Annotated in this window: 51 protein-coding genes and 1 pseudogene; 28 read left to right on the top strand and 24 right to left on the bottom strand. The window is 71.4% G+C overall.

Features of this window, described 5'->3' with window-relative positions; all coding sequences use genetic code 11:
* Nucleotides 1–76: 76 nt before the first annotated feature.
* The 3 genes from FHG89_RS02740 to FHG89_RS02750 all read right to left on the bottom strand — a co-directional run bounded on the left by FHG89_RS02740 (nt 77) and on the right by FHG89_RS02750 (nt 1,554).
* Complete coding sequence (locus tag FHG89_RS02740) at nt 77–565, bottom strand: rhodanese-like domain-containing protein (RefSeq protein ID WP_341874242.1); 489 nt, start codon at nt 563–565, stop codon at nt 77–79.
* A 52-nt stretch (nt 566–617) separates the two neighbouring features.
* Nucleotides 618–1,073, bottom strand: coding sequence for a cysteine dioxygenase (locus FHG89_RS02745; protein ID WP_139582498.1), 456 nt, complete (start codon nt 1,071–1,073; stop codon nt 618–620).
* A gap of 103 nt (nt 1,074–1,176) precedes the next feature.
* Entirely contained in the window at nt 1,177–1,554 is a 378-nt protein-coding gene (locus tag FHG89_RS02750) for a cupin domain-containing protein (protein ID WP_139582500.1), read from the bottom strand.
* A gap of 64 nt (nt 1,555–1,618) precedes the next feature.
* Here FHG89_RS02750 and FHG89_RS02755 point away from each other — a divergent pair, with 64 nt between their 5' ends.
* Nucleotides 1,619–2,011, top strand: coding sequence for an ankyrin repeat domain-containing protein (locus FHG89_RS02755; protein ID WP_139582502.1), 393 nt, complete (start codon nt 1,619–1,621; stop codon nt 2,009–2,011).
* 32 nt (nt 2,012–2,043) lie between these two features.
* On the top strand, nt 2,044–2,994 hold the full coding sequence (locus tag FHG89_RS02760; RefSeq protein WP_208760840.1) for a DUF3500 domain-containing protein: 951 nt from the start codon (nt 2,044–2,046) through the stop codon (nt 2,992–2,994).
* A gap of 48 nt (nt 2,995–3,042) precedes the next feature.
* Here the strand turns inward: FHG89_RS02760 and FHG89_RS02765 are convergent, their stop codons facing one another.
* The 6 genes from FHG89_RS02765 to FHG89_RS02790 all read right to left on the bottom strand — a co-directional run bounded on the left by FHG89_RS02765 (nt 3,043) and on the right by FHG89_RS02790 (nt 10,946).
* Nucleotides 3,043–3,534 carry a DUF2231 domain-containing protein gene (locus tag FHG89_RS02765; protein ID WP_139582504.1) on the bottom strand — a complete coding sequence of 164 codons (492 nt, stop codon included), beginning with the start codon at nt 3,532–3,534 and terminating at the stop codon, nt 3,043–3,045.
* A gap of 241 nt (nt 3,535–3,775) precedes the next feature.
* Nucleotides 3,776–4,516: a GAF and ANTAR domain-containing protein gene (locus FHG89_RS02770; RefSeq protein WP_139582505.1), complete on the bottom strand. Its 741-nt coding sequence runs from the start codon at nt 4,514–4,516 to the stop codon at nt 3,776–3,778.
* Nucleotides 4,517–4,696: 180 nt separating this feature from the next.
* Nucleotides 4,697–6,988: an accessory Sec system translocase SecA2 gene (gene secA2 / locus FHG89_RS02775; RefSeq protein ID WP_139582506.1), complete on the bottom strand. Its 2,292-nt coding sequence runs from the start codon at nt 6,986–6,988 to the stop codon at nt 4,697–4,699.
* A gap of 73 nt (nt 6,989–7,061) precedes the next feature.
* Nucleotides 7,062–8,813, bottom strand: a complete 1,752-nt coding sequence (locus tag FHG89_RS02780) for an ABC transporter ATP-binding protein (RefSeq protein ID WP_139582507.1) — start codon at nt 8,811–8,813, stop codon at nt 7,062–7,064.
* 41 nt (nt 8,814–8,854) lie between these two features.
* The gene (locus FHG89_RS02785; RefSeq protein WP_139582509.1) at nt 8,855–9,943 is read right to left on the bottom strand and encodes a zinc-binding dehydrogenase; all 1,089 of its coding nucleotides are present in this window, start codon (nt 9,941–9,943) and stop codon (nt 8,855–8,857) included.
* Complete coding sequence (locus FHG89_RS02790) at nt 9,936–10,946, bottom strand: Gfo/Idh/MocA family protein (protein ID WP_139582511.1); 1,011 nt, start codon at nt 10,944–10,946, stop codon at nt 9,936–9,938. The genes FHG89_RS02785 and FHG89_RS02790 overlap by 8 nt, the downstream gene beginning before the upstream one ends.
* Before the next feature lie 230 nt (nt 10,947–11,176).
* Here FHG89_RS02790 and FHG89_RS02795 point away from each other — a divergent pair, with 230 nt between their 5' ends.
* The 5 genes from FHG89_RS02795 to ctaD all read left to right on the top strand — a co-directional run bounded on the left by FHG89_RS02795 (nt 11,177) and on the right by ctaD (nt 16,817).
* Nucleotides 11,177–12,160 (top strand): glucosyl-3-phosphoglycerate synthase, encoded by a 984-nt coding sequence (locus FHG89_RS02795; RefSeq protein ID WP_244295123.1) that lies wholly within the window; start codon nt 11,177–11,179, stop codon nt 12,158–12,160.
* Between the two features lie 19 nt (nt 12,161–12,179).
* Nucleotides 12,180–13,337, top strand: coding sequence for a glycosyltransferase (locus tag FHG89_RS02800; RefSeq protein WP_139582513.1), 1,158 nt, complete (start codon nt 12,180–12,182; stop codon nt 13,335–13,337).
* A gap of 85 nt (nt 13,338–13,422) precedes the next feature.
* A complete protein-coding gene (locus FHG89_RS02805) occupies nt 13,423–13,881 on the top strand; it encodes a DUF4383 domain-containing protein (RefSeq protein ID WP_139582515.1) in 459 nt (152 codons plus the stop codon).
* Nucleotides 13,882–13,972: 91 nt separating this feature from the next.
* Nucleotides 13,973–14,701 carry an ATP-binding protein gene (locus FHG89_RS02810; protein ID WP_139582516.1) on the top strand — a complete coding sequence of 243 codons (729 nt, stop codon included), beginning with the start codon at nt 13,973–13,975 and terminating at the stop codon, nt 14,699–14,701.
* Between the two features lie 124 nt (nt 14,702–14,825).
* Entirely contained in the window at nt 14,826–16,817 is a 1,992-nt protein-coding gene (gene ctaD / locus FHG89_RS02815) for an aa3-type cytochrome oxidase subunit I (RefSeq protein ID WP_139582518.1), read from the top strand.
* Nucleotides 16,818–16,885: 68 nt separating this feature from the next.
* On the opposite strand, the gene FHG89_RS02820 is transcribed toward ctaD, so the two are convergent.
* Nucleotides 16,886–18,028 (bottom strand): SigB/SigF/SigG family RNA polymerase sigma factor, encoded by a 1,143-nt coding sequence (locus FHG89_RS02820; RefSeq protein WP_139582520.1) that lies wholly within the window; start codon nt 18,026–18,028, stop codon nt 16,886–16,888.
* Between the two features lie 224 nt (nt 18,029–18,252).
* Nucleotides 18,253–19,665: a hypothetical protein gene (locus FHG89_RS02825; protein WP_425280148.1), complete on the bottom strand. Its 1,413-nt coding sequence runs from the start codon at nt 19,663–19,665 to the stop codon at nt 18,253–18,255.
* A 175-nt stretch (nt 19,666–19,840) separates the two neighbouring features.
* Here FHG89_RS02825 and FHG89_RS02830 point away from each other — a divergent pair, with 175 nt between their 5' ends.
* Nucleotides 19,841–20,071, top strand: coding sequence for a CDGSH iron-sulfur domain-containing protein (locus FHG89_RS02830; RefSeq protein WP_139582521.1), 231 nt, complete (start codon nt 19,841–19,843; stop codon nt 20,069–20,071).
* Nucleotides 20,072–20,110: 39 nt separating this feature from the next.
* On the opposite strand, the gene FHG89_RS02835 is transcribed toward FHG89_RS02830, so the two are convergent.
* Genes FHG89_RS02835 through FHG89_RS02845 form a run of 3 tightly spaced genes read right to left on the bottom strand, consistent with a single transcriptional unit; the run spans nt 20,111 to nt 24,135 of the window.
* The gene (locus tag FHG89_RS02835; protein ID WP_139582522.1) at nt 20,111–21,214 is read right to left on the bottom strand and encodes an iron-containing redox enzyme family protein; all 1,104 of its coding nucleotides are present in this window, start codon (nt 21,212–21,214) and stop codon (nt 20,111–20,113) included.
* A gap of 49 nt (nt 21,215–21,263) precedes the next feature.
* Nucleotides 21,264–23,018, bottom strand: a complete 1,755-nt coding sequence (locus FHG89_RS02840; RefSeq protein WP_139582523.1) for a thiamine pyrophosphate-binding protein — start codon at nt 23,016–23,018, stop codon at nt 21,264–21,266.
* Nucleotides 23,011–24,135 carry a baeRF2 domain-containing protein gene (locus tag FHG89_RS02845; protein WP_139582525.1) on the bottom strand — a complete coding sequence of 375 codons (1,125 nt, stop codon included), beginning with the start codon at nt 24,133–24,135 and terminating at the stop codon, nt 23,011–23,013. The genes FHG89_RS02840 and FHG89_RS02845 overlap by 8 nt, the downstream gene beginning before the upstream one ends.
* Nucleotides 24,136–24,277: 142 nt before the next feature.
* Here FHG89_RS02845 and FHG89_RS02850 point away from each other — a divergent pair, with 142 nt between their 5' ends.
* The gene (locus tag FHG89_RS02850) at nt 24,278–24,826 is read left to right on the top strand and encodes a hypothetical protein (protein WP_208760843.1); all 549 of its coding nucleotides are present in this window, start codon (nt 24,278–24,280) and stop codon (nt 24,824–24,826) included.
* Between the two features lie 36 nt (nt 24,827–24,862).
* Here FHG89_RS02850 and FHG89_RS02855 read toward each other — a convergent pair whose 3' ends face one another.
* Complete coding sequence (locus FHG89_RS02855; protein WP_139582572.1) at nt 24,863–25,201, bottom strand: DUF3817 domain-containing protein; 339 nt, start codon at nt 25,199–25,201, stop codon at nt 24,863–24,865.
* Between the two features lie 154 nt (nt 25,202–25,355).
* On the opposite strand from FHG89_RS02855, the gene FHG89_RS02860 reads away from it, so the two are divergent.
* A complete protein-coding gene (locus tag FHG89_RS02860; protein WP_139582528.1) occupies nt 25,356–26,834 on the top strand; it encodes a glutamate-cysteine ligase family protein in 1,479 nt (492 codons plus the stop codon).
* A gap of 13 nt (nt 26,835–26,847) precedes the next feature.
* On the opposite strand, the gene FHG89_RS02865 is transcribed toward FHG89_RS02860, so the two are convergent.
* Nucleotides 26,848–27,234 (bottom strand): DUF2267 domain-containing protein, encoded by a 387-nt coding sequence (locus FHG89_RS02865; RefSeq protein ID WP_139582530.1) that lies wholly within the window; start codon nt 27,232–27,234, stop codon nt 26,848–26,850.
* 361 nt (nt 27,235–27,595) lie between these two features.
* Here FHG89_RS02865 and FHG89_RS02870 point away from each other — a divergent pair.
* The 8 genes and pseudogenes from FHG89_RS02870 to FHG89_RS02905 all read left to right on the top strand — a co-directional run.
* A pseudogene (locus FHG89_RS02870) lies at nt 27,596–29,497 on the top strand (glycogen debranching N-terminal domain-containing protein); the annotation flags it as partial.
* Between the two features lie 82 nt (nt 29,498–29,579).
* Nucleotides 29,580–29,972, top strand: coding sequence for a hypothetical protein (locus tag FHG89_RS02875; protein WP_139582534.1), 393 nt, complete (start codon nt 29,580–29,582; stop codon nt 29,970–29,972).
* A gap of 107 nt (nt 29,973–30,079) precedes the next feature.
* Nucleotides 30,080–31,393 carry a helix-turn-helix domain-containing protein gene (locus FHG89_RS02880; RefSeq protein ID WP_167517329.1) on the top strand — a complete coding sequence of 438 codons (1,314 nt, stop codon included), beginning with the start codon at nt 30,080–30,082 and terminating at the stop codon, nt 31,391–31,393.
* 219 nt (nt 31,394–31,612) lie between these two features.
* Nucleotides 31,613–32,227: a TIR domain-containing protein gene (locus tag FHG89_RS02885; protein WP_139582537.1), complete on the top strand. Its 615-nt coding sequence runs from the start codon at nt 31,613–31,615 to the stop codon at nt 32,225–32,227.
* Nucleotides 32,224–34,626: a hypothetical protein gene (locus FHG89_RS02890; protein WP_139582539.1), complete on the top strand. Its 2,403-nt coding sequence runs from the start codon at nt 32,224–32,226 to the stop codon at nt 34,624–34,626. The genes FHG89_RS02885 and FHG89_RS02890 overlap by 4 nt, the downstream gene beginning before the upstream one ends.
* Complete coding sequence (locus FHG89_RS02895; RefSeq protein ID WP_139582540.1) at nt 34,626–35,474, top strand: hypothetical protein; 849 nt, start codon at nt 34,626–34,628, stop codon at nt 35,472–35,474. The genes FHG89_RS02890 and FHG89_RS02895 overlap by 1 nt, the downstream gene beginning before the upstream one ends.
* Nucleotides 35,471–36,691, top strand: coding sequence for an OmpA family protein (locus FHG89_RS02900; protein ID WP_139582542.1), 1,221 nt, complete (start codon nt 35,471–35,473; stop codon nt 36,689–36,691). The genes FHG89_RS02895 and FHG89_RS02900 overlap by 4 nt, the downstream gene beginning before the upstream one ends.
* Nucleotides 36,692–36,711: 20 nt before the next feature.
* Nucleotides 36,712–38,055, top strand: coding sequence for a hypothetical protein (locus FHG89_RS02905; protein WP_139582543.1), 1,344 nt, complete (start codon nt 36,712–36,714; stop codon nt 38,053–38,055).
* A gap of 19 nt (nt 38,056–38,074) precedes the next feature.
* On the opposite strand, the gene FHG89_RS33495 is transcribed toward FHG89_RS02905, so the two are convergent.
* Complete coding sequence (locus tag FHG89_RS33495) at nt 38,075–38,614, bottom strand: hypothetical protein (RefSeq protein ID WP_244295120.1); 540 nt, start codon at nt 38,612–38,614, stop codon at nt 38,075–38,077.
* 61 nt (nt 38,615–38,675) lie between these two features.
* Here FHG89_RS33495 and FHG89_RS02915 point away from each other — a divergent pair, with 61 nt between their 5' ends.
* Nucleotides 38,676–39,767 carry a winged helix DNA-binding domain-containing protein gene (locus FHG89_RS02915; RefSeq protein WP_139582545.1) on the top strand — a complete coding sequence of 364 codons (1,092 nt, stop codon included), beginning with the start codon at nt 38,676–38,678 and terminating at the stop codon, nt 39,765–39,767.
* Between the two features lie 92 nt (nt 39,768–39,859).
* On the opposite strand, the gene FHG89_RS33500 is transcribed toward FHG89_RS02915, so the two are convergent.
* Together FHG89_RS33500 and FHG89_RS02925 are read right to left on the bottom strand one after the other, a co-directional pair.
* Nucleotides 39,860–40,186 carry a hypothetical protein gene (locus FHG89_RS33500; RefSeq protein WP_139582546.1) on the bottom strand — a complete coding sequence of 109 codons (327 nt, stop codon included), beginning with the start codon at nt 40,184–40,186 and terminating at the stop codon, nt 39,860–39,862.
* A gap of 264 nt (nt 40,187–40,450) precedes the next feature.
* Complete coding sequence (locus FHG89_RS02925; protein WP_139582547.1) at nt 40,451–40,894, bottom strand: DUF5990 family protein; 444 nt, start codon at nt 40,892–40,894, stop codon at nt 40,451–40,453.
* A gap of 117 nt (nt 40,895–41,011) precedes the next feature.
* Between FHG89_RS02925 and FHG89_RS02930 the strand changes: the two genes are divergently transcribed.
* The 3 genes from FHG89_RS02930 (at nt 41,012) to FHG89_RS02940 (ending at nt 43,684) form a co-directional block, all read left to right on the top strand.
* Entirely contained in the window at nt 41,012–41,641 is a 630-nt protein-coding gene (locus FHG89_RS02930) for a VOC family protein (protein ID WP_139582548.1), read from the top strand.
* A gap of 96 nt (nt 41,642–41,737) precedes the next feature.
* Nucleotides 41,738–42,805, top strand: a complete 1,068-nt coding sequence (locus tag FHG89_RS02935; RefSeq protein WP_139582550.1) for a glycoside hydrolase family 43 protein — start codon at nt 41,738–41,740, stop codon at nt 42,803–42,805.
* A gap of 192 nt (nt 42,806–42,997) precedes the next feature.
* Complete coding sequence (locus FHG89_RS02940; RefSeq protein WP_139582552.1) at nt 42,998–43,684, top strand: DUF4396 domain-containing protein; 687 nt, start codon at nt 42,998–43,000, stop codon at nt 43,682–43,684.
* An 82-nt stretch (nt 43,685–43,766) separates the two neighbouring features.
* Here the strand turns inward: FHG89_RS02940 and FHG89_RS02945 are convergent, their stop codons facing one another.
* Nucleotides 43,767–44,681, bottom strand: a complete 915-nt coding sequence (locus FHG89_RS02945) for an SDR family NAD(P)-dependent oxidoreductase (RefSeq protein WP_139582554.1) — start codon at nt 44,679–44,681, stop codon at nt 43,767–43,769.
* Between the two features lie 100 nt (nt 44,682–44,781).
* On the opposite strand from FHG89_RS02945, the gene FHG89_RS02950 reads away from it, so the two are divergent.
* From FHG89_RS02950 to FHG89_RS02970, 5 genes are all read left to right on the top strand, one after another.
* On the top strand, nt 44,782–45,447 hold the full coding sequence (locus FHG89_RS02950) for a TetR/AcrR family transcriptional regulator (RefSeq protein WP_139582555.1): 666 nt from the start codon (nt 44,782–44,784) through the stop codon (nt 45,445–45,447).
* Nucleotides 45,448–45,496: 49 nt separating this feature from the next.
* Entirely contained in the window at nt 45,497–46,381 is an 885-nt protein-coding gene (locus FHG89_RS02955) for a S41 family peptidase (protein WP_139582557.1), read from the top strand.
* 99 nt (nt 46,382–46,480) lie between these two features.
* Nucleotides 46,481–46,858 (top strand): DUF2089 domain-containing protein, encoded by a 378-nt coding sequence (locus FHG89_RS02960; protein WP_208760842.1) that lies wholly within the window; start codon nt 46,481–46,483, stop codon nt 46,856–46,858.
* Nucleotides 46,858–47,115 carry a hypothetical protein gene (locus FHG89_RS02965; protein WP_139582559.1) on the top strand — a complete coding sequence of 86 codons (258 nt, stop codon included), beginning with the start codon at nt 46,858–46,860 and terminating at the stop codon, nt 47,113–47,115. Before FHG89_RS02960 ends, FHG89_RS02965 begins: the two co-directional genes overlap by 1 nt.
* Before the next feature lie 11 nt (nt 47,116–47,126).
* Nucleotides 47,127–47,549, top strand: a complete 423-nt coding sequence (locus FHG89_RS02970) for an SHOCT-like domain-containing protein (RefSeq protein WP_139582561.1) — start codon at nt 47,127–47,129, stop codon at nt 47,547–47,549.
* A gap of 198 nt (nt 47,550–47,747) precedes the next feature.
* Here the strand turns inward: FHG89_RS02970 and FHG89_RS02975 are convergent, their stop codons facing one another.
* The 3 genes from FHG89_RS02975 to FHG89_RS02980 form a co-directional block, all read right to left on the bottom strand.
* Nucleotides 47,748–48,893, bottom strand: a complete 1,146-nt coding sequence (locus FHG89_RS02975) for a helix-turn-helix domain-containing protein (RefSeq protein ID WP_139582562.1) — start codon at nt 48,891–48,893, stop codon at nt 47,748–47,750.
* A complete protein-coding gene (locus tag FHG89_RS33505; RefSeq protein ID WP_244295121.1) occupies nt 48,880–49,041 on the bottom strand; it encodes a hypothetical protein in 162 nt (53 codons plus the stop codon). Before FHG89_RS33505 ends, FHG89_RS02975 begins: the two co-directional genes overlap by 14 nt.
* Nucleotides 49,042–49,167: 126 nt before the next feature.
* Nucleotides 49,168–50,358 carry a helix-turn-helix domain-containing protein gene (locus FHG89_RS02980; RefSeq protein ID WP_139582564.1) on the bottom strand — a complete coding sequence of 397 codons (1,191 nt, stop codon included), beginning with the start codon at nt 50,356–50,358 and terminating at the stop codon, nt 49,168–49,170.
* A gap of 217 nt (nt 50,359–50,575) precedes the next feature.
* Between FHG89_RS02980 and FHG89_RS02985 the strand changes: the two genes are divergently transcribed.
* Complete coding sequence (locus FHG89_RS02985; RefSeq protein ID WP_139582565.1) at nt 50,576–50,968, top strand: hypothetical protein; 393 nt, start codon at nt 50,576–50,578, stop codon at nt 50,966–50,968.
* Between the two features lie 69 nt (nt 50,969–51,037).
* On the opposite strand, the gene FHG89_RS02990 is transcribed toward FHG89_RS02985, so the two are convergent.
* Nucleotides 51,038–51,943 carry a hypothetical protein gene (locus FHG89_RS02990; protein ID WP_139582567.1) on the bottom strand — a complete coding sequence of 302 codons (906 nt, stop codon included), beginning with the start codon at nt 51,941–51,943 and terminating at the stop codon, nt 51,038–51,040.
* Nucleotides 51,944–52,211 lie beyond the last annotated feature (268 nt).

A 52,211-nucleotide genomic window follows, 5' to 3' on the forward strand; every position in this document is an offset into this window, starting at 1 on the left:
GGGTGGGGATGGCGACGACGGACATGGTGCCTCCTGAGATGGCGGTACGACCGCCACGCCCGGTGCGGCGTGGCGGTCAGTGGCGCGCCGACCCGGCGGTGACCGGGGACGCGAGGGAGAACGCGCGGTGCAGCGGAGTCGGACCGAGAGCCGGCAGGCCGGCGATCCGCCAGGCCGCGAACCCGCCGATCACGTCGGTGGCGCGGCGCAGGCCGATGTCCTGCAACGCGGCGGCGGCCAGTGACGAGGTGTAGCCCTCCTGGCAGAGGATCACCACAGGTACGTCGTAGTCGACCGCCTCGGGCAGGCGGGCCGGGCAGCGCGGGTCGAAGCGCCACTCCAGCACGTTGCGCTCGACGGCGAGTGAGCCCGGCACCACGCCGTGCGCGGCCCGCTGGGCGGCCGGCCGGATGTCGACCAGGAGCGCGCCGGTCCGGTACGCCAGGTGCGCCCGCTCCGGGTCGAGCCGGTCGAGCCGGGCGCGGGCGGCGGCCAGGATCTCGTCGATGCCCTGGGAGCCCGGCGGCGGTACGGGGGCCGGACAGTGCTCGGCGGTCGTCAGCATCATCGGTTCCTTCCGGTGCGTGGGGGGGGGTTTGGTTCGGGCTGGGCGGCGCTCACCAGGAGCGTCCGGCCTCGGCGACCTCGGCGACCCGCAGGCGCCCGTCGAGGAGGTGGTAGCGGGTCATCCGGCGCAGCGCCGGCCGGTAGACGTGCACACTGACCGCCGGCGTCGTACCCCGGTTGGTCACCTGGTGGACGTGGCGGGTGCCGAAGCGCCGACCGGCGCCGGCGGGCAGCAGTCGTGGACGCAGCCGGCCGGCGGCGACGGTCTCCTCGGTGAGGGCGCCGGCGACGACCCGGAACGCTCCGGCGGAGCCGCCGTGGTCGTGCAGGTCGGTGCCCTGGCCGGGCAGCCAGCTCAGCGCCCACACCTCGTGGTCGTCGTCGGCGGCGAGGCGCGCGTACCAGCGCTCGGCGGCGTCGAACCGCAGCGGCACCGGCCAGCCGGTCGGGTCGGCCCACCGGGCGGCGACGGCGAGCAGGTCACCCTCCGGGCTGTGGTGGATCATGGCGGTCCTCGCGGGTCGTTCGGTGGGGTGCCTCCGTACTCTAGTCGGCAAGGCCTATAGGTTTAGTAGGTAATTCCGTCTGGTGGGACGGCGTCCGTCGACCTCAGCGCAGCACCGGAGGGTCCACCCGGTAGCCGGGCACCGACGGCCACCGTACGGTCAGCACCACCGACGCGCGTTCGGCGTACCACGAGTGGTCCACCCCGCGGGCCCACACCACGTAGTCGCCCGGCTCGGCCAACCGCACCGTCCGGTCCGGCAACTCCACCCGGAAACACCCCTCGACGAGCACGAGCAGGGTGGTACGCCGCTCCCCCGTCGCCCACCGCGACCGGGCCTGCCCCGGCGGGTGCACGCCCCACTTCACCTCGACGTCGGCGCTGTGCCGCACCTCCCCGGGCGGCGCGAAGTGCCCGAGCAGCCAGCCGGCGTTGGTGGCGCCGTCGACACCCGCGTTGCCCACGTACACCGTCTCACCCATCGGACCCCTCTCCCCGCTCGCCGGCCGAGCAACGTATCAGGGCGCCAGGGCCTAACCTGGAGCGGTGACCGATGACCTCGACGCCGCGACGCTGGCGTTCGCCCACCGGATGTTCGACCTGGCCCGCTCGGGCTCCACCGAGGAGCTGGCCGCGCAGCTCGACGCCGGCCTGCCGGTCAACCTCACCAACGACAAGGGCGACACGCTGCTGATCCTGGCCGCGTACCACTCCCACCCGGACACGGTGGCCGCCCTGCTCAGCCGCGGCGCGGACCACACCCGGGTCAACGACCGGGGTCAGACGGCGTTGGCGGCCGCCGTCTTTCGCAGCAGCACCGACGCGGTCCGCGCGCTGCTCGCGGCCGGAGCCGACCCGGCCCACGGCAGCCCGTCCGCCGCGGAGACCGCCCAGTTCTTCGACCTGCCGGAGATGACCGAACTGCTGCGGGCCGGCTGACGTCGACCCCGAACGACCGGTATACAGGGTCGGTGGAAGATCCTCTGCCCGAGCAGATGCGCACCGCCGGCACGGCACTGCTGGCCGCGCTCGACCCGACGGCCCGCGACCAGGCGTCGCACCCGTTCGACGACGAGCCCGCCCGACGCTGGCTGGAGTACCGACCCCGACCCCGACCCGGCGTCAGCCTCGCCGAGCTGGACGTCGTCGGGCGCAAGGCCGCACACCGGCTCCTCGCCACGGCGCTCAGCCCGTCCGCGTACGCGCAGGCGATGGCGATCATCGCGCTGGAGGAGGTCCTCGACCGCGCCGAGGGCTGGCGTCGCGGGCGGCACAGCGGCGACTACTGGGTCGCTGTGTTCGGTGATCCGGCGCGCGACGACCGCTGGTCGTGGCGGCTGGAGGGGCACCACCTGTCGGTGACCATGACCGTCGTGGACGACCAGGTCTCCCCCGCGCCGATCTTCTTCGGCGCCAACCCGGCGGCTGTGCGGTACGCCGGCCGGCCGGTCTCCCGGCCACTCGGTGTCGAGGAGGACCTCGCCCGCGCCCTGCTCGACGCGCTCGACCCGGCCGGACGATCCGCCGCGATCATCGCCGACGAGGCGCCGGCGGACATCATCAGCGCCACCCGCGCCCACGTCGACACTCCACTGGAGCCACTCGGCGTGCCGGCCGGCCGGCTGGGACCGACCGGCCGGGCACTGCTCGACCAGGTGGTCGCGCTCTACCTGGACCGGCTACCGCCGGAGCTGGCCGTCCGCGAGGCGCGGCGTCTCGACGACGGCGAGCTGCACTTCGCCTGGGCGGGCCCGACCCGTCCGGGGCAGCGCCACTACTACCGGATCCAGGGCGACGACCTGTTGATCGAGTACGACAACACCACCGAGGACGGCAACCACGCGCACACCGTCCTGCGCCGCCCCGCCAGCGACTTCGGCGCCGACGTCCTGGCGGACCACCACGAGTCCCACCCCCACTGACGTACGCGTCCGGGTCGACGGCAGCCATCTGCCGTCGCACGCGCCCGGTCAGGGACGCGGGCGGGCGACCTCGACGGTGGAACCGGCGAGCGCGTCGAGGCTGCCGGTCTCGGCGCGGCCGGTGTCGAACTGGCGCATGAGCCGGGCGCCCAGGCGTACGCCGACCCCGCCGGCGACCAGCGCGACAAGCTCGGTGAGCAGGATCGCGACGGTCGCGCCGCGCTGCGGCGAGTGCGCGCGCACCAGGCAGGTGACCAGGAACAGGCCGGCCATCGCCGCGTTCACCAGGTTGAAGGCGATGGCGGTGCGGCGGGTGCGGTCGACCGGCACGTCCCACAGGTCGACCATGCCGGCGACCATGGTCATCGCGGCGGCGAACAGGGCGGCGACGCCGGTCCAGTAGCCAACCTCACCCAGGAACGCCGGCCCGCCGACGACATCGCTCAGGTCGAAGACGGTGGCGCTGACGAACAGCCCGAGCGGAAACGTCACGAGCATCGGTTGGATGGGGTGCCCCTGCACCCGCAGCCGGCTCTGCATCGGTCCTCCCCGGGGTCGGCGCAGCTCACCAGTACCAGAGTGCTACCCGTGCCCCGTCTTCACGAAACGACGCCGCCCGAATCGCCGCCGCGTGCCAGAGCGGGCGGAGGTGCCCTACGTGGAGCCCTTGGAGCTGATGTCGCAGACGATTCAGCTCCAGAGGACGGCCGCACCACCCTCGCCGCCCGGGCGGCCATCGCTGGCCGGGAGATCGGGCACGGGCGAGGAGCGGCGCGTCCGGTCAGCTCTCGCGCTGGCGGGAGACCGTCCGCACCAGACGCTCGGCCACCTCGCGCAGCGGGATGTCCAGCGAGGACGCGGCGGTGCGCAGCACGTCCAGGGCCTCGGCCGGCGGGCAGCCCCGCTGCGTCATGATCACGCCGACGGCCTGGCCGATCACGCCGTCGAGCAGCAGCTCGGCGTCGCGCTCGCCGGCCATCTCGGCCTGCCGGCCCCGGTCCCGCACGGCGGCCAGCAGCAGGCCGGCGTGTTCGGCGAGCAGCATCGCGGTCAGTTGGTGCTGCGGGGTGAGCAGGTTCGGTCCGGCGGCGTACAGGTTTATCGCCCCGATCACCTGGTCGTCGATGTCCACCGGGGCGGAGACCACTCCGCGCACGCCGAGGTCGCGGGCGCGCGCCGTCCAGGCCGGCCAGCGTGGTTCACCGGCCAGGTCGACGGCGAGGATCATCTCGCGGCGTCGGATCGCGCTCATCGCCGGCGAGTCCGGGCCGTGGCGCAGATCGTCCAGGCCGGCGAGCCGCTCGTCGGAGGCGGCCACGCCGGCAGGCTCGCCAGCGCGCAGCGCCGTGAATCCGCACCAGCGCACGCCGGCCACCGCGTCCCTGGTGACCCGGACGAGCGTCAGCAGCGCCTCATCGAAATCGGTCAGCGCGATCAGGCCGGCCGTCAGCTCCCGCAACAGCGCGGCGGTCTCCAGCACGCCCAGGTTGTGCACCACGGGTTCCCGCGTGTCCAGGTTCACTGGTCCGCAGCTCCCGTACGCCTCCGCGCCTGCCCAGCAGGCACCGTCACCTGTGTCATCGTCTGCTCTCTTCCGACTTGACCGACCCGCCCTACTACCCTGCGAAAGCCGGGTCGAAACGGCGTAAAACGGGGCTCCTGCCGCACCGGGTTGCGCGCGAACAGGAGCCACGCCGGAGCGTCAGCGCGAGGCGCCGCTGAGCCGTCGGCCGATCGAGGCGATCAGGCGGTCGAGCTCGGAGCCGAAGGGGTTGTCGTGCACCAGGTACGTCCAGGTGGCGGTCGGACGTACCAGGGTGCTGTCGTCGGGCTCCCAGTCCTCGTCGAATTCGGTCTCGGTGAACGTGGCGATGGTGCGGGCCTCGATCTCCGGAACCAGGTTGTTGAAGGCCGGCACGGCGGCCCGGTGGAACTCGTCGAGCGGGTCGAGCCGGCCCAGCGCCCGCAGGTGAACACCCTCGCGGACCTCCGACAGCTCGGACAGGTGCTCGGCCCAGAGCCGGTCCAGGTGGTAGAGGGCGATCGACCGGGCCGCCCGGGCCAGCAGGTCCTCGTCCATCTCGCCGGCCTTCTCGGGCACCTTGTCCAGCAGCATCAGCGCGGCCACGTCGCTGGTCAGCAGCCGCTCCCGGCGCTGGGCGAGAGCCTTGCGCTGCTGCTCGATCACCACGCTGTAGCGCCAGGTGTTGCGGTGGATCTCGTGGTTGACGCCCTCGGCGACCCGCTGGGCGTGCTCCACCGCGTAGTCGACCTGCTCGTCGGTGACCAGGCCGTCGGCGTTCATCCGTGGCGACGCCGGCACCGAGTCGGCGGCGTGGCGGACGACCAGGTCGTCCTCCAGGCTCACGAAGAAGACCGAGCCACCGGGGTCGCCCTGCCGGCCGGCCCGGCCGCGCAGCTGGTCGTCGACCCGCCGGCTGTCGTGCCGGCCGCTGCCGATCACGTAGAGCCCACCCAGCTCGGCCACCCGCTCCTGGTCGGCCTGGTCGCTGCCACCGAGCCGGATGTCCACGCCCCGGCCGGCCATCTGGGTGGAGACGGTCACCGCGCCGTACGCGCCCGCCTCAGCGATGATCGCCGCTTCCTCATCGTCGTTCTTGGCGTTGAGGACGACGCAGGGCACCCCGGCCGAGTTGAGCCCGGCGGCCAGCGCCTCGGACTCCTTGACGTCCAGGGTGCCGACCAGCATTGGCCGCCCCTTGGCGTGCCAACGCTGGATCTCGTCGATCAGCGCCTCGTCCTTCTCCGCCCGGGTGGCGTAGATGCGGTCCGGCTCGTCCTCCCGCACGCACGGCGTGTTCGGTGGGATCACCGCCACCTCGAGGCCGAAGAACTCCCGCAGCTGGTCGCCGACCAGCACCGCGGTGGCGGTCATGCCGCACACCTTCGGGTAGAGGGCGATGAACGCCTGCACGGCGATGGTGCCCAGCACCTCGCCCTCGGCGGTGGCGTCCAGGCCCTCCTTGGCCTCGACCGCTGCCTGGAGCCCGTCGGGCCAGCGGCGGCGCTGGGCCACCCGACCGCGCATCTCGTCGATCAGCTCCACCGAGCCGTCGCGGACGATGTAGTCCACGTCGCGGTGCAGCAGGGCGTGCGCGTGCAACGCCACGTTGACGGCGGAGAGCTGCGCGACGTGTTCCTCGTCGTACAGGTCGATGCCCAGCTTGGCCTCGACGGCGGCCAGGCCGGCGGAGGTGAACGCCACGCTGCGCCCGTCCTCGGCGACGGTGAAGTGCCGGTCCTTGCGCAGCCCGCGCACCAGCGCGGCGGCGGCGTGCACCGGGTCCTGCTCGCCCGGCACCGCGCCGGCGAGGACCATCGGCACCCGGGCCTCGTCGATCATGATCGAGTCGGCCTCGTCGACGATCGCGGTGGTCAGCGGCGGCTGCACCCGGTCGGCGATGTCGGTGACCAGCTGGTCGCGCAGGTAGTCGAAGCCCGCCTCGCTGACCGACACGTAGGTGACGTCACAGGAGTACGCGTCGCGCCGCTCCTGCGGGGTGGAGGCCTCGTTGACCCAGCCCACGGTCAGGCCGAGCAGGGTGTAGACGGGCTCCATCCACTGGGCGTCGCGGCGGGCCAGGTAGTCGTTGACGGTGAGCACGTGCACCGGCCCGTTTCCGAGCCGAACGTGCCCGTACGCGGCGATCGCGGCGGTCAGGGTCTTGCCCTCACCGGTGGCCATCTCGGCGACCTTGCCGGACAGCAGCGCCATCGCGCCGAGCAGCTGCACGTCGTACGGCCGCTGGTCGAGGCCCCGGCGGGCGGCCTCGCGGCCGACGGCGCAGATCTCCTCGTACCCGGTCGCGGCGCCGGCGGCCTCGGTCAGCTCGGCGTCGTCAAGCGCGGCGAGGTCGGCCTCGCGCGCCTCGATCGCCGGCAGCATCTTCTCCAGCGGAGCGAGTTCGACGGTCGAGCCCGGGCGCTGGAGGAACCGCCGGAACTTGCTCTTGAACCGTTGCGAGACACCCATGAGCGGCAACGGTACGCGATCCGGGCCGGCTTGCGCGGCCCGGCCGCCGGCATGTCCGCCCCGGGCCGGTGGCTCAGACGACCAGTAGCTGGTGGGCGGCCAGCTCGCGGTAGAGCGGGTCGGTGGCGCTCAGCTCGGCGTGGGTGCCCACGGCCACCACCCGGCCGCCGTCGAGGACGACGATCTGGTCGGCGTCGACCACGGTGGCGAGCCGGTGCGCCACGATCAACAACGTCCGGCGGACGGCCACCGCGTCGATGGCGCGGCGCAGGGCGGCCTCGTTGCGCGAGTCGAGGTTGCTCGTCGGTTCGTCGAGCAGCAGCACCGGCGGCCCGGCCAGGAGCGCCCGTGCGATGGCCAGGCGCTGCCGTTCGCCCCCGGAGAGCAGCACGCCACCCTCGCCGACCTGGACGTCCAGGCCCTGCGGGTTGCGGTCGGCGAGGTGCGCGAGGTTGACCTCGTCGAGCACGGTGCGCAACCGGTCGTCGGAGGCGTCCGGGGTGGTGATCAGGAGGTTCTCGCGCAGCGTGCCGGCGAGCACGGGGGCCTCCTGCTCGACGTAGCCCAGCCGGGCCCGCAGCGCGTCGCGGGGCAGGTCCCGCACGTCGGTGCCGTCCAGGCGGACCGCGCCGTCGCTCACCTCGTAGAAGCGTTCGACAAGGGCCAGCAGGGTCGACTTGCCGGCGCCGGACGGGCCGACCAGGGCGGTCCGGGTGCCGGCCGGCACCGCGAAGCTGACCTCGTGCAGCACCGGCGCCCCGCCGGGGTAGCCGAACCCCACCCGCTCGAACTCGATCATCGGGGCGGGTCGGCGCGGGGTCGCCGTGGCTGCCCCCGACGCCGGCCGGTCCGCCGCGCCCTCCGCCGGCACGGTCAGGATCTCCTCGATCCGCTGCAACGCGCCCAGGCCGGACTGCAACTGGGTGTACGCGCGCAGCACCTGGCCCAGCGGCAGGGCCAGGAAGAACAGGTACATGACGAAGGCGACCAGATCGCCGACGGTGATCGCGCCGGCGGCCACCCGCGCGCCGCCGACGCCCAGCACCAGCAGGAAGGCGCCCTGCACGGTGACCGAGCCCACGGGTCCGACCACCGCCTGCACCCGGGCCACCCGCAGTCCCGCCGTGTACGCCTCGCGGGCGCTGCCGGTGACCATCTCGGCCTCGCGGGCCTCGGCGCGGCTGGCCCGGATGGTCCGGGCGGCGGAGATGGCCCGCTCCACCGCGGAGGTCATCTCGCCGATCCGTTCCTGGGCGGCGCGGGCGAGGGCGCGGACCCGGCGGGCGAACGTGAGCGCGAAACCCAGACCGAGGCCCACCCCGAGCAGGGTGACGCCGAACAGCAGCGGGTCGAGCAGCACCATCGCGGTGCCGGCCCCGAGCACCATCACCGCCCCGGTGACCGTCTCGAACAGGCCGGAGGTGACGACCGCCCGCAGCAGGGTGGTGTCGGAGCCGAGTCGGGAGAGCAGGTCGCCGGTGCGCCGGCTGTCGTACTCGGCGATGGGCAGCCGCAGCAGGTGCCCGGCCAGCCGCCGCCGGGTGCCCAGCACGAGCCCTTCGGCGGTGCGTTGCAGCAGGTAGTCGCGCAGACCACCGATCGCCGCGCCGAGCACCACGAGGGCCACTAGCACGGCGACGAGGTCGGAGACCCCGAGACCGCCGCTGACCCGGTCGAGCACCGACCGGGTCAGCAGCGGCTGAGCGAGGGACGCCGCCGCGCCGACGAGCGACAGCGCGCCCACCACGGCGAGGGTGCCGCGGTGGTCCCGCAGGTACGGCAGCAGCGCGGCCAGGCCGGGAGGCCGGCGCTCGGAAGCGGTCATGCCGGGAACGGTAGTCCGCCCGGTCACGCCCGGACGCCAGGTCAGGCGGCCAGTACCACCTGTAGTTCCTGCCGTCGGCGTTCGGCCAGGTCGGTGAGCAGGGTGGCCGCCTCGTCGAACGGCACCACCGCCGAGACCAGGTGCTTGCGGATCCCGTCGCCGTACGCCCGCAGCAGGTCGATCGTCTCGGCGGAGAGCCGTTCCCGGTCCCAGGTCGGGGCGAGCCCGCGCGGCACCCGGCCGATCTGGGCGCAGCGCAGCGCCAGCCCGTTGTGGTGGAACTCCTCGCCGAGGCGGACCGCGTCCGCGCCGCCCTGGTAGAAGGCGAGGTCGATGACCGTGCCCTGCGGCCGGAGCAGCCGCAGGGCGAGCTGCAACGCCCACGCCTGCCCCCGGCACTGGAACACCACGTCGGCGCCCCGGTCACCGGCGGTGTGCGCCCACCGGGTCTTGAGCACGGCCGCCGGGTCGTCCGCCTCCGGGTCGAGGGTCTCCAGGCCGAGCGCCTCGGCGACCTGCCGGCGTTGTTCGGTCGGGTCGAGCACCACCACGGAGGCGGCCCCGTGCCGGCGGGCGAACAGGGCGGTCAGCAGGGCGACCACGCCGGCGCCCACCACCGCGACGCGCCGGCCGCGGACGCCGTCGCCGAGCGAGCGCACGTCCGTGCCGTGCAGGTCGGCGGCGGCGTGCAGCAGACCGTTGGCGCAGATCGGGCCCATGTGCGCGACGTAGACGCCGAGCAGCGGGTCCAGGTCGTCGGGCAGCGGCACGAACCGTTCGGCGACCGGGTCGGCCAGCCAGCCGGTGCGGTGCCCGTACGTCATCGCGCCGACCGTGCCCACCGCGACGGCCGGGGTCTCGCTCTCCACCACCCGGCCGACCTGCATGTAGCCCAGCCGGGTCACCGGGTACGGGGTGCTCGCCTCGCCGGGCTGGAAAAGCCCCAGGTCGGCGTTCCAGGTGACGTTCAGGTACGGATTCGTACCCTTGACGTAGCTCAGCTCGGTGCCGGCGGAGACGCCGCTGAACAACGTCTCCACCCGGAAGGTGCCGGGGCGCAGCGGCGCGGCGTCCTGCTCCACCACCTCGACGCGGCCCGGCCCGGTGACCACCACGACCTTGTCACGCATCGACGGTCACCCCGGGGCTGAGCACCGCGGGGCCGCTGGAGGTGGTGAGCCGCACGGCCGCGCCGGTGCGGGCCGAGTCGGACACCGCGAGGGCCAGCCGCTGGGTGGCCAGCGCCTCGGCGTACGGGACGCGTACGTCGTCGCCGACGCCGCGCACCGCGTCGACGAAGGCGCGGTCCACGGCCACCCGGGCGGCCTCGGGGTCGGCCGGTACGTGCCGCTCGCCGTCGGCGTCGCGGATGGTCAGGCCCTCCTCGGTGAGCGACAGCGCCAACCCGTCGGCGAGGATCTCCAGCCCGGCGCGGTGCTTCCAGCCGAGCACACAGGCGGCGCTGAGAGTGCCGACCGCCCCGTTGGTGAAGCGCAGCACGGCGGTGGTCACCGAGTCGATGTCCGCTCCGTCGACCGGCGGGGGCGTGCCGTTGCCGTACGCGGTGACCTCGCTCACCTCGCCGACCAGTGCCCGGACGAGGTCGAGCACGTGGGCGGCCTGTTCGACCACCGGGCCGCCGGAGCGGTCGCGCCGTGCCCACCACGCCACCGGGGGGACCTTGTCCAGCCAGGCGCCGCTGACCATGCGCACCGGACGGTCGGCGAGCAGCTCGCGGGCCTCGTCCACGACGCCGAGGTACCGCCAGTGGTGGCCGACGGCGGTCAGCACCCCCCGGCGGGTCACCTCGGCGGCGATGTGCTCGGCGGTGGCCAGGTCGACCGCGACGGGCTTCTCCACGAACATCGGCAGCCCGGCGTCGAGCACCGCCTGCTCGGCCGGGCCGTGCGCGAACGGCGGCACGCACACGTACACCGCGTCCGGTCCGGCGGCCAGCAGTTCGGCGACGTCGGCGTGTGCCCGCGTCCCGTGCCGCGCGGCCAGCGTCGCGGCGGCGTCGGGCATGACGTCGGTCACCCCGATCAGCTCGACGTCATCGAACCCGTCCAGCACCCGCGCGTGGCGTTGTGCCACTCCCCCGGCGCCGACCAGACCCACCCGGCATCTACGCATTCGACAACCCCTTCGAGAACTTTTCATGACCGCTGGGAGCAGTCCCCTGGCATGTGCGCAATCAAACGTTCATCCCCCGGGAACGCGGTGTCGTCACCTGCGTGATCAAGCTGTTGCCCTGGAAGCGGTTAGCGCATGGTCAGGAATGGGAACTACCGAACGCGGTTCTTTCCGCCCACGATTCATAAGGGGTGCCAGTGCGGGATACGACATCGAGCGTGTCACCGGTGGTGGAGGCGTGGGCCACGTACCGGACCACTTCGGCGGCGGACTGGCCGGCACGCCGGCTGCTGCGCGCCAAGGGCGACAGCCGGGTCAGCGTGGTGCTGCCGGCGCGCAACGAGGAGGCCACGGTCGGCGCCATCGTGTCGACCATCCGCGAGCACCTGATGGACCGGGTGGCCCTGGTCGACGAGCTGATCGTGGTGGACTCACGGTCGACCGACCGCACCGCGCAGGTGGCCCGGGCGGCCGGCGCGGAGGTGGTAAGCCAGGACGAGATGACCCGGGGTCTGCCCCGGCTCACCGGCAAGGGTGACGCGCTCTGGGCCGGCCTGGCCGCGGCCGAGGGCGACGTGGTGGCGTTCATCGACGCCGACCTGCGCGAGTTCCGGCCGCACTTCGTCAGCGGGCTGCTCGGCCCGCTGCTGACCGACCCGTCGGTCGACTTCGTGAAGGGTTTCTACCACCGGCCCCTGGTCGGCGCGGCGGCAGTCGAGCAGGACGGTGGCGGCCGGGTGACGGAGTTGATGGCCCGACCGCTGCTCAACCTGTTCTGGCCGGAGCTGGCCGGGTTCGTGCAGCCGCTCGCCGGCGAGTACGCCGCACGGCGGGACGTGCTCGCCCGGGTCCCGTTCGTCTCCGGGTACGGGGTCGAGACGGCGATGCTGATCGACCTGCTGGACCTGGTCGGTCTGGACGCGTTGGCGCAGGTCGACCTCGGTGAGCGCAAGCACCGCCACCAGGACACGGCGGCGCTCGGGCGGATGTCCGCGCAGATCATGTTGACGGCGTGGTCCCGGTTGCAGCGGCGCGGCTGGGCGAGCCCCGGCCTGTCGCCGGAGGCGCTGCTGACCCAGTTCCGTCGGGGCGGCTCGGACACGCTGCCGAACCTCGACCGGGAGATCGTGGTCAGCGACGTGTCCATCGAGGAGCGTCCGCCGCTGGCCGAGCTGCGTCACCAGCTGCCCCGCCGACGGGTGGCCGCGGCATGAGTGACCGGGAGGTCCTCCGATGAGTCTCACCGTCCTGATGAACGCCGGTCCGTGGCTGTCCGTGCCACCCCCCGGCTACGGCGGCATCGAGAACGTGATCGCCACGCTGGTGCCGGAGCTGCGGCGACTCGGCGTACGGGTGGTGCTCGCCTCGGTGGGCAGCAGCACCCTGCCGGTGGACGACCGGATGTCGGTCTTCGCCGACGAGCAGTTCGCCGCGTTGCAGCGCCCGTACAACCAGGTCTGCGGGATCGCCCAGGCGCACCTCGCCGGGGTGGTCCGCGAGCTGCACTCCCGCGACGACATCGACCTGGTGCACGACCACGTGGAGGCCGTCGGGCTGGCCACCCTGGCCGCGATGGGGCCGGCCGGTCCGCCGACCCTGCACACCCTGCACTGGGACCTGGCCAAGCACCCGGCGCTGTACGGCAGCCTGGACGGCGGCGCCCGGGTCCGGGTCAACGGTGTCTCCGCGTCCCAGCTGGCCCGGGCGCCGCTGGCGCTGCGGGAGCACTCGGTGGGGCACGTGCACCTGTCCACCCCCCTGGCCGTGGACGCCGACCGCCGGCCCCGCCCGGAGAAGGGCGGGCATCTGCTGATCCTCGGCCGGATCAACCCGGGCAAGGGGCAGGACGTGGGTGCGCGGCTGGCGCACCGGGTCGGGATCCCGCTGGTGCTGGCCGGTCCGGTCGGCCCGTACCACCGTCCGGCCGAGCTGGCGGCGGCGGGCGACGAGGCCCGGCAGAATCCGGACGTGCGGTTCTTCCTCGACGAGGTGGCGCCGCACGTCGACGGTGACCTGGTCCGCTGGGTCGGGACGGTGGCCGGTCAGGAGCGCGACGACCTGCTGGCCAGCGCCCGCGCCTCGCTGTTCCCGCTGCGGTGGGAGGAGCCCGGGGGTACGGCGGTGGTCGAGTCGCTGGCCCTGGGCACGCCGGTGGTGGCGACCGCCCGGGGCTGCCTGCCGGAGCTGATCGAGCACGGCCGCACCGGACTGTTGACGGCCGACGAGGACGAACTGGCCGACCTCGTGCTGGCCGCCGACCTGCTCGACCCCGACGAGTGCCGGCGGGTGGCCGCGCGCCGGTTCACCCCGGCGGTGATGGCGCAGCGTTACGTCGAGCTGTACCAGCGGGTCCGCGAGCTGGCCGGTACGACCCGGCTGCAACCGGTCTGACCTGCCCCGGTGCCGTCGGCGGTTTGCCGGCGGCGGCACCGGGTATGCGCGGCGCCCACGCCCGCCGCGCAGCGAGGAGCCGGTGATGGTCGGACCGATGGCGCACTCCCGGGCCCGGGCCAACCCGGCCGAGGGCAAGCCGCCGGTACGCCGCGCGGCGGCCACGGTGGCTGTGGTGTTCCTGCTGGTCGGGGTGCTCGGCTTCGTGCCGGGGATCACCAGCGGCACGGGTGACCTGCGGTTCGCCGGGCACGGCTCGGGCGCGTTCCTGTTCGGCGTCTTCCAGGTGTCGGTGCTGCACAACCTCGTCCACCTGCTGTTCGGGGTGGCCGGCCTGGCGCTGGCGCGGACGGTCGGCGGCGCGCGGACGTTCCTGGTCGGCGGCGGCGCCGTCTACCTGGTGCTCTGGCTGTACGGGCTGGCGGTGGACCACGACACCGGCGCGAACGTCCTGCCGGTCAACGACGCCGACGGCTGGCTGCACCTTGGCCTGGGCGTCGGCATGATCGCGCTGGGCCTGCTGACCGGGAGAGTGCGGCGGTGACCTGCGTCGGCCCGCCGGTCGGTCCGGTTTGGCGCTGCTCGGCCTCGGGTAGTTGGCAGGTCCCGGCCCACCAGTGAATCGAGGGACCCGCATGCCCAGCCGGATCACCTGCGAGGTGCGCGACACGGCACCGGTGGCGGTCGTCCGGCTCGCCGGCGCGCTGGACCTGGGCACCATGCGCTCGGTGCACCAGGCCCTCGACGGGGCGTTGGCCGCCCAGCCGGACGCGCTGGTGGTCGACCTCGCCGAGGTCACCGTCCGGGACCGGCTGGCGCTGTCGGTCTTCGCGGCCACGGCCCGGCGGGCCGAGGAGTGGCCGGCCGTGCCGGTGGTGCTCTGCGCTCCCCCGCCGGCCGCCGCGCGCTGGCTGGCCGAGTCGACGACGTGCCGGGTGGTTCCGGTGTCGCCGGATTGCGCGGAGGCGACCCGGATGGCCGGCGAAGCCAGTTCGCCCCGGCTGCGGACGCGCCTGGAACCGGTCGCCGGGGCCTGCCGACGGGCCCGGGAGCTGGTCGGGGACGCGTGTGCGCGCTGGAACCTGCCGGAGGCCGCTGGTCCGGCCGCGCTGGTGCTCAGCGAACTGGTCGGCAACGTGGTCCGCCACGCGGGGACGCCGATGCAGGTCACGGTGACCCTGCGCCGGCCGTACCTGCACCTGGCCGTGGTGGACGGCAGCCGGGCGGCGGCAGAGCCGGCCGGGATGGACCTGCGCGCCGAGGGTGGCCGCGGGTTGCTGCTGGTGCGGGAGCTTGCGCAGCGGTGGGGCAGTGTGCCGACCGGTCCGGGCAAGGCTGTCTGGGCGTTGTTGCCGGTCGGCTGAGCGTTCACGGTGGTTCCACCGGTACTGGCGATCTGACCGAAATTACCGCTCTGGCCTGGTTTCATGGTGAGAGGGTCGGGTAGGCACGCCCGTCCTTTCTGCCGTCACGACGGGGTGAGCAGCCATGCCCAAGCGGGTAACCACGGAACCCGGTCGCGATCGGGGTCCGGCGATCCTGGCACCGGCACGCTTCGGGGGCTTCCCCGGACCGGTACGGGCGCCGGTCCCCGGCAACTCGTTGATCAAGTTCCTCGCCACCACGGACCACAAGCAGATCGGCATCCTGTACCTGCTGACCTCCTTCGGGTTCTTCCTGGTGGCGGGCGTAGAGGCGATGCTGATCCGAGCGGAGCTGGCCCGCCCGGGGATGCAGTTCCTCTCCTCGGAGCAGTACAACCAGCTCTTCACCTCGCACGGCGCGGTGATGCTGCTGCTGTTCGCCACCCCCGCCGCCTTCGGGTTCGGCAACTTCATCGTGCCGATCCAGATCGGCGCCCCGGACGTGTCGTTCCCCCGGCTCAACGCGCTGGCGTACTGGCTGTACCTGTTCGGCGGCCTCATGGTGATCGGCGGGTTCCTCACCCCGCAGGGCTCCGCGGACTTCGGCTGGACGGCATACACCCCGCTGAGCAGTGTGGAGAACAGCCCCGGCGTGGGCGCGAACATGTGGGTGCTCGGCCTGGTCGTCTCCGGTCTGGGCACCATCCTCGGCGCGGTCAACCTGATCACCACGATCCTGACCCTGCGCGCGCCCGGGATGACCATGTTCCGGATGCCAATCTTCACCTGGAACATGCTGTTCACCAGCGTGCTGGTGATCCTGGTGTTCCCGCTGCTGGCCGCCGCCCTGCTGGCGCTCTCGGCCGACCGGCTGCTCAACGCGCACGTGTACGACGCAGCCACCGGCGGCCCGATGCTCTGGCAGCACCTCTTCTGGTTCTTCGGCCACCCCGAGGTGTACATCATCGCGCTGCCGTTCTTCGGCATCATCACCGAGATCATCCCGGTCTTCTCCCGCAAGCCGCTCTTCGGCTACACCGGCATGGTGCTGGCCACCGTCGCGATCACCGTGCTGTCCATGACGGTCTGGGCGCACCACATGTTCACCACCGGTCAGGTGCTGCTGCCGTTCTTCAGCATCCTGAGCTACCTGATCGCGGTGCCCACCGGCGTGAAGTTCTTCAACTGGATCGGCACCATGTGGAAGGGGCAGCTGACCTTCGAGACACCGATGCTCTTCTCCATCGGGTTTCTGGTCACCTTCCTGCTCGGCGGGCTCACCGGGGTGCTGCTGGCCAGCCCGCCCGCGGACTGGCACACCCATGACAGCTACTTCGTCGTGGCGCACTTCCACTACGTGGTCTTCGGCACCGTCGTCTTCGCCCTCTTCGCCGGCTACTACTTCTGGTGGCCGAAGATGACCGGGCGGCTGCTCGACGAGCGGCTCGGCAAGGCCCACTTCTGGACCATGTTCATCGGCTTCCACGGCACCTTCCTGGTGCACCACTGGCTGGGCAACGAGGGGATGCCCCGCCGCTACGCCGACTACCTGCCCAGCGACGGCTTCACCACGCTGAACACCATCTCCAGCATCTTCGCGTTCATTCTCGGCCTCTCCACCCTGTTCTTCATCTACAACGCCTGGAAGTCCTGGCGGTACGGCGCGATGGTGACGGTGGACGACCCGTGGGGCTTCGGCAACTCCCTGGAATGGGCCACCAGCTGCCCGCCGCCGCTGCGCAACTTCGACCGGATGCCCCGGATCCGCTCCGAGCGGCCGGCCTTCGACCTCAAGTACGGCCCGCTCGTCGCTGACCTGGGCCGGGACCTGCCGCAGCGCGCCACCAAGCCGCCGCAGCAGTTCACCGAGGAGCTGCACATGGAGCACCACGTTCCGGAGTCGCCGGCCGCCGAGGGCGCGCACGGCGCCCGCGACGCCGCCGAGTACCAGCCGGCGGCCCGCTCCGGCGCCCGGCCGGTGGACGTGCCGGAACCCGAGGGCATAAGGCGACCGAGCTTCGAGCAGAGCGACCCACCGCAGGACGCCGAGGACGCGCCGAAGCCGCACGAGCGCTGGCGGCACCCGCACAGCGACCGAAACCCCGAGGAGCACTGATCAGGGGTACGCGCGGAAGGGCCGACACCCGCTGGGTGTCGGCCCTTCGTCCGTCCGGCTGTGGTCGGTCAGTCCCGGGCCGGCGCCAGGCCGGCGGCGGTGAGCGAACGGCGGACCGCGGGCTGGACCCGGGTGAGCCGCAGCGGCACCCCGGTCCGCTCGGCCGCGTCCCGCCCGGCCATCAGCGCGGCGATCCCGCCGGCGTCGAAGCCTCCCGCGCCGACCAGGTCGACGACCACCTCGCTGGGCTGGCCGGTGACCGCCTCCAGCATGGCCCGGCGCAGCTGGTCCGCGCCGTCGCGGTCGACCTCGCCGCCGACCTCCACCACCACCCGGTCGCCGTTCTGCTTCACCGAGATCCGGGTCTTGCCCGGGTCCGGTTCGGCGGCGCCGTTCTGCCACGCTGGCGGCGCGTCGGCGAGCATCGCCTGACGCAGCCAGGTCAGCGCCCGCGACAGCAGCCGGGATACGTGCATCTGCGAGATGCCGAACCGGGCGGCGATCTCCGCCTGGGTCTGGTTGCCGTAGAAGCGCATGGCCAGGATGCGCCGTTCCCGCCAGGGCAGCCGGTGCAGCAGGCCACTGACCGTCACCCGGTCGTCGACCGATTCCAGCGCGTTGTCGGACTCGCCGACCAGGTCGCCGAACTCGGCGGAACTCTCCCCGCCGACCGGCGCGTTGAGCGACGCCGGGCTGTAGCCGGCCGCCGACTCCAGCGCGGCGAGGATCTCCTCCTCCGGCGTCTCCAGCCGGGCCGACAGCTCGGCCACCGTGGGCGCCCGGGACAGCTCACTGGTCAGCGCGGCGGTGGCCTGACCGACCTCGAGGATCAGGTCACGCAACCGCCGGGGCACGTGCACACCCCAGGTGCGGTCCCGGAAGTGCCGCTTGATCTCGCCGACGATGGTGATCGCGGCGTACGCGGTGAAGGAACCCCGTTCCGGGTCATACCGGTCGACGGCGTTGACCAGCCCCAGGCGGGCCACCTGCTCCAGATCCTCCAGCGGCTCTCCGCGCCCCCGATAACGGCGGGCGAGCCGGCCGGCGAACGGCAGCGCGAAGCGGACCAGGTCGTCCCGTGCCTCCTGCCGACGCTCCGGCGGCAGCCCCTCGATCCGGGCCGCGTACGCCAGCGCCGCCGCGTCGAGGTCCTCCAGACCCCGCTCGGTGGGTGGTGGTGTGGTCGTGGTGGTGCTCGTCTGTCCGAACATCCGCGCCTCCCTCAGGAAGGTCCCCCGCCCGGATCGGGAAACCGGTCGTGCGCGTGGTCGAGCCACGCACCGGGCCGGAAAGGTGGGTCAGTGACTGGGATGCCAGCGGGCGACAACGCCGTGCACGCAACGCGATGAGGGCGTCGCAGCCAGCGATGTTCCCGCTCCGTAGGTACTCAATCACGGGACCCCGGGTTCGCGAGGATGTTTCGGCGTCCTCCGTCTCAGGAGACCAGCAACCCCTGGTGGCGGCCGCTGTCGTGGAGCGTGGACAGGGCCTCGGCGGCCCCCAGAGGGGGCGGCGCGGGCAGGTCGTACGGCTGGGAGCGGAGCACCTCCGTGGCCCGGCGGGTGGGTACCGACGTGACCGGGTAACCCCGGGCGGAGGTGCGGTCCAGCGCCCGACGGCGGCGACCGAACCCGGCGACCGCCAGCCACTGCGGCAGGCCGGCCAGGGCGGGCGAGCGCACGCCGGGCGGCTCGGGCAGCACGTCCACCGAGGTGAACGCCTCGCTGCCGGCCAGCCACCACTCGGCCTCGTCGACGCTGCGCCGGGTGGCGTTCTCACACCAGTACGGCACCAGCCCCGCCCGCACCACCTGCCACGGATCGAGCAGCCGGCCGCACTCCACCACCAACCGGTCACCGGTCTTGCCGGCGCCGCGCAGCCAACGCCGGTACAGGTCCGCCACCCCCGCGCTGAGCGCCGCCGGACGGGGTACGAGCACCCGGTGCAGCGGATGGTCGCGGCGGGCCGCCCAGTCCCGCGCGGACAGCTCGAAGCCCGAGTCGACGCCGTGCTCGGCGTAACCGGACGGCGCGGACACCTGCGGCGGTTCCCACCGAGTGGCGTCGCCGCCGACGGAGCGCAGCACCTGGCGCAGCGCGTGGCTGTCCGGGTGGAAGTCGACCGGGTCCAGCCCGCTGGCCGGGCAGCCGACCTGGAAGCTGTGCCTGGGGCCGTGCTCCAGCACCGGCCAGGTCCGCACGTCACGGACCAGCACGACCGGGGCGCCCGGGGCGAGCCGATCGGCCAGGAACTGCCCGTACGCGGCCGGTAGGGCCTGCCAGGCGGCGGTCAGCGACACCGTCACCCCGGTCAGGGATCCCCGACTGGCCGGGCAGTGCACCTGACGCAGGTGCAGGTCGGTGTTCGCGGCGAGCAGCGGGGTGGCCAGTGCCGCGCCGTGCTCCAGCGCGTCCGCCGGGCGGTCCACCGCGCCGTCGGACCAGTGCGCGGTCATCTCGAAGCCGGCCGGGAGCCACGGAACGCCGAGGGCCACCGCGAGGTGTGCCACCGCACCGTGCGGCGAGCCGATCAGCACGCCTGGGTAGCGCCGCCGGGGGTACTGGTCGACGAACCAGCGGGCCACCCGGGCGGCGTCCACCTCGTCGACCTGGGTGGCGGTGAGGGCGACCCGCCCCGCGGCCCGGCTGACGGCGGCCCGGCGGACCGGCTCGGGTGTGCCGGGGAACCGCGACATCGGCCCGGTGTGGCCCAGGTCGGCGCAGTCCGTGCCGTTCAGCGCGCGGGCGGTGGCGGCGACCAGCACCCGGGCGGCGCTGCCCACGGCCACGACCCGGTCGCCGGCCAGGCCGGCGCCATCGGCCACGAGCCCCTTGCGCACCTTGTGCACCGGCCCCACCTTGCCTCGTTCGCTCACCACGCGGCCCGGCTTCCCGTCCCGATGGGGTTCAAACGGGGCATCACCCTCCCGGCGGCACAATCCGCTGGTCGGTGGGGTGCGCCGGTCATCACCGGCGTTCGGTCCCTCGGGTTTCGGGCCGGCCAGGGCGGGCACTTCCGGGGCCATGCGCACCGACGACACCAGCGAGCCCGCCGCCGCCACGATCACCCCGTACGAGGACGGACCGCTCCTGGTCCGCGGCGACTTCGCCCTGGTCACGCCCGACGGCGAGCGGATCGACGCCCGCCGGGGCACGGTGGCGCTGTGCCGCTGCGGCAAGTCGGCGCTCAAGCCGTTCTGCGACGGCACCCACAAGGTGGCCAACTTCCGGGCGGGTACGACCCGCGAGGGCTGATCGCCCGGACGGTCAGCGCCTGACCGAGGGCGCGCCCGCTCAGGCGACGGCGGCCGCCGTCACCGGGAGGGACACCGTCGGCGGCACGAGCGGCGCCACGGCGGCGGCTGAACCGGCGGTCGGGGCGGGTGCGCGCAGGGAGCTGCGGCCGGCGGCCCAGCTGTCCAGCAGGTGCGCGGCGAACAGCCGGTCCACCGCGAGCCCGGCCGCCGCGCCGAACAGCACATCCGGCGCGAGGGCCGGTTCGGCGCGGACCAGGCCACCGCACATGTCGTGCGCGGCGATCTGCTCGTGCACCGCGTCGGCCTCGATGTGCTCGTCGTAGAAGCGGGTGGCCACCTCGTCGAAGCCGAGCCGCCGCAACCCGTTGCCGTAGCGGCGGTTGGGCAGCGAGGAGGTCATCTCGAAGGCGGCCAGGTGCCCGAGCACCGCGCCGCGCAGGCGCCGGTGCAGCCCGAACAGCGACATGAGGTTGTTCGTCGCCAACGTGACGGCGGGCACCGCGTCCACGTGGGCGCCGTACCCGGTGTCCAGGCCCAGCCGGTCCAGGGTGCGCCGGAACAGCTCGGCGTGCATCCGGTCCAGCCGGCCGTTGCCGTACTCGTCGGTCTGGATCTCCACGAGGGCGGCCTTGGCCTCGCCGCCGAGCCGGGGCAGGGCCCAGCTGTGCGGGTCCGCCTCCCGCAGGTGGTAGACGGAACGGTGCGCGACGAACTCGCGGAACTGAGCGAGGTCGGCGCGCCGCTGAAGGGTAGCGGCCAGCGACGGCCCGTCGTCGGCCGTGACCAGCTCGGCCAGCCCGGCGGCAACCCCGGCGGCCGGCACCCGCGGGGAGCCGACGAGCCGACGCAGCGCCGCCTCGAAGGGCCGTTCGGCGCGGGCGCGCAGGCCCAGCAGCGTCGGCTGCCACTCCCAGTCCTCGTCCACGCCCCGCCAGCCCCGGTAGTGCAGCTCGTAGCAGAGGAACAGGGTCAGTTGCAGGTCCTCGTCGGTGAGCGGGTCCGCCGGGTCGAGATCGGCGCCAAGGCTGGCCGGCAGGTGGTGCGGGGCACGCCGCAGGGCATCGGTCACCGCCGCGGACAGCGGACCGCGCGGCTGCGGTAGTGGCGCGGGACCGTAGCGGCGGTCGGCGGGCTCCGGCATGTGACCTCCAGCGTCGTCGGGCCGCTTCTGATGCCCCTGAGCTGGGCCGCTAAACGACATCCTGCGCGGCGACAGTGCGTTCGGTCTGCTCCCGTACCTTCCGGGCCGCCGCCCCGTCGGCGTACAGGCCGCGCAGGTCGGCGAACGCCGGGTCCGGCGGCGCCAGCGACACCGCCGGGTCCACTACCGCTTCCAGTACGCAGGGACGGTCCGCGGCGAGGGCCTCGTCCCAGGCCGCGCCGACCAGTTCGGGCCGATCCACCCGGACGCCGTGCATCCCGAGCAGCCGGGCCCAGCCGGCGTACGGCACGTCGGGTCGACGTCGGGTCGGATCGTTCGACGGCTGCCGCCCGCCGCCCATGCCGTTCTGGTCCCGGTTGTTGAGCACCAGCACCACCAGTCGAGGGTCGCGCCACTGCTGCCAGTGGTGCGACACGGTGATCAGCTCGGCGAGCCCGTTGAGCTGCATGGCGCCGTCGCCGACAAGCGCGATCACCGGCTGGTCGGGTGCGGCCAGCTTGGCGGCCACCGCGTACGGCAGGGCGCAGCCCATCGAGCCGAGGGTGCCGCACAACTGCGCGTTCACCCCCGGTGGCAGGGAGAGGTGCCGGGCGTACCAGTAGAGGACCGAGCCGACGTCGACGGCGACCGCGCCGACGCCCGGCAGCCGGCTGGACAGCTCCTGGAGCACCAACTGCGGGTTGATCGGCTCGGCTGGCGCGGCGGCCCGGTCGGCGGCGTCGGCCCGCCAGCGGTCCACCGAGTTCTCCACGGTGGCGCGCCACTGCGGGTTGGGTCGGTCGGGCACCCGGGCCAGCAACGCCCGCAGGGTCTCGGCGGCGTCGCCGACAAGCGGCACGTCGGCCGGGTAGCGGGTGCCGATGCGCCGCCCGTCGATGTCGATCTGCACGATGCGGGCCTGCCCCGGCATCGGGAGGTAGTCGGTCCACGGATCGTTGGTGCCGACCAGCAGCAGCGTGTCGCAGCCGCCCATCAGCTCGGCCGCGGCCGGTGTGCCCACCTCGCCCAGCACCCCGGTATGGAACGGCAGCCGTTCGTCGAGGACCGGCTTGCCCAGCAGCGAGGTGGCCACCCCGGCGCCGAGCCGGTCGGCCAGCTCGACGATCTCCGCGGCGGCGCCCCGCCCGCCCTGGCCCACCAGGATCGCGGTGCGCTGACCACTGCCGAGCAGCTGCGCGGCGGCCTCCAGGTCCACCTCGTGCGGCAGGACCCGGGCCAGCGGCTCACCTGGCGTCGCCGAGATCACCCCGACGGCGTTGGCGTGCAGGTCGGGCACCAAGGCCTCCTGCAACTGCCGGGGCAGCACCACGCAGGTCGGGCTGCGGGTCGCCGCCGCCGTACGGAACGCCTGGTCCAGCAGCCCCGGCACGTCCTGCGGGCTGCGGCCGTAGCGGACGAACTGGTTGCACACGTCCGCGAAGAGCCGACTCAGCCCGATCTCCTGGTGGGCGCCGCCGAGCGGTCCGGAGATGTCCTCGCCGACGATCGCGACGACCGGCTTGCTGTCCAGCTTGGCGTCGTACAGGCCGTTGAGCAGTTGGACCGCGCTGGGCCCCTGGGTTGCCAGGCACACGCCGATGCCGCCGGTGAACTTGGCGTGGCCGGTGGCCATGAACGAGGCGGTCTCCTCGTGCCGGGCCGGGATGAACGCCGGGTCACCACCGGCCCGCTCCAACGCCTCGACGAGCGGGGCGATCGCCTCGCCCGGGTAGCCGAACACGCGGGGCACCCGCCAGGCCAGCAGCCGCTGCACCACGAGGTCGGCCACGCTCCGCTCAGCCATTGCCGCGCCCGGGAGTGGCGGGGTCGACGTAGCGCAGGACCGCCCCGACCCCGTCGGCGAGTTCGGGTGCCTCGTCCGGACCCAGCACGGTCAGCGCCGCGTCGGTGCCGACGAGGGCCCGGACCAGCGCCGCGTCGGCGCGTACCCGCTGCGGGTCGGTGACCGACATGGCGGCCAGCTGCCCCGGGTCGACGGCGATCTCGGTGGGTTCCGGACCGATCCACAGCTCACCGTTGGCCGACGGGTCGTCCACGATGAGCATGGTGTCCACCTGGTTGCGTTGCAGGGCCGAGACGACCGCGTCGAGGCCGCCGCCGACGTCCTCCTGCACGCCGAACTTGTCCAGGGTGGCGGCGATCCGCTGGTCGGCGACCTCCGCGATGGTCTGCACGGTGAGGTCGTCCAGCAGCGTCTGGTCGGCACCGCCGGCGCGGGAGCCCGCGTCGGTACGCACCATCAGGTCCTGCCAGCGCTCGGGCATCTGCGCGGCGATCACCCCGGTGGCCCGGACGTCGCCGGCCACCACCACGACCTCCGCGCCGACCTTCTCGGCCAGCTCCACTGTCGCCGCGGTGACGTCGCCGGCGTTGTGGTGCCACGCCTCCATGGCGGCCTTCTGGTGGTGCGACTGGGACCAGCCGCCGGGCTGCACCCGACGGAGCGGGAAGGTCTCCCGGCCGACGACGTGCGCCCGTCGGGGCACTCCGCCGGCGCTGATGGCGACCGCGTCCGCGCCGGTGCGGTCGGCGAGCACCCGGACCCAGGCCACCTGTTCGCCGCGCTGGGCGAGCAGCGGCATCACGTGCGGCAGCGGCCCGTAGTGGGCCAGGTCGCGCAGTGGCGGCGCGGACAGGTACTCGGAGAGCACCACCCGGCCGTGACTGGCGAAGACCGCGAGCCCGTAGTCCCCGACCATCGGGTCGTGGCCACGGACCACCCGGTCCAACGCGGCGATGCTCGCCTCGTCGGCTCCCTGGTCGGCCAGGCTGCGTTCCAGGGCACGCCAGCGCAGGGCCAGCGCCGCGTGGGCGTCCTCCGTGTCGGCGGAGGCGTCCACGTACACCGAGCACCACGGCCCGGGACGGTCGTAGAGCGGGCGCAGGAAGGACAGCTGCATGCTCGACCCCTTTCCAGCTCGGCCCCCCGCTTACCCTGCTCGCCCGGGATGTCACCTCGCCGCCGTGAGCCCGTGACCAGGTTTCATTCACGTCGTTCAACCGAGGACATCGATACGATCAGTGAACGTACGCGGACTCTCGGTGGTGGAAATGGACAGCAGACTCGATACCCGACGCATCGTGCACCCGACGGAGCGGATCGTCACCGGACGGCTGATCCGCCTGCTGGACGGCTACACCCGGGAGGTGCGCATCGGTCAGCCGGTGCTGGTGGCCGTACTCGCCGCAGCGGCGATCGCCCGGCTGCCCGCCCTCCTGCTGCGCACGCTGTTCTCCTTCGGCGGCGGCGGCACCCGACGGCGGTGGAAGGAGCTGAAGCAGGGCCCGGAATATTTGGTGACCCCGGTGCGGCTGCGCAACGCCGCCGGTCAGCTGTGCGAGGTGGAGCTGCACGGCCACCTGCCGCAGAGCGCGCTGCACCCGGCGGACCACGTCCAGCTCACCCTGCGCCCGCAACGCGACCCGGACCTGCCGCCGCGCATCGAGCGGATCGTCAACCTCACGACCGGGCAGCTGCTGACCCCGCGTACCGCGACGCTCTGGTCGCACCTCGGCCCGCCGCTGCTGTTGCAGGCCGTGCTGGGCGCGCTGTTGCTCACCGGCATCATGGCCTGCTCGGCGCTGACCTGAGCCGGCCCGGCCGGCCTGGCCCGAAAGGGCGGCGGGTCAGCCGACCGGGGCGGGCTCGCGGGCCGGTTCGCGGTCGACGCCGAGCATCCCCCGGCGGCGGGCCCAGCGCTCGAAGATCACTGTGGCGAACGGCGGCACCGCGCTGACCAGCGCCACGGCCGTGACCGGCAGGCTCCACCGGCGCAGCCGGGCCACGGCCAGCACCAGCAGGGCGTACGCGACGAACAGGCCGCCGTGGATCGGGCCGAAGACCTTGACGCCCAGCTCGTTGCCCGGCGGGCCGTACTTGACCGCCATCCCGACCAGCAGGGCCAGCCAGGAGCAGGCCTCGGCGATCGCCGCCGCGACGAACAGCCTCGTCACCTTCTCGCGCATCCCCACGCCACCACCTTTCGGACAGCCATGCTATCGGTGCGCTCCGGCTGGGCTATCGGGGCGGGCAGCTGGGTAGGAAGGGACCATCGGGTCTTCCCCCGCCCGCCAGGCCCGTGCGAGGTTGGGGGGAACCAGCGGTGACAGGGTGGTGACCATGGGCGAGGACGTCGGCGTACGAACCTTCAGTCGGGAGGACCGGGCCCGCTACCGCGAGAAGGTCCGCATCTGCCTCGACGTCTTCGCCGAGATGCTGCGCGAGTCGCGCTTCGACATCGACCGGCCGATGACCGGGCTGGAGATCGAGCTGAACCTGGTCGACGACGCCTCGATGCCGGCGATGCGCAACGCCGACGTTCTGGCCGCCGTCGCCGACCCGCTGTTCCAGACCGAGCTGGGCCAGTTCAACGTCGAGATCAACGTGCCACCGAGGCGGCTGACCGGCACCGGCACCGCGGCCTTCGAGCAGGATGTGCGGGCGAGCCTCAACGCGGCCGAGGAGAAGGCCCGGGCGATCGGCGCGCACATGGTGATGATCGGCATCCTGCCGACGCTGCGCCCGGAGCACCTGACCGCCGAGACGCTCTCCGCGAACCCCAGGTACAAGCTCCTCAACGAGCAGATCTTCGCCGCCCGTGGTGAGGATCTGCCGATCGCGATCAGCGGGGTGGAGCGGCTGGCGGTGACCGCCGACACGATCACCCCGGAGGCGGCCTGCACCAGCACCCAGTTCCACCTCCAGGTCAGCCCGGCGCAGTTCGCCGACTACTGGAACGCCGCCCAGGCGATCGCCGGCATCCAGGTCGCGGTCGGCGCGAACTCGCCGCTGCTCTTCGGCCGCGAGTTGTGGCGCGAGACCCGCATCCCGCTGTTCCAGCAGGCCACCGACACCCGGTCGGAGGAGATCAAGGCCCAGGGGGTACGCCCCAGAGTGTGGTTCGGCGAACGGTGGATCACCAACGTGTTCGACCTGTTCGAGGAGAACGTCCGCTACTTCCCGGCGCTGCTCCCGGTCTGCGACCCGGAGGATCCGGCGCAGGCCCTCGCCGCGGGTGAGGTGCCCAACCTCGCGGAACTGCGACTGCACAACGGCACCGTCTACCGGTGGAACCGCCCGGTGTACGACGTGTCGCGGGGCCGGCCGCACCTGCGGGTGGAGAACCGGGTGCTGCCGGCCGGCCCCACCGTGCTGGACACCATCGCCAACGGCGCCTTCTACTTCGGGTTGGTGCGCGCCCTGGCCGAGTCGGACCGGCCACTGTGGTCACAGATGTCGTTCAGCGCCGCTGAGGAGAACTTCACAAGCTGCGCCCGGTACGGCATCGACGCGCAGGTGTTCTGGCCCGGCCTCGGCTACCTGCCGGTGACCGAGCTGGTGCTCCGCCGGCTGCTGCCGATGGCGCATCACGGCCTGGACCGGTGGGGGCTCGACCCGGGTGAGCGGGACCGGCTGCTCGGCATCGTCGAGCAGCGCTGCCTGACCGGCCGCAACGGCGCGACCTGGCAGGTGGAGACCCTGCACCGGCTGGAGTCCGCCGACCACCTGGACCGTCCGGCGGCGCTGCGCGAGGTGGTCCGGCACTACCTGGACCTGATGCACAGCAACCGGCCGGTGCACGAGTGGCCGATTCCGTGACGCTTGTCGGTGCTCAGCCGCGCGGGGTGGGCACACCGAAGAGGTCGATGATGCCGGCGGGCAGCTGGGCGAGCAGGTCGTGCCGCTCGTCGTCATCGAGTGCCTCGGCGACGGTCCGCAGCACCGCCTGGGCGTGTTGACGCACCTGGTCCGCGTCCGCGACCTGCTCGCGGTCGCCGACGTGTTTGAGGAACTCGCCGACGTCCCACCGGCGACCCTGCGGGTTCCGGGTGACGGATCCGTCCAGCGGATCCGGCAGCTGTGCCGCCAGGTGGTCGGCCTCCTGGCCGGCGAGCCGTTCGCCGAGCACCGACAGGACGGCCTGCACGGACCGCACGGCCTCGTTCTCCCCCAGGCCAGCGCGTCGCCGGACCGTGGCGATCATCTGCTCGTACTCCATGACCCGCTCCCTTCCGTCTCCGCGACCGGCCGTCAGACCTGCCGGCGGACGAACAGGGCGCGTTCCCCGGCTCCCTGACCACAAACGGGGCCACGCGCCGACCGGACGGTCCGGCCACGAGCCGGCAGGGCGTCAGATCTCGTCGCGTACCAGTCGGATGAGTTAACAGTGACCGCCGACGGGTAGCCGACAGGCGCTTCTGCCGGCGCCGGGGAGGTCGGAATGACTGCGACCAGCATGTTTTTCGAGCGGCTGACCGATGCCGGCCACGATCCGCGCTTCAGCAAGGTGTGTGGGAGCGTCCGATTCGACATCCGGGACGGGGACGATCTGGAGCAGTGGCTCCTTAATATCGATCTCGCTCTCGGTGGACGACAGCCAGTACTACGAGGTCACGTTCTTCGTCGTGCCGGGCGGGGCGGCCGACTACGTGCAGGCCGACGTGTCGGCGATCCGGCGGCGACGCATCGGCCCGGACCTGACCGAGTCCCTGACGATCTTCAACTACGGTGATCACGACCTGGATCTCGACGTACGGCTCGACGTGATGGCCGACTTCGCCGACATCTTCGAGATCAAGTTCGACATCCCGGACAAGGTCGGCAGCCACTACACCGAGGTCGAGCCGAACGAGTTGCGGCTGGGATACCGGCGCGGCACGTACCGGCGCGAGGTGTCCGTGACGGCGAGCGAGCCGGCCACCTTCGACCCGCGGGGTCTGCGGTTCACGGCCCGGCTGGGGTCCGGCCAGCAGTGGTCGACCCGGCTGCAGGTGGTCATGCGGGCGCTCCGCCCGGACGGTGTCGATTTCCGGTCGGCCCTGCGGGCGCTCCGGCCGGACGAGTCCACCCTGCCCGAGAGCGTCCGGGAGTGGGTTGCCGCGGCGCCCAAGCTGGACACCGAGAGCATCACGCTCCAGCAGGTGTACCACCGCAGCCTGGTGGACCTGGCCGCGCTGCGCTTCGCTCCCCTCTCGCTCAGCGGCGCCGCCGTGCCCGCGGCCGGCCTGCCCTGGTTCATGACCCTGTTCGGCCGCGACAGCCTGCTGACCTGCTTGCAGACCCTGGCCGTCACACCGTCGCTGACCCCGCCGACGCTGCGGATCCTCGCCTCACTCCAGGGCGCCCGCACCGACGACGTGCTGGAAGAGGATCCGGGTCGGATCCTGCACGAGCTGCGTTACGGGGAGTCGGCCGCGTTCGAGGAGCAGCCGCACTCCCCCTACTACGGCACGGCCGACGCCTCACCGCTGTTCGTGGTGCTGCTCGACGAGTACGAACGCTGGAGCGGCGACCGGGCACTGGTGGTCGAGTTGGAGCAGGAGGCCCGCGCGGCCCTGGGGTGGATCGACCGGTACGCGGACCTCAACGCGACCGGTTACATCTGGTACGAGCGGCGCAACCGCGACACCGGCCTGGAGAACCAGTGCTGGAAGGACTCCTGGGACAGCATCTCGTACGCCGACGGGCGACTGCCGGGCTTCCCGAGAGCCACCTGCGAAACCCAGGGGTACGCCTACGACGCCAAGATCCGAGGGGCACGGTTGGCCCGTACCATCTGGGGCGACCCCGACTACGCCAACCGGCTGGAACGTGAGGCGGCGGCCCTGTACGAGCGCTTCAACCAGGACTTCTGGCTCGACGACCGGGGCTACTACGCGTTGGCCCTGGACCACGACGGCACTCCAGTCGACAGCCTGTCGTCAAACGTCGGGCATCTGTTGTGGAGCGGCATCGTGCCCCGGGAACGGGCCGCGCAGGTCGTCGAGCACCTGATGGGTCCGGCGCTGTTCTCCGGCTGGGGCGTGCGGACCTTCGCCGAGGGGCAGGGCCGGTACAACCCGCTCGGCTACCACACCGGCACGGTCTGGCCGTTCGACAACTCGTTCATCGCGTGGGGCCTGCGCCGGTACGGCTTCGGCGCCGAGGCGGCCCGCATCGCCGAGGGTGTCCTCTCCGCCGCCACCTACTTCCAGGACCGGCTGCCGGAGGCGTTCGGTGGATTCGACCGCCGCACCACCCGGTACCCGGTGCGGTATCCGACCGCCGGCAGCCCCCAGGCCTGGTCCAGCGGGGCGTCGATGCTGCTCATCCGCACGATGCTCGGCATCGACCCGCACGAGGACCACCTCGCTGTCAATCCCGCGCTGCCGCCCGCCTTCGGCCGGATCGCCCTCCTGGACATCCCGGGCCGCTGGGGCCTCACGGACGCCTTCGCCCGCCAGCGCCCTGACCAGCCCGGCCATCGGGCATCTGCTCCCTGACTCGCGGCCAACGGGCGTCCTGGATCTCGTTGATCCGCGAAGGTGGATGGCTCAGGTTGATCGTGACTGACACAATCGTGCAGTGGCTGAGGAAGCGTATCTGCAGATGATCCAGTCCGTCATCACCCGGTTGTCGACCCAGTCAACGGCGGTGAAGACCTGGTGCGTGACGGTGACCGCGGCACTACTCGGGTTCGGGGCAAAGGCCGACACCATCGTCGTGGTGTTCATCGCCTTCTACGTCATTGTCGCGTTCGCGGTACTCGATGCCTACTATCTCTGCCTCGAACGCGCGTACCGTGTCCTCTACCGTGATGCTGTCGGCCAGACGACAGCCAGCTGGGTATTGACCATTGAGCGGACGCGAATTGCCGATGTGGTCGGCGCACTCCGCAGTCCGTCGATCGTACTGATCTACGGATCGTCCGTCCTGGCGATTCTTGGCGTCGGCCTCTACCTCACGTTCACCAGATGAGCCGGACCTGTTCGCCAACCGGTTGAAGTCTCTCGCTCCTGCTGCACGGTCCCGATACCGTTGCCCTCACACTTCCCCGAATGCGCGACGGAAACGGGGTGCCAACCATGGAACAGCAGCCGACCGGTCTGCATAATTTCGGCACAGAGCTGCGTCAGCGCCGCCTGGCGGCGCAACGCTCGCTGAGCGATCTCGCCCGAGGGATCAATTACACCAAGGGTTACCTCTCGAAGATCGAGTCCGGACACAAGAGGCCGAGCCCTGAGGTGGCTCGACTCTGCGACGCGTTCCTCGCCGCCGACGGCGCCCTGCTCCGGCTCGTCTCGCCGCGCCGCGCACCTGAGGCCGGCGACGACGACCCCGGACCGGATGGGAGGGACGAGGGGTTGACCATTCACACACGCCCGGACGGATCAGGCGAGTTCCAGGCGATCAGCCGGCGAGCGTTGCTCGCCTCCGGGACCGTCGCGATGATGTCCTGGAGCGCCGGGACCGTACCCGTCACGGCGCGTACCGAGTTCGTCCACGACGGCCTTGATCCCTACCGGCAGCAGCTGACCAGCCTCCGGGCGCTCGGCCAGAGCAGCGCTCCGGCGGAGGTCTTCCCACAGGTCGCCACTGCGGCGAGCGCCCTGCGCGGACGCGCCGCGCGGGCATCTGGAGCCGACCGGGCTCGAGCCTTCCTCCTGGCCGCCCGCTTTGCCGAGTACGCCGGCTGGATGGCCCAGGAAAACGGCGACGACCGGACCTCCACCTGGTGGACGACGCTCGCCGTCGACCTCGCCGAGGCCGGCGACGACGCCGACATGACCGGTTACGCCTCAGTGCGTGCCGCCGAGATCGCGCTCTACCGGCAGGATGCGGTAGGTGTGCTCGCCTCGGGTCACGCTGCCCTGGCCCGGGCGGCTGGTAGGCGGGTCCGCGCCTTCGCGTGGCAGCGGATCGCGCAGGGACATGCCCTCGCCGGCGACGAGAACGCCTGCCTGCGTGCGCTCGACCAGGCCGAGGAACTGACCGATCCCACCGGCGACCAGCCGACCGGGGGAACGCCACCTCTGGGGTCGAGCACCGTCCGCAGTCCCGTGCCGTTCGTCCGGGGCTGGTGCCTGCTCGACCTGGGTAAGCCGGCCCGAGCGGCGGAGACGCTCATGCCGGAGTTCGAAGCGATCCCATCTGAGGCGTTCCGGGCTCGGGCCCGCTACGGTGCCCGACTCGCACTGGCGTTGGCCAGCGTGCGACAACTGGATCACGCCTGCGCGGTGGCTGAGCGGACGATCGCCGCGGCCCATCTGGTCGACTCCGCCACCGTCCGGGTCGACCTGCGCCTGTTGAAGAGGACCCTCGGCCGCTGGCGCGACGTTGCGGAGGTCTGCCGGGTGAACCAGGACCTGACCCTCGTCCTGCACTCTGGCGGAAAGTAAACATCGGCGTAACCCTCGGTGTCCCGTTGTCCGGCCAAACGGTGGAGGGAAACGCCATTGCTTCGCCGCGGCGTTCGATGAAACTCTGATTCTCGAGCAGCGACATTCGCTCGAGTGACGAACCTGCCGCTTTCCGCACCTTCACGCCGCTGCTCTACGACGATGGCGTCGCAAACGCAGCGTCGAACACGTGCGCTGTGCAGCCGAAAGGCGGACTGAATGACTGGCGTATTCATCAATTACCGGACCGGCGACGGACAGGACATGGCCGTGCTGCTCAACGAGCGACTGCGTGACGTGTTCGGCAAGGAACGGGTCTTTCTCGACTCCACGGGGTTGCCTGCGGGGCAACAGTTTCCGCCCGAGTTGAAGCGCCGCCTGCGGGACGCTCGCGTCCTGCTCGTCCTCATCGGTCGGCAATGGCTCGACCTTGAGGACTCCGAGGGAAACCGGAGGATCGCCAACCGGAAGGACTACGTGCGCTACGAGATCCGGAAATCCATCAAGTGGCAGAAGGTCGTGCTGCCGGTACTGCTCGACGGCGCCTCCCTACCGAAGGCGCAGGACCTTCCCTCGGACATCGCCGGCCTGTCGGATTTCCAGTACCGGCACCTCCGCTCGCGAGAGGCGGACAACGACCTCGCCGAGATCGTCGCGGTCCTCCGCAACCAGATCCCGGTTCGACAGCGGCCGAGCCAGGACACGAGCACGAGCAACATCGCAACAACCCACCGAGGACCCGCCGCCGCCGGTGCCAACGCTAAGGCCATCCACTACGACAACGATCCGGGCCCCCTGGGCAAGCGACCGCCTCGGCCCTGGGAGGACGAGTGAGCGACGTGCCTGACACTTCCGACCCGGCCGCCAACGGCCACGTGACAGGCACTGTGCCGGACATCCCGGAGCAGTCCGCGGCGGAGCCCACCGCGCCGAGTGTCGCCGAAGGGCCGAGGGTGCCCGTTCAGCGGCTTCCCGAACTGCCGTCCGGTCCGACTCCGAACGGCTCCAGCGCCGGCGACAACCGTACTGATGCCCGGGCCGCGCAGAGCGACGTGGCGGTCCCCGGTCGGCGCGCGGACGAACAGGTGGCCGAGCGGATCCGGGAGGGCTTCGACGCCGAGTCGACCGAGGGCAAGAAGCCGAGCGCCCCAGGTGCCGCGGACGATGGCGACCGGGCCGACTACGACCCCGAGGAGCAGAAGGATCGCGAGCGGTTCCAGCGGAACCAGAGCAGGACCGGTCGGGGAGCCGCAGCCTCCGGTCCGAATGCCCGCGCCTCCTACTACGACCAGCGGGTCTACCACGTCTCCTACGGCGGACGACAGTTCACCGTCCAGTACGGATTCTTCGGCGCCCGGTACGTCGCCGCCCAGATGGATACCTACGTGCGGGTACCCGGCTTCGCCGTGATGTGGGAAACGCTGAACGAGGAGCATCTCGTGCGGCTCTGCGGCGACGTCGGCAGCGGTCGCAGGACCACGGCGGTCAAGCTCCTCGGCGAGGTCGGCTGCCGGCCCGACCGGATCGGCACGGTCGAGGTCGACGACGACCTGATCTTCTCGGTGCTGGCGGAGGACTGCGTGATGCAGGCCGGCGACGGGCTCATCATCGACCGTGCCGGCCGCCCGATGCGAGATGGGGCGGTCGATGCCCTACGGCGCCGGGCCCGGGACGCCGGTGCCTTCGTGGTCATCCTCGACGACCGCAAGGGCGCGGTCGCCGAGGCGACCTTCACGCACGAGCACCCCGACTACCAGCAGGTGTTAAAGCGCCATCTCCAGGCGCGGCTCGACATGAACCGGGCGGCCGAGCGCACGAAGGGTGCCCAGCGTCCCGACCCGGTCCGGCACGCCGCTGTCGTCGAACACCCGGCGGTGGCCCGCCGGATCCGACTGGCCACCTCGGTCTTCCACGTCGTCAGGCTCGCCGAGTTCCTGGAGGGCTACCTCGTCGCTCCCCCCGGCAGCGACGAGGACGGCGATCTGGAGCAGGCGCTGACCGAGTGGGACAACCATTCCCGCAAGCTCGCCAAGAAGATCCTGGCCGCCGCCGAGGACACCGACGAGACGCAGCCGGCCCCGCGTCGTCAGGCGTTCCGGATCGCCTACGCGGTCTTCGCCGGTCACCCGCTGTCCGACGTCTTCCTCGCGGGTGAGCTGCTCAGCCGACAGATCATGCCGCTCTACGAGACCCGGGAAACCCCACCGGACCGGCTCATCTTCGACGGCAACGTGGATCAGCTGATCCACCCGTCGATGGTGGCGTCGGCGCGCGACGACAACCAACGGTCCGGCCCACGCTGCGCGGAGCTGACCGACGACACGCTGATCACCGCGATCCTCGATGTCGCCTGGCACGACTACGACTCATTGCGCGAGCCCCTGATGACCTGGTTGACGGTGCTCGCCGGAAACCCGTCGTGGAAGGTGAGGTTACGCGCCGCGCAGATCGCCGGGATTCTCGCCGGGTTCGACTTCGAGCAGGTCTACCGCTCACTGATCCTGGTCTGGGCGCGGTGGCAGGCGAGGTACAGACGCTCGGCGGCGCTCGCGATGGACATGGCTTATGTCGACCGGGACCTCACCAAACGCGTCCGTAAGCGGGTGCACGACTGGACGCGCAGCCCCGATCCGCTGCTCCAGGACACCGCCGCCCGGGTCTACGGGATGCGGTTGGGGCAGGAGGACGTTCCCGTGGCCATCCGCGAGCTGACCCGGATGGGTCGCCAGCCCGAGCTGGCCGCCAGCAGCTCGGTCGCCGCCGCCATGAGCACGCTCTTCCTCCTCGGCGCCACCGACCAGGTCATGGACGAGCTGGCGAGCTGGATCACCTCCTCGAACGAGTACCTGCCGCAGCACGCCGTACGGAGCCTGGTGATTCTCGCTCAGCAGCCGGGCAGCGCGGAACGGCAGGGCTGGCCGGCCCTGCCGGAGCTGGCCGAGCATCGGCGGGGATGGCAGCAGGCGTTGGTCAGCCTGTGGCGGAACGCGCTCACCAACGCCGAGACGTCCCGGCGCGCCTGGAACCCGATGCGGCGGTGGCTGCTCGCCGCCGATCACGACAAGGACCTCCGGGCTCTCGTCGAGGCACTGGCGATGCAGATCTTCGCCGACCCGCTCGACAACCGGGCCCGCTTCAATCTCCGGATCTGGCGCAACCGCCACCCGGACGCGGTGCTCATCGCCGCGCTGCTGCAACGCCTCACCCCCGAACTCGACCCAGGGAGCAACTGATGGCGAGGACCGACAGCTTCTTCAGCCGTATCTGGAAGGCGTTCAAGGGGGGCCCTGTCGATCCTCCTCCCGCTCGTGGGCCCGGAGAGGTCTACGAGCCGCCGGCGAGCGACACCCCCGTCGTCGTGCCGGCGCACGGCGACGTCTACGACTTCCACGTCTTCGTGCAGTTGCGCTGGGACAGCCCGTCCCGGCACTTCGACCTCGACGAGATCGAGGATGAGTCGGCCGCCTACCAGGACATCGCACGGCAGCGGACAACGCAGGCGGTGTGGCGCCAGGCGCGGTCACTCGACCCTCTCGACCCGGCGGGCGCCGAGAAGCTGCTCAACGAGTCGCTCGCCGGCGGGTTCTGCTGGCCCAAGGCGAACCCCGACCTGCGCTGCCGCCCGTCGATCCGGGTGACGATCGATCCCCGGCTGCGGGAGCAGAAGGCTCCGCTCGAGCTACGGCGTATCGAACAGCAACTGGCGATGGCGCGTGACGAGATCGTCCGCGAACGCACCGAGCGGTGGCTGCACGGATTCCAGGAGCTGGAGCAGTTCCGTCACCTCGGCAAGGACGAGCGCCAGTTCCTGGTCCCGTTCGCGGCGAGTCTGGTCGACGCGGATCTGGCGAAGGTGACAAGTGCCCTCGCCGCGGAACGACGGTCCCGGTACGACGAGTTGGTCGGCGTACTCGCCCAGGCGGTACGCGATCACGAGCGCGTCGGTCTGTTCGAGTTCGCGAACGCGTACGACAAGGCCCTTCGCGCGTTCTGCCGGCAGATGGGCATCGACCTGGGCAAGTGGCACCTCGCCGACTTCGGCGAACCGGTCGAGCCGGAGGAAGCGGGGACGGCCCGATGAGTGGCGTCAGGCGCAGCGGGGTGCTGTGCGCCGTGGCCCTGTTCGCGGCCCTGCCGGTCACGACCGGTTGCCCGCCGCCTCCGAAGAAGCCGACGTGTGGCTGGCTGGCGGAGTCGCCGAAGGCCGGGGTCGGCCGGCTGGCCGTTCTCGTCGATGTCTCGACGTCGACCCGATCCGCGTCCGGTGTGGGCTCCCCGGACTATCCGGCCGCTCTCCGCGGCACGATCGAGCAGGCGGTCGGGGATCAGCGGACGGTCGCCATCTCCCCGTTCAGCGGCCCGTCCGGCAACCTGAGCCTGACGACCCGGGCGACCAACTGGAAGGAACAGGCGAGCAACCCGAAGAACCGGCAGGGCAAGCGGGAGGACGCCGCTGGCTGCCTGCAAGACGATGTCCGCCACGCTCAGCAGACGGTGCCGGGCCCCGGCGGTACCGATGTCCTGCGTGCGATCAGTCAGGCCGCGGCCTGGTTGCGTGCTGACCCGAGGGCTCCCACCCGCGAGTTGGTGGTGGCGACCGATGGTCTGGTGACCCACGGCTGTGCGGATCTGTCCCGCTCCAGGTTCCGGGGGAAGCCGGAGATCGACGCGATCGTGGCGGAGTGCCTGAAGGGTGAACTCGGCGTCAAGGACCTGGATGGCATCACCGTCACCATGGTCGGCGTCGGTCATCCCGGTGCCGACCAGCCGATGCCCAGCACCGCCCAGGTCCGCTGGCTGAGAGACATGTGGGCCGCGCTCTGCGTGGCGGCGGGCGCGACCGGCGCACCGGAGGCGGGCACGGTGCCTGACACCGACACGGCCGGCACCGTCCCCGCGCCCGACGAGAGCGTTCAGGACCCGCCGGTGCGGTTCGGCACCGACGCGGCGGCCTTCTCCCTGCCCGGCGCCCTCTTCGACACCGGCAGGTGGACGCTGCGCCCCGAGGCGGCCCCGGTGCTGGCCCGGATCGCGGTGCAGATCAGGTCGAGTCCCTACACACGGGTCGTGGTCTCGGGGTACGCCGATCCACGGGGCGGGGAGGTGGACAACCGCACCCTGTCCGAAAACCGGGCGCGGGCGGTCGCCGACGCGCTCGCGGCCGACGGGGTGCGGTCGCCGCAGTCTCGTGGGATGGGGGCGACCACGACCTGCTTCGACGGCACCCCCGTTCCGTCGAGCGACACCTCCGACGCGGGTCTGCAGTGCCTGCGCCGTGTCGACATCACCGCGAGCTGAACGACTCTGTGAGGGATCCCATGACGGACGGCACCATTCACACAAACGGCCGCGCGCCGAGATGGGTCGCTCCCGCATCGTGTGCCGGGGCACCCGCCGACCCGATCGGGCTCGGCCCGACCCGCTACGAGGAGAACCCGGACGACCTGGAGGCGGCCGCGCTGCTGCGGGCGTTCACCGCGGGCAACGCCTCCGTGCGGCAGTCCCAGGCGCCGGTCAACACCGCGAGCGCGGAGGTGGTCGCCCGCTATCACGCGGCCCGTGCCCGGATCGACCAGGTCGATCGTTTCCGGGCCCGAGGCAGTGTCGTGGAGGCCCTGGACGAGAACGACCGGGTGGTGCGGCGGCACGCCAGCGACGGCCCCGAGGATCGCCGCCGACGTGCCATGCATCCGCGGCTGCTCTGGTTCGTGCTCGGCCTCTCCGCCCTCTTCGACGCCTCGTTCATCGGCAGCCTCATGCAGCAGATCTTCGACGTGGACTGGAAGCATCCGCTCTTCTACTTCGCCTACCTGCCGGGCGTCGGCATCGCGGTCTGCCTCTACGCGGCGGGCGTCGAACTGGCGACGCACCTGCTGCGGCGGCGGGACCGGCTGAGCCGGCGACTCGAGCTGCCGCCGCTGAACCCCGCCGTGGCGCTGCGCCGGATCTTCTGGGACTGGCGACCGGAGCCACTGGAACGCCGGGAGGACGACCTGCCGTGGTCCCGGCTGCCAGGCCCGGTCCTGTTCGGCGCGCTGGTCCTCGGCCTGCTCGGCGTTGCGGCGCTGGTCCGGGCCCAGTCCGAGGCCGCGGAGTTCGAGTGGCTCGCGGTTTACCAGCCGGCCTTCGTGGTGCTGCTCATCCTGCTGAGCATCGGCGCCATCGCGGTGAAGGTGCAGTCACACAACCCGTACGCGGACAGCAGCGAGCGCGCCGAGCACCGGATCGCCGACGCGGAGGATCGGGCCGACCGGCTGGTCCAGGAGGCACGCGACGCGGTGGCCGCGCACGGACAGTCCTGGGATGCGCTCCAGTCCGCGGTCTCCGCGGCGAAGGCGACTGCCCGTGAGGTCGTCGAGGAGGCCTGCGCCGTGCTGCTGGAGACCCGATCCCGCCGCAGGAAGCGGGAGGACGTCAAGCTCGCGCTGCCGCTCGTCCGGCTCGCCTGGCCGGAGGAGAACGGCTCCTTCCCCCGCGAGGACACCCAGCTGCCCGGCCTCGACCTTCACCTTCTGGACTACGCGACAAAGGCCGCTGACCGGTACCGGCCGGAGGACCTGGAGAGCTGCCTGCAGGCGGCTGTCGACAAACTGAACAGCCAGTTCGAGGCGCTCCGCACGGCCGCGGACGATCCACCCCCGGGTGATGTGGCACCAGCCTGACGCCGCGCTGCGGGACCGCTCAGCTGACGGTGAACCCGCCGTGGGCGCGTGCCTCCCGCAGCCAGGCGAGCCAGGCGACCCACAGCTCGTCGGCCTCGCACTCGGCGCGCAGGCTGGCTGGTGACGCCTCGTAGAAGATGAGCGCCTGTTCGATCTCGGTCGTGCCTACCAGCCAGGGGCCGTTGCTCGTGAACTTGAACTCGGGGATTCCGACCATGCCGGGGCTGGTCTGCGCGGCAGCCGTCCGTTCGGCCTGCTGGTACGCGTCCCGTCGGCTCTGCTCGGCGTTGCGCCAGTCGTCGATGCCGTCGAACGGCCAGTCGGGGAAGGGCCGCGGTGTCGCCTGGTAGGTCATGCCGGCGCGCCGCATGTGCTCCCGGCAGAACCCCATGCCGGCGACGTTGAGGGCGAACTGGTGGGCGGCGGCCAGCGATTCGTATTCGTCACGGCACCGTGGCCAGTTGCCGCACGACCCGCCGAGTTCGAGGCACGCCTCGGCGTGGGCGCGCGCGGTGGCGGCGGGTTCGGGCAGTTCGACGTGCTCGAAGCTGTAACCCATCGGCGCCTCCCCCGGCCGGCATTGGCACGAGCGTGTCATTCTGCCGGACTAGGGTGCAGGCATGGTCGATCGGCACCAGGTGATGAACTTCCGCGTCCGGGCGCAGCAGCTCGACCGGAGCGAGGGCACGCTCGCCGACACCGCGATCCTGGACATCGGTGTGCAGAACACCGGGCCGGACGGCGCCCGCTGGGCACTCGCCGGGCGCGGGGTCGACGTGACCGCGTTGTCCGACAAGGACATGATCCTGCTGTGGACGGTGCGAGGCGCTCCCCACCTCTACCGTCGGGCCGACGTGGGCGCGGTGGCGGCGGCGGTCGAGCCCTTCTCCGACGCCGACGCGGGCAGGCGCATCTACGACGCTTCCAAGCCGTTGAAGGCCGCCGGGATCGGCAACCTCGCCGCCCTCGACGAGGTGGCCGACCGCATGCGCGCCATCGTCACCGCGCCGACGGTCAAGGGTGAGGTGTCCGGCCGGCTGGCCACGATGCTGCCCGAGCCGTACCTGCGGTTCTGCCGGCCGTGTGACGCCACGCACGTCTACGAGATGCCGTTCCGGCTCGCCGCCGTGCGGGCCGGACTGGAGCTGGATCTCGACACCTCACCTCCGGTCCTGCGGCGCATCACCGGGTTCAAGAAGGCGGCGGCCGTGGACGACCGCTTCGACCTCATCCGCGCGTACCTTCGCCTGCTCGGCCCGGCCACCCCGAAACAGGTGGCCGACTATCTCGACGCGCCGTCGAAGGAGGTGAAGGCGCTCTGGCCGGACGATGTGATCGAGGTGACGGTCGGCGGCGAGGTGCGCTCGCTGTTGGCCGCCGACGAGGAGGCGCTGGAGTCGGCCGAGGGCACCGGGACGCGCCTGCTCGGCCCGTATGACCTGTTCTTGCAGGCCAAGGACCGGGCGACGCTGGTGTCTGACGCCGCCCGCGCCAAGGAGTTGTGGCCGGTGCTGGGTCGACCCGGCGCCGTCCTGGTCGACGGCGAGTTGGTCGGCACCTGGCGTCCCCGCAAGTCGGGCAGGACGTTCACGGTCGCCGTCCAGCCCTGGCAGAGGCTGTCGGACGCCGCCCGCAAGGCCGTCGCGGCGCAGGCCGAACTCCTCGCCGCGCACCGCTCGGTCGCCCTCACGGGCGTTGACTTCGCCAGCTAGCCGCCCACCCCCGGGCACCACGCACGAGGGTGCGCGACGTCCGCGCCCTGCTCAGGGGCTGGCGCGACGCCGTACCGTCCCGTGACGCCGGCTCAGAAGTTCACGGTGACTCCGGCGGCCTTGCACGCGGTGGTGATGTTCGCGCCGGCCTTCTCGAAGGTCGGATTGTCGGCGGCGCTCGCCGGGTCGGGCGCCGCCGCCGCCTTGGCCGCCTCGTCACCGAAGCGGCGCAGGGCGGCTGCCACCTTGCTGTTGCCCGCGCCGGCCGATGCCACCCGGGTCAGCTCCCGATCCAGTCCGGTCAGGATCTTCCGGTAGTCCGCCGCCGAGGGCTCACCCGTCTTCACCATGTCGATGAGGGCCGCCTTCATCTCGTCCCCGGCCTTCTTCGCCGACTCGCACAGCTTCTTGTCGCTCATCCCTCCCGTCGCGCTCGACGTGGCCGGAGCAACCGACGCCGGGGTGGCCGGCGTGGAGGGCGCCGCCGAGGACGGGGCTGCGGACGTGGGCGCCGACGGGGTCGATCCGGCCGTCGGTGCCGCGTCCTCTCCCCCACAGGCGGTGAGGACAGTCGAAGCGGCAAGGACCAACAGCACGGAGGCGACGCGGATGGGTTTCACGAACGCGCACGTTAACCGATGCCCCCGTGATGATCAATCCGCGCCTGCCGGGCAGCGAAAGCGTCACTCCACTGTCCAGGCGATGGCGGGAGGGCGTACCCGGGCGCACAGCGGCTCGCCGGCGGCGTCGGTCAGGCCGAGCCGGCCGACCAGTGTCCGACCGTCCTCGTGTGCGGCGCGGAGCAGCTCGGTGGGGATGTCGGTGAACATCAGCTTCGCCCGTCGGAACATCGCGAAGCCGTCGTCGGTCACCGCGCCCCAGCTCAGGTACAGGAACCGCGCTCCGGGCCGGCCGTGCACCCACGGCCCGCCGACGTCCAGCACGCCGTCGATCTCCCGGCTGGACACCTCGAACGACCAGGTCGCCTCCGCCGCGTCGGCGGGCACCTGGTCGAGCACCTCGCCCTTTCGCTGGATCCCCACGTGCACGTTGCCGAGCCGCAGCGCGTCGGCCCCGGCGCCGGCGCGTCGCCCGGGCAGGTCGCTGCCGTCGATCCGGATCCGCATGCCTGCGACTCTAGTTCCGGGCGCGTCCGGCTCGCGCTGCCGCGCACCTCGTGACGCGTCGACGGCGGACACGGCCGACGAGCGCGAGGAGGTTGACACGTCGGTAGCGTCACCGGCATGACTGCGCAGATCACGGCGGGGCAGTTCCACGCGGCCGACGGTGTCGAGGATTGGCGCTCCCTCTACCACCTGGTCTCGGCCCACTTCCCGACAGCTTCGCTGACCGAGGGCGTCGCGCTCGTCGCGGCGATCGGGCGGCTGGCCGACGAGGCCCAGCAGCAGTACCTCGCCGTCGACCTGCGCGGCACCGGCGTCACCGTGAGCCTGAGTCGGCGCGACATCTCGTTGGCTCGTCGGATCTCGGCCGCCGCCAGGGCACTGGACATCTCCGCCGACCCGAGCGCCGTGCAGCTCATCAATGTCACCCTCGACGCACTGGTCGGCGCGGACGTGCTGCCGTTCTGGCGGGCGCTGCTCGGCTATCGGCAGATCGGCGACGACTACCTGTCCGACCCGTCGCGCCGGGGACCGGGCTTCGGGTTGCAGCCGATGCAGGCGCCGCGCCCACAGCGCAACCGTATGCACCTGGATGTCGCCGTCCCGCACGATCAGGCGGAGGCTCGCATCGCCGCGGCTCTGGCCGCCGGCGGCCACCTGGTCTCCGATGCGCACGCACCCCGGTGGTGGGTCCTGGCCGACGCCGAGGGCAATGAGGCCTGCGTCGCCACCTGGCTCGGCCGCGAGTAGCGGGTCCGCGCGCGACCGGCGGCATCCGTACGGGCATCGATGTTTTCCAATACAGTACGGGTTGACGCGCGCGCCGGGTTGAGGAAAGGACCGATCATGGGTTGTCGAATCCTGTCGCGGCTCTTCTCGGGGATGCTGGCCGCCGTGCTCGCCACCGGCCTGTCCGCTGCCGGCGCCGGGCCGGCGGCGGCCGGGCAGACCGGTCTGCGCGCCGCCGACCCGAGTGTGATCCGCGTTGGCGGCACCTACATCTCCGTCCAGTCGCTCAACGGCGGGATCGCCGTCCGGCAGGCGGCGTCGACCGACGGGCTGGCGGCGGCAACCGCGCGGCAGGTGTGGACGGACAGCCGCAACCTCGGTGAGGTCTGGGCCCCGGAGATCGTCACCGATGGCGGCCGTTACTACATCTACTTCTCGGCCGGGCGCGGCGCCGCACACCGGATGTACGCGATCCACTCGGCGTCGCCGGCCAGCGGCTACACGGCCGAGCGGCAGCTCGCGCTGCCCGGCGGCAAGTGGGCCATCGACGGCAGCCTGTTCACCTTCGACGGGCAGCGGTGGTTCGTGTGGTCGGGGTGGGCCGGCGACACAAACGTCGAACAGAACATCTATCTCAGCCGAATGAGCGACCCGCTCACCCCGACGGGCAACCGGTTCGTCATCTCCCAGCCGAGGGAGAGTTGGGAGCGCGTCGTCGGCAACCCGTTCATCAACGAGGCCCCCGAGGCGATCAGGGACCCGAACGGGCAGCTCCACATCGTCTACTCCGCCAACGGCAGTTGGAGCGACCAGTACTGTCTCGCCGACCTGCGACTGCGGGCCGGCGGCGATCCGACGTACGTGTGGGACTGGTACAAGTCGAACGGCTGCCTGTTCGGCTCGAACCGGGCCACCATGATGGCCGGCTGGGATCCCACGCTGCACGTGAACGGGCCCGGCCACCACAGTTTCGTCCTGCTCAACGGTGACATCGCCACGAGCCCGCCGGCCGGGCCGAGGTTCCCGCTGATGTTCCACGCCGTACCCAAGGGCACCGCGTACTCGTGGGCGAACCGGTACTGGTACACCGGCACCTTCTGCTGGTGGGGCAACACCACCTACCGCCGCGCCAACGTGCCCGGCCCGACGGCCGACACCGGGTTCAGCATCAAGTTCTTCGAGTGATCCGCGCGCCGCACGTTCGCGGGCGTCGACTTCGCCAGCCAGCGGCCAGCACGACGAACGGCCGATCGGCCGGTACGGACGAGTACGCCATGAAAGACTGTGGGGCGTCCTCGGCCGTCGACACCAGTCAGCGAGCCCCCTCCCCCTTCGGCCGGGGCAGGCACCGGCGCCCGGCGCGTGGAAGGGGCGAGGATGCAGCCGACCTGGCTCGTGGCGCTCTCCTGGGCCTCGCTCGCGGTCGGCGTCGTCAGCTTCGCGGTCGTCCTCGCCGACACCTACCTGCGCGGGCATCGTCAGCCGGTCAAGGTCATGGAGATCGTCTGGCTGGTGACCGTCCTCTACGTCGGTCCGGCAGCCGTCCGCCTCTACTGGAACTGGGGCAGGCCCGAGGCGCTGTCGCCGCGACGGCGGGACGATCAGCCTCGACGGCATCGCCAGGGCGTCATCGTGACCCAGGTGTCCCGTTGTGGGGCGCACTGCGCTCTCGGCTTCATCGTCGCCGAGGTCGCCCTGTACGTCGCCAGATTCGACCCGCCCCAGAACGCGCTGTGGATCGACTACGCCGGTGACTATCTGGCGGCGGTGACGATCGCTGTTCTCTTTCGGTTCTTCGACGGGCCCGGTCACAGCGTCGGACAGATCTGGCACGCGCTGACGACCGTCGTGAAGGTGGAACTGGTGACCATCACCGCGTTCGAGGTGGCCCTGTTCGCGTGGCTGACGCTGGCGCATCACATGGTCTTTCCGGAGCCAACCCTGCGACCGAACAGCCCCACGTTCTGGTTCGCCGGCCAGATCGGGCTGATCGCTGGCTTCATCACGGCCTTTCCCGCCGCCTCCTGGCAGGTCCGCCGAGGGCTAAGCGTCGCGCCCCGCTGACGTCGCCAGACCTCACGCCGACGGTCGCGGCGAGACCCGTCCGGGCCTCGCCGCGACCGATCTCACCTGCCTCGTCGCACGGTCACGCCGCGAATGCCGCCTGGCCGACCGGGAACCGCACGCCGGTGAGGTCTTCCGAGACTGCCCAGAGGCGTTGTTGCACGGTCACGTCGTAGGACTCGGGGCTGGAGGTGACCAGCTCCGGGTGGCCGCGCACCTCGCCCAGGCCGTCGGGGCCGTAGTACTGCCCGCCGAGGACGGACGGGTCGGTGGCGGCCCGCAGGGTGGGCAGCGCGCCGGCCGTCGCGGGCTGGGTGATCACCGGGGCGAGCCAGGTGATCGGCGCGCGGACGGCCGCCGGGGAGTTGCGGACCAGTTCGGTGTTGGAGACGCCGGGGTGTGCGGCCACTGCGACGGTGGTGCCGTGCGGGGCGAGCCGGCGCTGCAACTCGTAGGTGAACATCAGGTTGGCGAGCTTCGACTGGCCGTAGGCGGCGACCCGGCCGTACGAACGCTCCCACTGCAGGTCGTCGAAGTGGATGGCGGCGCGGATGCGGTGCCCGACGCTGCTGACCGTGACCACCCGGGAGCCGGGCACGGGCAACAGCAGGTCGAGCAGCAGGCCGGTGAGCGCGAAGTGGCCCAGGTGGTTGGTGCCGAACTGCATCTCGAAGCCGTCGCGGGTGGTCTGCTTCGGGGTGTACATGACACCGGCGTTGTTGATCAGGAGGTCGAGCCGCGGGTGGGCGGCGCGCAGGTCGGCCGCGGCGGCGCGCACGGAGTCCAGCGAGGTCAGATCCAGTTCCTGTACGGAGACGTCGCCGTTCATCCGGGCGGCGGCCCGCTTGCCCTTCTCGGTGTCGCGTACGGCCAGCACGACGGACGCCCCGCGCTCGGCGAGCAGCCGGGCGGTCTCGAAGCCCAGCCCGGTGTTGGCCCCGGTGACCACTGCCACCCGGCCGTCCTGGCGCGGAATCTGCTGCTCGGTCCAGTTCATCTCAGGCTCCCAATGTACCGCCGGTAAGTTATGTCTGAACGGTAATGTACCACCGGTACACTGTCAAGGGACCGGCGGTACCTAAGCTAGGGTTGGCGGTATGACGTTCCAGCGGGCACGCAGCGAGGAGCAGCGTGCGGTCCGGCGCCAGGCGATCCTGGAGACGACCTCGGCGATGCTCGACGAGATGCCGGTGGCCGCGGTGACCCTGAACGAGCTGAGCCGGCGGGTGGGCCTGGCCAAGACGGCGGTGCTGCGCTATTTCGAGTCCCGCGAAGCGGTGCTGCTCGACCTGCTGGACGACCGGACGACGACCTGGCTGACCGAGCTGGAGCACGAGCTGGACCAGGGCGTCGACCCGAGCCGGTCCGCGCTGGAACGGGCCGAGCAGGCGGCGGACGTGCTCAGCCGGTCGCTCGCCGCCCAGACGGTGCTCTGTGATCTCTTCGGCGCGCAGGGCGGGGTGCTCGAACACAACGTCTCGGTCGAGGCGGTCCGCCGGCACAAGCGAGCCTCACTCGCCAACCTCGCGCTGATGGCCGACCTCATCCGGCGGCACCTGCCCGAGGTCGGCGAACGCGCCGAACTGTTCTGCCTGCAAGCCCTGCTCGTGGCGGGCGCGGTGTCCGCCTACACGTCGCCGCCGCCGAGCCTGCTCGCCGTCTACGAGTCCGAGCCGGCGCTCGCGGTCCACCACATCGACCTGCAAACAGCCCTGCGGCTCGCCATCATCACGTCGCTCGTGGGCTTCCTGCCGCGCTCCTGAGCCGGAATTCGATGGTCGTGGGGCTGCTTACGGTCTACCGTGGCCCGCCGTGCTCTCAAACGAACAGATAATCGGACAGGCCCTGGATCGGATCGAGGCAGGGTACGTCTTTCCCGCGAAGGTCGCGGACATCGACGTCGCGATCCGGCGCCGCCTCAAGGCCGGCGAGTACGACGACCTGGACGGGCCGGCGCTCTGCGAGACGGTGACCGCTGACCTTCAGCAGGTGTGCCCGGACAAGCATCTGCGGCTGCTCTGGGCGGACCAGCCGCAGTCGCTCGATCCGGCGGACGAGGACGGGGGGCGGGCCGCGTTCCTCGCGCTGCTCAGGGCGGAGAACCAGGGGATCCGCCGGGTCGAGCAGGTGGACGGGAACGTCGGGCTCATCGACGTACGGCGCATCGCGTACGCCGACGAAGGCGCCGCCGCGATCGGCGCGGCCATGCAACTGGTCGCCCTCAGCTCCGCGCTCATCCTCGACCTGCGCGCGTGCAGCGGTGGAACGCCGGAGGGAGCCGCGATGTGGTGCAGCTACTTCTTCCGCGACGACCAGGTGCACCTCAACGACTTCTACGAGCGGTCCACCGGCGCCACGCGTCAGTTCTGGACGACCGCGCACCTTCCCGCGCCGCGCTATGCGGACCGCCCGGTCTATGTACTCACCAGCGCGATGACGTTCTCCGGGGGCGAGGACGTGGCGTACACCCTCCAGGCGCACGGCCGGGCCGTCGTCGTCGGTGAGACGACCCGTGGCGGCGCGCATCCGACGGCCCGCCACCCGGTCACCGCACACATCCTCGTGACCGTGCCGACCGCCCGGACCATCAACAGCGTCACCGGCACCAACTGGGAGGGCGTCGGCGTGGTCCCCGACGTACCCGTCCCGGCCGACCAGGCACTCGACACGGCGCTCAAGGCCATCTCGGGCGCATAGGCGCGCGGCGAGCCGGATCGCGTCAGCCGGCAGGACGAGATTAAGAAAGTTAAGGTCTGGCTCTTGGAAGTTGAGGATTCTTAAGCCTAGACTTTAGGTATGACAGATCAGGCGATGGACTGGCAGGAACTCACCAGCCTGACGCGGGGGCAGCCGTTCGTCGTCGAGCGGGTGCGCCTGGCGGGCAACGGCGTCGCGATCGAGGGCGAGTTCGAGCTACCGCAACTGGCTCAGCTCAACGTCGAGGATCAGGTCTTCGTCACGGCGTTCGTGCGCTGCAACGGTTCGATCAAGGAGATGGAACGCATCTTCGGGGTGAGCTACCCGACGATCAAGTCACGACTCAACCGGATCACGCAGATGCTCGACTTCGTCGAGACCGACCCGGCGCCGTCGCGGGCCGACGTCATCGACCGGTTGCGCCGCGGTGAGATCACCGCCCAGCAGGCGTTGGCCGAGCTGGAAGGCCGACCGTGATGCCGCAGCTGGTGACCGTCAAGGTCAACCGCCCGGCCCGCCGACCCATCCGCGTCTGGGTTCCGGTGCTCCCGGTGGCGCTCCTGCTCTTCCCGATCGTGGTCCTGGTCGTGCTAGCGGCGATCGTGGCCTGCCTGGTGTTCCGCATCGGTGCGGTGCGGGCACTCGGTGCCGGTTGGCGCGTCATCTCCGCGCTGCCCGGCGCCCGTTTCGACATCGAGCAGGGCCGCACGGCCGTGCTCGTGGCCATCCGATAGGAGAGGTTCGAATGACCGAACAACGCAAGGACATCCTCGACATGCTGGCCGCCGGCAAGATCACCGCGGAGGAGGCGGAGCAGCTCATCGCCGCACTCGAACGGGACCAGGCACCGGCGGCGGCAGGTCTCGACGCCCGGCCGAAGGGCAAGGTGAAGTACCTGCGGGTGGTGGTGGACGCCACCGACAACGGCGAGCCGTCGCGGGTCAACGTGCGGGTGCCACTGCAACTGCTGCGGGCCGGCGTACGGCTGGCGGCGCTGGTCCCGCCGCAGGCCCTGGTCAAGGCCAACGCCTCACTCAGCGACTCGGGCGTGCCGATCGACCTGACGCAGCTCAAGCCCGAGCAGTTGGAGGCGCTCGTGGAGCACCTCGACGACATGACGGTGGAGGTGGACTCCCCCGATGCCACCGTGCGGGTCTTCTGCGAGTAGGCACCCGTCCGATGGGACGGCCCCTCGAGAGGGTGCTGGAACACCCTCCCGAGGTCTGCGCCCGCCGCAGCAGAGCACAGGTGAACTGCCAACCTGAAGTCTAGCCACTCACCAGCACACCAGCGGAGGGACCACTCGGAGGAGCGGTCCCTCCGCTGCGTCACGCCACGGTGGTTGTCGTTCGACGCAGTGACCTGGTCAGCGACTGAGGCCGACCAACGTCGCCAGTCGCGCCACGCCGGCCGGCGCCGGCTGCGCGCGGGCGACATCGGCGATGAGAGTACGCGCCACCGGCCGCCACCGAACCTCAGCTGGCGCGACACTGTCCGCGTCGACCAACGCCCGCGCCGCCCCGCGCAGGTCACCACTGTGGAGACACGCCCGCGCGACGTCGACCAGGTACGCGCCCCGATATTCGGCCGGCAACCTTCGCCACGCCTCCCGCCGCACCACTGTCGAGTGCCTTCGTAGCGCCTCAACGGCGTCATTCCGCGAGGCTGCCACCAGCACCCGCGTCAGCTCGACGGCGATCAGACCGAAGCAGGTGCGGTGCTGATCGTCGTACCCCCGAAGGTTTGTGGCGACGCCCGCGGCCCGGTCGGTCAGCTCGTCGGCGCGGCGGTGCTCGCCGCAGCCGGCGGCGGCCAGCGCGGCCTGGAGCAGCAGCGCCCCTCCCACGGCCCACTCCCCCGCTGACCGCTGCGGCCGGACACGGTTCGCGGCGGCGAGCGTCGCGGCCAGGGCCAGGCGGTCGCGGCCGGACGCGCGCAGCGCCTGGCCGACCGAGATGGCCGCCGTCGCCGCGAGGGCGGGGTCGTCGTGGGCAGCGGCCATCGCTCGGTCGGCGGCCAGCCAGGCCAGGTCGGCCTCGCCGAGCTTGACCAGCAGCGACGAGGTGATCCGGTACGCCTGCACCAGCAACTCCGCCGACCGCGCGCCCTGGGCGGCGTCGAGCAGACCCGGCAACAGGCGCACCAACTGCCCGTAGTGCGCGTGCTGGTAGGTCAACCAGGCGTGCCCGACCCGCCGCCGCAGCTCGTCCGTCTGCGGTGGAGCGTGCGGGATGTCGTAGCGGGCGAGCGCGGCCCGGATGTCGTCCACCCCGTCCGGCGTGCCCGCCGGAGTGCTCCGCGGCTGGCCAAGCAGCGCCTCCGGCTCGACGCGCAGGACGTGGGCCAGTTCCTGGATGACCGAGTACCGGTCCAGGGGGCGGGCGCCCCGCTCGATCTTGTCCACCCAGCTCTTCGACCTGCGTAGCCGGTCGGCGAGCATCTGCTGCGTCATCTGCCGCCGCACCCGCCAGCTCGCCACCCGGCGGCCGACAGGGATGTCATCGCTGGTCACGCCGCCACCGCCGGTCCGGAACCGCGCGGGTCGTGTCCTCCACGGGTACGCGCTCGGCCTCGGCCTGGACCAGGAGGCGCTGCTTGGCAGCCTCCTGCTCGGCCGCCTCGCTGTTGTGCTCCGGAGCGTTGTCGTCCTGACCGCCCATCCCCGCCTCATCCGGTAAGGGCGCAGCCGTGCTCGGGATCGACCACTGCCGCGCCAGGTCATCGGGACGCGGTCACGTCCCAAAGCGGACACTAAGGCGGATTAGTGATGCAGTGATTACTGGCAGTTATGCGGCCAGGTTGATGCCGATGCGGCCGGCGAGCAGGCGCAGGTCGTCGGGGATGGCTCGGCGCTGGGCACGCTGGGCCAGGGTCACCACGGCGTCCCGGGCGAGGGGGTTGATGGCGAACGGGATCGGTGCTGCCCGCTCGGCCTGGACGAATGCGGCGAGGGCTTCGGCATCCCGACGACCGCCGTCCGCCAGAGCTCGCCCAATATCGAGCCAGTACGACAGTTGGCGATTCGACGCCTTGAGCACCTGCGGCCGTATCGTCCGGGACAGCTCGATCACTTTGCCGGACTCGCCCTGCTCTGCCGCAATGGACATCTTCCAGAGCCCGACGTTCGTCGGCCCGAAGCAACACCCGTTGAAGCCGCCACCGTCTGCTGGATCTCCCAGACTCGCCGCCTCACGCGTCGCCTCTGCGAGATGATCGCGGGCCACATCGGGACGACCGTCCACGGTCGAGGCCAGCGCAGCCATGAGGTAAAGCTGACCGAGCATCTGGCGCACCCGGATGTCGGAGGCGTCCCCTTGTAGCTCGACCAGTGATCGGTCAGCGGATCTGGCCGCCAAGCGCGCGGACTCGATCGGCAGGCTCTGCGCGTACACGAACCGGGATGCGCCGAGCCACGCACGGTCCTCGACGTCCTCGGCGGCGGACACGGATACCCGAGCGGCGTTGAGGGCCAGGTGGCGGTAGCCGAGGTGTCGAATGCAGGTAGAGGCCAGATAGGCGACCTGGGCGAGTGTCGTCCCGCCCACGGCGGCGGCTTCGAGCAACAGGCCCGGCAGCATTCGGGCCATTGCCGGGTAATTACAGGCGTTGCGGAGTTGGTCGGCTCGGGCAATCTCGGCTGCCAGGCGTTCCGCTGTGTAGGTCGAAGGGCGGCGCTCGCCGTCCTCGATCTCGATCAGGGCCGACCAGATCGCCGGCACGCACTCGGCGGCGCTCTCGCGGGCCGGATCACCGGACTCGGTGCCCTGACCGAGCAGGTCAGCCACCGTGACCTGGAGCGCGGCAGCGAGAGCGACCAGTGTGGAGCGACGGTCGATGGTCTTCCGACCCGACTCAACCTGCGACACGTACGACTGGGTGACACCAGCGAGCCCGGCGAGAACGGCCTGAGTCATCCCGCCCCGACGCATCCGCCAGTAGCGAATCCTGGCACCGATGGTGTCCGGCTTCTTCACCATGACTATGCGCACCCCCAGGCAAAGAACCGGGATAGCGGCCACGCCCTGCTATCCCCGCACGCTTGGACGGTACACCGACAAAGCATCCAAGCGATGACGCTGATTTTTCGGAAGACGTCAGTCCTCCAGCATCGGAGCTAGCTACGGTCGCCAGGTGACCTGAACGAGCCGGACGGAGGACCTCGATGCAGCGCCCGCACGGCTTCCGGTTCCGCCGATGAGTGTGCGTATTGAGGTGGCAACGAACGGCGAGTGCCTGCTGGGCGAGGAGTCAGGCGCTGCTGGTGCGTCTCGTAGGTTCGGCCGTCGGCTGTGGAACGGTCAATGTCGTCAGACTCTCCCGCTACTGTCGATAGCCGGCGAGCAGGACGAGCGGCTCTGCCTCGGTGGTGAGCGGATCGATCTCGGCTGCGGTCTCGAACACGGCGCGTTCGAGCTACCGGAAGGCACCACTGCAGATTCGGGCCTTGTCATCGCAGACGCCGAGGTCGGCCTCGCCTTCTTCGCGATGCGGATCCTTGCCCGGCTCCAACAGATGGGCACGGTCTCAGCAATGAACATAGATGCTTACACTTCCGTGCTCACGCAGCGGAGTGGAGAGCAAACCTGAAGCAGCCGGCCACGCTGAACGACGTTTTAACTGCGGCGACATGACCTTGCCACGCTCCTGCTCTCCTACCTAACTACCTACCTGGTTAAATAAAGCGCCCAGCCGTCGGCACATCAGCCCGAGTCGGCTGTCGCGTTCACTGTCTTCCGTATCCGATTTGCACCGAGGACATCTTTTCTCCGCCGTACTGCACGCGGCCCAGTACTCCAGGAACGCAATGTCGATAAGAAGCCACTGGGCAACCCCCTCTTGATACTGCACGGCGGCTAGCAGACCGCTGGCAACAGCCGTGCCAAGCGCAAGCACCAGCGCTGCAAGCACAGCTTTTAGGCTGATCGTAGGGGTGTCGCTGCGACAGATGGACACCTCTGCCGCTATCACGCATATGACGGTGGCCGGAACGATTCCAATGCACATCTGCCGGACTGATCGTCGGTATTCATACTCAGCCTGAGAGGCAGCGGACATTTTGCTGCGGGCGAGGCTGACCGCGAGATGGAGGTCGTATCGCGTACTTATCGGCTTCGCGAACAGCTGGTGCCACCAGCGCCTGCGGGATCTCCACCACGATCGCAAGGCCAAGGATTCAGGCCTGCGCTCCCAAGGTTCGTCCTGAAAAAGCCGATGAAGATGCCCGATGAGCGGCTGATCCCCATCGGCCTGGGACTCGACTTGGACCGCACCGAGCATTTCTAACCGCTGGGCTCGCAGGTTTTGAACGAGGCGATTCGTTGGCCAGTAGAAGGTTGCCATTACTACAACAATTCCGATGGTGTACGCAAGTCCCAGCAGGACCAGCAGAACCAAGATCGCGTGGACGGAACTCGTATTGGATGCAGCGACGACACGAGCCAAGCGCAGGTGCTGATTCCACCCCCACGCATCGCCGAGCACTACTAGGAGCCAGAAAGCGGCAGCGACAGTCGCCGCACCGGGAATCAAAAATTCAATCCGCAGAGATGCACCGTACTTCACGCGGCGCCAGCATGCCATGACAGCTCGTCAGCTTCAACACCTACCGGTCGGATGTCCGGATGGCTACAGTGCTGGAGACAGCAGGTCGTCAGCCGTCATACTGTTCTGCCGAGAACCGCGTGCATCCTCCTTCGAGCGCCTTGGCCTCAGCCTCACAGCGCCACGATCGCCGCAGTCTCCGCAGGCAGCTCGATCCGGTCCCGCATCACCGTGACGCCCTCGCCCGTAGCCAGCAGCACCCGCCGCGCCACCCCAGGCAAGGCCACCG

It is taken from the genome of Micromonospora orduensis, assembly GCF_006228125.1.
Lineage (GTDB): Bacteria > Actinomycetota > Actinomycetes > Mycobacteriales > Micromonosporaceae > Micromonospora > Micromonospora orduensis.

Bases quoted from the DNA above. Each gene is read 5' to 3' on its own strand.
- FHG89_RS02740 (WP_341874242.1), bottom strand. From the start codon at position 565: ATGCTGACGACCGCCGAGCACTGTCCGGCCCCCGTACCGCCGCCGGGC.
- FHG89_RS02745 (WP_139582498.1), bottom strand. From the start codon at position 1,073: ATGATCCACCACAGCCCGGAGGGTGACCTGCTCGCCGTCGCCGCCCGG.
- FHG89_RS02750 (WP_139582500.1), bottom strand. From the start codon at position 1,554: ATGGGTGAGACGGTGTACGTGGGCAACGCGGGTGTCGACGGCGCCACC.
- FHG89_RS02765 (WP_139582504.1), bottom strand. From the start codon at position 3,534: ATGCAGAGCCGGCTGCGGGTGCAGGGGCACCCCATCCAACCGATGCTC.
- secA2 (WP_139582506.1), bottom strand. From the start codon at position 6,988: ATGGGTGTCTCGCAACGGTTCAAGAGCAAGTTCCGGCGGTTCCTCCAG.
- FHG89_RS02780 (WP_139582507.1), bottom strand. From the start codon at position 8,813: ATGACCGCTTCCGAGCGCCGGCCTCCCGGCCTGGCCGCGCTGCTGCCG.
- FHG89_RS02785 (WP_139582509.1), bottom strand. From the start codon at position 9,943: ATGCGTGACAAGGTCGTGGTGGTCACCGGGCCGGGCCGCGTCGAGGTG.
- FHG89_RS02790 (WP_139582511.1), bottom strand. From the start codon at position 10,946: ATGCGTAGATGCCGGGTGGGTCTGGTCGGCGCCGGGGGAGTGGCACAA.
- FHG89_RS02800 (WP_139582513.1), top strand. From the start codon at position 12,180: ATGAGTCTCACCGTCCTGATGAACGCCGGTCCGTGGCTGTCCGTGCCA.
- FHG89_RS02805 (WP_139582515.1), top strand. From the start codon at position 13,423: ATGGTCGGACCGATGGCGCACTCCCGGGCCCGGGCCAACCCGGCCGAG.
- FHG89_RS02810 (WP_139582516.1), top strand. From the start codon at position 13,973: ATGCCCAGCCGGATCACCTGCGAGGTGCGCGACACGGCACCGGTGGCG.
- ctaD (WP_139582518.1), top strand. From the start codon at position 14,826: ATGCCCAAGCGGGTAACCACGGAACCCGGTCGCGATCGGGGTCCGGCG.
- FHG89_RS02820 (WP_139582520.1), bottom strand. From the start codon at position 18,028: ATGTTCGGACAGACGAGCACCACCACGACCACACCACCACCCACCGAG.
- FHG89_RS02830 (WP_139582521.1), top strand. From the start codon at position 19,841: ATGCGCACCGACGACACCAGCGAGCCCGCCGCCGCCACGATCACCCCG.
- FHG89_RS02835 (WP_139582522.1), bottom strand. From the start codon at position 21,214: ATGCCGGAGCCCGCCGACCGCCGCTACGGTCCCGCGCCACTACCGCAG.
- FHG89_RS02840 (WP_139582523.1), bottom strand. From the start codon at position 23,018: ATGGCTGAGCGGAGCGTGGCCGACCTCGTGGTGCAGCGGCTGCTGGCC.
- FHG89_RS02845 (WP_139582525.1), bottom strand. From the start codon at position 24,135: ATGCAGCTGTCCTTCCTGCGCCCGCTCTACGACCGTCCCGGGCCGTGG.
- FHG89_RS02855 (WP_139582572.1), bottom strand. From the start codon at position 25,201: ATGCGCGAGAAGGTGACGAGGCTGTTCGTCGCGGCGGCGATCGCCGAG.
- FHG89_RS02860 (WP_139582528.1), top strand. From the start codon at position 25,356: ATGGGCGAGGACGTCGGCGTACGAACCTTCAGTCGGGAGGACCGGGCC.
- FHG89_RS02865 (WP_139582530.1), bottom strand. From the start codon at position 27,234: ATGGAGTACGAGCAGATGATCGCCACGGTCCGGCGACGCGCTGGCCTG.
- FHG89_RS02880 (WP_167517329.1), top strand. From the start codon at position 30,080: ATGGAACAGCAGCCGACCGGTCTGCATAATTTCGGCACAGAGCTGCGT.
- FHG89_RS02885 (WP_139582537.1), top strand. From the start codon at position 31,613: ATGACTGGCGTATTCATCAATTACCGGACCGGCGACGGACAGGACATG.
- FHG89_RS02895 (WP_139582540.1), top strand. From the start codon at position 34,626: ATGGCGAGGACCGACAGCTTCTTCAGCCGTATCTGGAAGGCGTTCAAG.
- FHG89_RS02900 (WP_139582542.1), top strand. From the start codon at position 35,471: ATGAGTGGCGTCAGGCGCAGCGGGGTGCTGTGCGCCGTGGCCCTGTTC.
- FHG89_RS02905 (WP_139582543.1), top strand. From the start codon at position 36,712: ATGACGGACGGCACCATTCACACAAACGGCCGCGCGCCGAGATGGGTC.
- FHG89_RS33495 (WP_244295120.1), bottom strand. From the start codon at position 38,614: ATGGGTTACAGCTTCGAGCACGTCGAACTGCCCGAACCCGCCGCCACC.
- FHG89_RS02915 (WP_139582545.1), top strand. From the start codon at position 38,676: ATGGTCGATCGGCACCAGGTGATGAACTTCCGCGTCCGGGCGCAGCAG.
- FHG89_RS33500 (WP_139582546.1), bottom strand. From the start codon at position 40,186: ATGAGCGACAAGAAGCTGTGCGAGTCGGCGAAGAAGGCCGGGGACGAG.
- FHG89_RS02925 (WP_139582547.1), bottom strand. From the start codon at position 40,894: ATGCGGATCCGGATCGACGGCAGCGACCTGCCCGGGCGACGCGCCGGC.
- FHG89_RS02930 (WP_139582548.1), top strand. From the start codon at position 41,012: ATGACTGCGCAGATCACGGCGGGGCAGTTCCACGCGGCCGACGGTGTC.
- FHG89_RS02935 (WP_139582550.1), top strand. From the start codon at position 41,738: ATGGGTTGTCGAATCCTGTCGCGGCTCTTCTCGGGGATGCTGGCCGCC.
- FHG89_RS02940 (WP_139582552.1), top strand. From the start codon at position 42,998: ATGCAGCCGACCTGGCTCGTGGCGCTCTCCTGGGCCTCGCTCGCGGTC.
- FHG89_RS02945 (WP_139582554.1), bottom strand. From the start codon at position 44,681: ATGAACTGGACCGAGCAGCAGATTCCGCGCCAGGACGGCCGGGTGGCA.
- FHG89_RS02950 (WP_139582555.1), top strand. From the start codon at position 44,782: ATGACGTTCCAGCGGGCACGCAGCGAGGAGCAGCGTGCGGTCCGGCGC.
- FHG89_RS02960 (WP_208760842.1), top strand. From the start codon at position 46,481: ATGACAGATCAGGCGATGGACTGGCAGGAACTCACCAGCCTGACGCGG.
- FHG89_RS02965 (WP_139582559.1), top strand. From the start codon at position 46,858: ATGCCGCAGCTGGTGACCGTCAAGGTCAACCGCCCGGCCCGCCGACCC.
- FHG89_RS02970 (WP_139582561.1), top strand. From the start codon at position 47,127: ATGACCGAACAACGCAAGGACATCCTCGACATGCTGGCCGCCGGCAAG.
- FHG89_RS33505 (WP_244295121.1), bottom strand. From the start codon at position 49,041: ATGGGCGGTCAGGACGACAACGCTCCGGAGCACAACAGCGAGGCGGCC.
- FHG89_RS02980 (WP_139582564.1), bottom strand. From the start codon at position 50,358: ATGGTGAAGAAGCCGGACACCATCGGTGCCAGGATTCGCTACTGGCGG.
- FHG89_RS02985 (WP_139582565.1), top strand. From the start codon at position 50,576: ATGAGTGTGCGTATTGAGGTGGCAACGAACGGCGAGTGCCTGCTGGGC.